We start from the raw sequence: 56,708 nt of genomic DNA, 5'->3' as shown, positions 1-56,708 counted from the left end.
AAGACGACCTTAATGGCGGCGAGCTAACGCTGACACAGGGCGGCGAGTCCTTCACCGTCGATCTCGATGGTGGGCTTACCCTCCAACAGCTGGCCGCCGCCATTAATAACCACGACGGCAATCCGGGCGTAAAAGCGTCTCTGGTACGCAATAATGGCGAAAACATTCTGATGCTCACCAGCGAAGAAACGGGTGAGGAGAATGAAATCTCGCTCAGCACCACGGGAGCCAGCGCGAATCTCGCCGCGGCCGCTAACGACCCGCGGCAGCTTGCCCAAGCTCGGGACGCGCACGTTTACCTCGGCGGCGAGGGCGGCATTCTGCTCACCAGTGCCACCAACACGTTCGATAACGTCATCGAGGACGTCAGCCTCACCTTTACTCGCACCCACGCCCCCGGCGAACAACCGCTGACGGTGGATATCGCGCGCGACCAAGAGGCAACGACCGAACAAGCGCAGAGCTTTGTTTCCGCATTTAACAAATTGATGGATGAATTCGACGGCAAGTTGGCCAGCGGCGGCGAGGACAGCCCAGCCGGCGCCCTCGCCAGCGACGCCGGCGTGCGCGCCATCCAGAGCCAACTCAACCGGATCATCCGCAGCCAGTTCAACGGTCAGGATTTAATGTCTTACGGCATCATGGCCGACCGCAACGGTCGCCTACAGATCGATGCCGACCGTTTTGAAGCCGCCATCGCCGAAGACCCGGACGGTTTCGATGCCTTGTTCATGGGTAGCGATGGGATGTTGAACACGATCAACGACACGTTGCGCGTCTACACCAACAATACCAACGGCATTCTCAAAGGCCGCATTGACCGGGTGAACTCAAGTCTGACGCGTCTTGACCGACAGTTAGAAGACATCCAGCGGCAATACGACACCTACTACGACCGCTACCTGCGCCAGTTCACGCAAATGATGCAGACGATGCAGGCGATGCAGCAAACACAAGGGATGTTCCTATGAACGATTACTTCCCTGATGACGGTTACGGCCACTACCGACAGGTAGATCTCGAAGCGCGAGCCGCCACCGGCTCGCCTTACGAGCTGGTTCTGATCCTGTTCGACGGTTTATTCGACGAACTGGCACGCGCACGCGGCCATATCGAAAACAAGCGTTTCCAGGAAAAAGGCATCTCGCTCGAGAAGTGCATGAACATATTGAACAGCTTGAGCAGCGCCTTGGATTTCGACGAGGGCGGCCAGCTCGTACAAGACCTAGCACGGCTCTACGACTACTGCATCTATCGCCTAGCCGATGTCAGCGTCACCTTATCGCTAGAAGGCCTCGACGAAGTAGAAAGCCTGCTCAGCACTATTCGCGAAGGCTGGGAGGGCGTTTATGCCGCCCGGCGTTGATGCGCAGCGCTTGCAGGCCCTGCACCGCCTGCTTGAACAAGCACTGGCGACAGGGGACTGGACTCAGATCGGCAAGATCGATACGGCGATTCGCCGGCAACTGCAAAAGCCGGCGATTCGCACCCCGCACGACGCCGATGTCGTAGCGGCCAAACAACAACTGAAAGAAATGCACGCCAAAGCCTTACAAGCGTGTATGGACGAATGCGACAACCTACGCCAACGCTTAGCCGACCACGTGGAGTACGGCGAAGCACGGGCCGAATACCAACAGGTAGAGCTGTTCCAGGGGAGCTAGCGCGTGATTCTACTAACATCCGCTCCAATGCCCGAACCGGCCGCACACAAGGGCCAGGAGGCCATGTCTATACGACAAGGCGCCATTCTAAAACAAGGCGACACGGCCGAAACCGGGCAATCGGTACCGATGTTCGAGCTCCCGCTCGAATTATGGGCCGAAGCGGAGCAGGCATTGCTCGCCGAGCAAGCGGCGGATCCATCGACCGCGCTCGACGAGGCTGCCTTACGGGAAAAAGCCCAGGAACTGCTCGCCGAAAAAAGCTTACAAGAGCAGCAATTGGCGGAGAAGTGGTTGCAAGGGGCGCTGCACCAGCGCGATGCCGTTATCGAAGCCCGCGGACAAAGCCAGCCGGCGCCCCCACTGTTCGAGCGCGCCTTAGCCGGTAGCGAGGCCCGGCCGGCCCACCATGCCGTCAGTGCGATGCTCAATAGCTTTAGCGCAATCGCCCCCATGACGCCGGCGGTTACCGCCGCCCAGATAGAGGCGGCACTGTCCGCCCAGGGCGAGCGGGTTGTTCCGACCACTATGCTGCAAGCCGGTACCGGCGAAACCCAGCTGCTGGGTGCGACCGGACAGCAGCAAGGCCAAACGGCCGCCATCGAACAGACGCTGAAATTGCAGGCGCCCGAAGCGAAATGGGGCGAACAAATGCTTCATGCGCTCCGTAAAACGGTCGATATGCAACTACAGAACCGAGTGCAAAACGCCACCATCCGGCTCGATCCGCCGGAGCTTGGGCGCTTGGATATCTCGCTAAGTCACGACGCGGGGCGTTTGAGCATTCAGATCAATGCCGCTCACGCCGACGTCGCCCGTTTGTTGCACCAAACCAGCGAGCGCCTCCGCAACGAGCTGATGGGCGAGAACTTCGTGCACGTCGACGTGAATGTCTTCTCCGACAACCAGCAAGGACGCCAAGAACAAGCACAGGCCGGGCAACGGATGGCGCTCGACGAGGCCATAACCGTTAACGGCACCGCCGATAGCGACGAAACGACGACACAGGCGAGAACGCAAAACCGCCAGGACGTTCTGGTCACCGTATAGCGAAACCGGGGGCGTGCCGGCAACGGCAATCCCCCTCCGTATAACCGACAAAAAAGCGGAAACGATAATAATGGCTCGATTCTTCCTACTCTCCGTCGTGTCCCAAGCCATAATCGTAGCCATCGGCGTAGGTGCACTGTATGTCCTGCTCAAACCCGAGCCGACGTCGGCGTATCACGAGGCGACGCTGGGCCAAGTCGAATACGACTATTTTCCGGTAGAGCGAATCATCGTCAGCCTGCCCAGTAACGGCCGCGAGCGTTATTTCGTACTCGACCTGATGTTGGTCAGCGAACAAGCGGACAACGAGGCCGAGCAGAACCGCGTTGCCCGCGTCGAGCCGCTGGTTCGCAACTCCGTGATCTCTTACCTCTCCGATTTTCAGTTCGAAGAGCTGCGCGCCATTCCCGTCGCCGAACTACAACAGCGCCTTGAACAGGCCCTGCTGCGCGACTTCCGGGAGAAACGCGTCGCGACGCCTTTCGATCATGTACTGATTAGCAAAATACTCGTTCAGTAAGAGAATCGCGATGAACGGCAACGCTTCCGTACACGAAGGTACCCCCCGCTGGAACACGCTGGGTTTCTGCCCAACGACGAGCAGCGCTGGGTAATGCAGTACCTTCCCTTGGTCAAACGGATAGTCAGCCAACTCTCGCTGCAAGCGAACCAGGTGCTCGACCAAGAGGACATGGAACAGATCGGTTTAATGGGTTTGCTCGAAGGGCTGCGCCGTTACGGCGAACCCGACGAGCAGTTCGGCGCGTTCGCAGCGCGCCGCATCCGGGGCGCGATACTGGATGAGTTACGGCGGCAGGACTGGCGCCCGCGACAAGTGCGTCAACTCGCGCACCGCGTCCGCGACACCATCCGCGCACTAAGCCTGGAGCTCGGCCGTCCGCCCTTAGATAAGGAGGTTTTGCAGGCCACGGGGCTTAGCGAGGCAGAGTACCAGGAATATCTGCACGCGGAATCGTCCGAGGCGCTGGAGAGCCTCGACAAGCTCCTGCAGAACGGTCAGGAAGCTTTCCCCGAACCGGGAGAAGGGCTGGAAGAACGGGTCGTCAAAGAGCACCTGCTAGCGCAAGCGCTCGGCGAACTGAGCGAGCGCGAACGCATCGTACTGACCCTGTACTACCAGTATGAATTAAGCCTGAAAGAAATCGCCTTAGTGCTAGAAGTTAGCGATGCCAGAGTCTGCCAACTCAGCAAGCAGGCACTCACCAAGGCAAGCCGTTTTTTAAGCGAGAGGTCCTAGTCGACGTTATGCAAAAGGTACTCGGGGCATTAATCATCCTGATGGCCGTGTTGGGTGGTTACGCCATGGCCGGCGGCGACATGCGGGTGCTATGGCAACCGGCGGAGGTTGTTATTGTGGTCGGGGCCGCCTTGGGGGCATTGGTCATCGCTAACCCGAAAGAAGTGCTTTCGGAGATGTGGTATCAGGTCAAAGCCGTCGTCATCTACAAACGGCACAGCCGCGAATTCCAACGCCAACTTTTGATGCTGCTCTACGAATTGCTGGAAATGGTCGAAGTCGGCGGCTTGAAAGCGCTCGATGCCCATATCGAAGAACCGGAACAAAGCGAGTTGTTCGCTCGTTACCCGCTGATTCTCGAAGAGCCGAACCTGATGGCCTTTATCGCGGACAACTTCCGCCTCATGGCGATGGGCAAGATCAACGCCCACGAGCTGGAGGGCTTTCTCGAACAAGAACTGACGGCGATGGAACATACCATGATGACGCCGGCCCGCTCGCTGCACAAAATTGGCGAAGCCATGCCCGGCTTCGGTATTCTCGCGGCGATCATGGGCATTATTATCGTCATGGGCCGGATCGACGGCTCGATGTCGGAGATCGGCTCCGGCGTCGCCGCCGCGCTGGTCGGCACCTTCCTCGGTATTTTCCTCTGCTACTGCGCGTTCGAGCCGCTCAGCAACGCAATGTCGCAACGGGTAAAAACCGAAATGTCGGCCCTGGAATGCGTCCGCACCACGCTGGTCGCGCATCTGGCCGGCAAACCGACCCTGCTTGCCGTCGATGCCGGAAGAAAACTGATCGAGCAGGATGTTAAGCCTGCCTTCCGCCAGCTGGAAACCTGGGTCGAGCAGTACGAGCAGGAACGGGAGGCGGCATGAGGCAGCGGTCCCGTGGCGGCGAGGTCGAAGTCACCGTTATCAAGCGCCCCAGCAAGAAGCGGGGCCACGAGGAAGAACACAGCGGTGCCTGGAAAGTCGCTTTCGCCGACTTCACTTTGGCGATGATGGCGCTGTTCATGGTACTGTGGATCGTGCAACCGCTAGGCTCCAGCAGCGACGAAGCGAGCGAGCCGGAAGACGGCGCACAACGAGCCACCACCCCCATCGAAGGCGGCACCGGCATCTTCGACGGCATTAGCCGAGTCCCCGTCGAGTTGGAAGACCTTCGCGTCGTGCTACCGCCTATCGAGCCGGAGGATGTCTACGGCCACTACAATTCGCCGGAAGAGCTGCTGCAACTGGCCGAATTGCTCGACCGCGTAGCCGCCGAACTCGATGCGGTCGCCAACCTGGAAGTCGAGGTCGTCCCGCAGGGCTTACGGATTCTGATTAAGGACGACGAAGAACGCTATATGTTCGAACGCGGCAGTGCCGTACTGGATCCGCACTTCGGCAGCTTACTGCGTCGGCTTGGAGAAGTGCTACGCAACATCGACAACAAGATCATCATCAGCGGCCACACCGACGCCACGCCGTATCCGGCCAACGCGCTATACAATAACTGGAACCTCTCCGGCGACCGCGCTCTGCGCGCCCGCCACGAGTTAGTGCGCGCAGGCTTGCCGGAAACATCGATCCTGCAAGTAACCGCACAGGCCGACGTTATGCCGATACGGCCGGAGGAACCTGAACATGGCGCTAACCGCCGTGTTGAGATGGTCTTGCTCACCCGCGCCGCGGAAGCCTTGTACCGAGAAATTTTCGGCGATAGCTACACTCGCGCTCAGTATTCCTCGTCCGGTGCGAAGCTGATCGAAGCGTCGGAAGAGATCTAACAACGTGCCGAAATAACGCCTTATCCTGCCGCAACCGCGCAACGGATTGCGGCAGGATAGGGGTACCAATCCCCCCAAACGGCCCCCTGACAGCTACCCCGACACCCCGAACAAATTCGGGCCAATTAAAGAAACGGGGGGTCTGGAATGGCGCAATCCGGAGCTGAACGGGCCACCACGGCAGTGGCAGCACCGTAGGTTGTGGTTGAGCCAACGGCGAAACCCAACATCCCCCCAGCCCCTTCCCACCCAGCAAGCGTTTGAAGATGTTGGGTTCCGGCTACGCCTCAACCGCAACCTACGGCTGCCGTAGCACTCCCACGTCTCCGGTAGGATGGGTTGGCCCATGCGGGGCAGGCACGCGGCCAGAACCGCCTTTCGACGGTCACTCTAGCGGGCCGCCTCAACCGGGTCCGTTTGATTCGCCCCGCCGCACTTTCTGTGCCCCCTCGTCCGGCCCAACGGGATTATGCTTCGGCTCCTCCGTATAAGGTCCGTAACAATCCAGTACCCACGCCGGCAAATTTCCTGGCATATTGCCAAAACCGACCGGCGTGCTATAAGTATCACGGAAAAGGGATTAGCGAATAAGGACTTCGCCGCATGGAAACTCGGCCGCCGGCCCCAAAAGGATTCAGTTGGAAAGATTTTCACACTAGCGCTTTCGTGAAACCCGACAGTTGGCACGAAAGAACGGCGTCGCAAAAGCAGCCGCAAGCCGCACACGACATTTGTGCAGTGAGCCCGGAGCGCTTCTCCGCAAGCCGCTGGTTCGAAACCGGTTTCACCGTCCAGATTGCTCGCCTGACCAGCGCCTGGCAGCGCAGCGCCCAAGAGTATGCCGCCGGCTACTTGGCGCCTTTTGTTATGGGCCTACCGGATAAAGATATGCTGCGCTTCACGACCGGCTCGTCGGAAGCAGGCATCGAGACTATAATTTGCCGCTTTCGCGATGCCCCCAAAGGCATGAAGCCGGTCATCGTCCATAAATTCATCATGACTCATGAGTCCAGCCGCAGCATGTGGGCCTTCACCTTCGAGGCACCGGCCAAGCGCTGGGAACGAGAGTGGGAGCGCTTCGGCACGCCGATACTGCAACAAGTCTGCGTATTCCCGACGCTGGAGCCCAGCCTCAGGCCACAACACTAAGCAACTTCCTCGCCTCTTGCCCCGGTTAACTACTCCACCGGGGGCAAGTGCCGGCTTTGCTCGGACCCCAGCTCGACATCATGCACCGCTAGCACCGGCGGTTTGGCATGCCGCACCAGCCACTCGGTCGCACTGCCATGAAGGAAGTGCGACAAACCGCTACGACTACGGGTACCCATCGCGATCATATCCGCCCCCAACGCTCGGCATGCTCGCTGATTTTCTCCGCCGCGCTGCCAAACTCCAACGCCTGCTCCTCGCCCTCGCGCATCCATTTTTGCAGCTTCTCCAAGGCCCGTTGCTCGGCGTCGCTGCGAATGTCCGCCGCATGCATCGGGTTAATGGTCGGATTCGCTGTCTGAGCGGCCAATTGGCTTGGGTTTAACACGTGTAGGATGCGAATCGTCGCATCCTCGGGGCAGTAATCGCGCGCAACCGCCAAGGCGCGTGCCGAGGCAGGAGAGAAATCCACAGGGACAAGGATACGACGCAGCATAGCGACTCCAAGATAATGATCGTTGAACTAGTGCCCAATCGGCGTCCGGCCATGAACACGCACAAGCCCGCTAAACCGGCAAACCAAAAAGCGATCAGCCACCAGTAAGAGTAACGTAAGATCGACAGGCTGTCCTAGCCTGATCTTGACGCTCATCAAGCTTGTATCGCCGTAACAAATCGCATAGACTCGCGCGCTCTCTTATTTATTAAGGAGCTGATCGGGAGCCTCGTGCCGAAGACTTGCTCGCGACACACGCCGTACGACCTTGGCCCGATACGAACGCGGCTCACCACAACCTTCAACGGTTACGTCTTGCGCCGAATGGCCCGTTGGCCCCCCGCCTCCTAACGATCCCAATTGGCTCCCAAACATATTAGCGAGTCGATAGCCCCTCTTTAAGGTAAGGATTCATAAATGCTGCCTGACGCGCTCAAGCGCCGCACGGATACGCTGCGCCATGAATGGTTTTGCAATGTTCGCGGCGATCTCATCGCCGGTATCGTCGTCGCCCTGGCATTGATTCCGGAGGCCATCGCCTTTTCTCTGATCGCCGGCGTTGACCCCAAAGTGGGCCTTTACGCTTCCGTTTGCATCGCTATCGTTATTTCCTTTGCCGGCGGCCGACCGGCAATGATCTCCGCCGCGACGGGCGCGATGGCGTTGTTGATGATCACGCTAGTCGACGAGTACGGCGTCGAATATCTGTTTGCGGCTACAGTGCTTACCGGCATTTTGCAGATTATCGCGGGCCAGCTGAAACTTGCTCGCTACATGATGTTTATTCCGCGTACCGTGATGCTCGGATTCGTGAACGCCCTGGCCATTTTGATTTTCATGGCCCAGTTGGATTACTTCGTCGGCCACGGGTGGATAACGTACGCGATGATCGCAGCGGGCTTAGCGATCCTTTACGGCCTACCGTACATTTTCCGAGCAATACCGCCGGCACTCATCGTTATCATCGGCTTATCGGCCATCGCAATATACTGGGAACTTCCGGTCGGTACTGTCGGCGACGAAGGCGAACTGCCGGCCGGCCCGCCGATATTCGGCATACCCATGGTGCCGTTCAACCTCGAGACCTTAGGCATCATTCTTCCCGTGGCGCTGACGCTAACCGTAGTCGGATTGCTGGAGTCGCTGCTCACGGCATCCATCGTCGACGACTTAACCGATACAACAAGCGATAAAAACCGGGAATCGAGCGGCCAAGGCTTCGCCAACATCGTTTCCGGGTTCTTCGGCGGCATGGCCGGTTGCGCCATGATCGGACAGTCGATCATCAATGTGAAATCCGGTGCATTGGGCCGTCTATCCTGCCTTGCCGCCGGCGTATACCTGCTGTTGCTTATTCTCTTCCTTAGCGACTGGGTTGCCTTAATTCCCATGCCGGCGTTGGTCGCGGTGATGATCATGGTTTCCATCAGCACCTTCGACTGGACCTCGATCCCAATGATGGCAAAGATGCCTCGTACGGACGCCGTGGTTCTCATCGTCACCATGGGCACCGTAGTGCTCACCCACGATTTGGCTATCGGCGTGTTTGCCGGTGTCTTATTAAGCGCGGTTTTCTTTGCACGCAAAATGGCCCACCGCATTCAGGTCACGGCGGAGGACAGCGCCGATGGCCAACATCGGACTTACCGCGCCTCCGGCTTCTTATTCTTCGTTGCCGTGGATAATTTCCTCGATAAGATCGACTACGAGACCAAGCACCGGGAAGTTACCTTGGACTTGAGCAAGGTCTCCCTATCCGACAGCTCCGCCGTCGGCGCTATCGATAAGATCGTGCTCAAACTCCGTCGTAACGGAGCCAAAGTCGACGTCGTCCTGCCCGAGGAACCGCAGGCACGCGAGCTTATGGATAAACTCGCCGCTTACGACAAAGCCGGGGCAGATGCGATAGCACATTGAGAAAGCAACGCTAGCTGTAAAAACCGCTGCTTTCGCAGCGGTTTTTTTATGCCTCATTACCCTTGAGCCGGAACAGATACGGTTTGGCTACCGTAATGGACGTTTCACAGCTTGACCTGTACTACCCGACACCATTAACCTTCTTCTCGGAGCTTGACAACTCCAACAGGCGGGCCAAACCGCACCCCGGAAGATTGCGGTTTTTTGTGCCCGAAATCCGGGGCTCGATGGCCGGGAGGCCCAGGGAATAAAATACCTGCGCGCAGGGAATACCTGGGGCAGTACCTGTTGCTGTTGTCAACCTCCCGGCCGCCCAATTGGGGGCGGCTCTTCATGCAACTTGACAATTGCAACAGGAGAAATACATGCAAGAACGCAATCTTAAGGTGCGCAAAGGCTATCGGGATTATTCTCTCAAGCCTCGTCCGCACTCTAGAAACACAATCATTCCTTTCGTTTTACTCAAAGGCGCTTGGCTTGAAAAAGCCGGCTTCGTCATTGACCTTCCGATCCGTGTGCAAGTGAGCGACCAGCGATTGGTCATCACACCGCGCGCTTAGGTTGCTATCGTTCAGCATGAAGCCGACACGGCTGTAGCCGCGTCGGCTTCATGCTTTTATTTGCACCACCTCCCCCATACCCGAAAAAGCGCGAGCTTTTCGAGATTGTCCGAGTTGCCGGTATCAATAAAACGCCCCCCCTGACAGCTACCCCGACACCCCGAACAAATTCGGGCCAATTAAAGGAACGGGGGGCTGGAATGGCGCAGCCCGGAGCTGAACGGGCCACCACGGCAGTGGCAGCACCGTAGGTTGCGGTTGAGGCGTAGCCGAAACCCAACATCTTAAAACGCTTGCTGGGTGGGAAGGGGCTGGGGGGATGCTGGGTTTCGCCGTTGGCTCAACCACAACCTACGGCTACCGTAGCGCTCTCACGTCTCCGCTAGGATGGTTTGGCCCATGCGGGGCAGGCACGCGGCCAGAACCGCGAGTTCGTTGTGGAAACTCGGCCACCAGCCTCAAAAGGATTCAGTTGGAAAGATTTTCACACTAGCGCTTTCGTGAAACCTGACGGTTGGCACGAAAGAACGGCCTCGCAAAAGCGGCCGCAAGCCGCACACGATATTTGTGCAGTGAGCTCGGGGCGCTTCGACACACCGATACTGCAACAAGTCTGTGTATTCCCGGGGCAGATGCCGGCTTTGCTCGAACCCCAGGCCGACATCATGCACCGCTAGCACCAGCGAGTTGGCATGGCACATCAGCCGCTCCCATGAAGAAATGACGACAAACCGCTACGACGACGGGTACCTGTTACTCCCCTCCCACGAGCAGCCCTTGGCCAAAACACGCAACAACAGGGTAAAAATAAACACAATCGACAAATGTATCACATTAAGCAATAATCTCATTTGCATCAATAAGCAATTCGGATCATTGCCTGACTAGAAGTTTTCGGCGTATGATGCAATGCAACAGGGTGTTGCGCCGCAACACAAGAGTAAAGTAAAGAAATTATTAGCAGGTTCGATCGACAGCCGAACGCTGCAGTAATATCGTCGCACCACCACGCGACAGCAGACACAGGCTGCGGAGGGGCATGCAGCGACGGATGGCGATAAGGCACAGGGAGTAAGTGCAGCGATCACAGCACAGCTGCCTTCCATGCGCACTCCCATCGCCTTACCTATCTGCCCGCCGCCGTTCCTCCACAGGCTGGTAGGAGAGCCCGAAACTCGGAGGGCACACCGCCCCTGAGTTGATACTAACCGTCGAAACCGCGCCCATAGCGCGGCTAAGTATCTGCTTTCGGCGCGTTCGTCGGGCTCTTTCATTGGCGGAGCGATCAGGAGGTATTGATGATGTCCGCTTTTGCTGAAACGCCCGTAGTAGAGTCCGGCCTGGACTATGTAAGAACTATTCCCCGCAACCTTGTCCACAAACGTCGCATCGATAACGTTTTCGTTACCTCCATGCAACGCCTATCGGCCCTGGAGTTCGCCTGCGGCGCCTACGTACCGCAAGCGAATCTCTACCTGAACGAGCTACGCTTTCACCCCAACGACGTCCTGCTTCCCTTGATAGAAATCGGCCGCCAAGCCGGAATCGCCTGTTGCCATAGTTACCTTAACGTCGCTCAAGGACAGCATTTCGTGCTCGGCACCATGGGCGTCGACACCGAGCCTTCGCTGTACGAACTGGATTGGAGCGAATGCGATTATGTCGATGTCCACATCTGCGTCTCCGACGTTCGCTACAATCCGGATGGCAGCTTTAAGTCGGGCACGGCGGAAAGCACCTTCTACGTTGACGGTCGCCAGATCTACCGACAGTTCTCACACTCTGCGGTGCTGACCAAAAAGCGTTACCGCGCGCTCCGCCGCGGCGCCCGGCAACACACATCGAACGTCGCCGCAATAGGTGCCGTTCCGTTAGCCAATGCGCTGGAAATTAGTACGCGCCCACGCCTTGCTCGCTCCGTTCTCGGCGAGCGTCGCTGGCTGGGAATCGATGGCCGCATCGCCGCGAACTTGGCTATCGATCTGAACAATCTGTTTTTCTTCGATCATCCGAACGATCACGCTCCCGGCATGCTGCTGCTTGAGGGAATGCGTCAACTGGCGATGGAGGTTGCCGGCGGCTTGCCGGGAGTTACCGCACCGTACCCGAAAATTCAGCACCTGGATCTGAGCTTTACGCATTTGCCGAGCTGGACCGGCCTGTCGGCATTGTGGCCGAAACGGTTGTCGCCGACGACCAAGCGGCTGTCGGTACGCAACGACTCCAACTGAAAGCGACTCAAGGCGACCGCACCTGTGCGGAAGCCAGTTTCGTGGTCGCCTAAAGGAGGAGGGTGAATCATGAAGAAATTACGCGCGCTGTTCCCATTACTCATCGCCCTCGCCGGCTTAATCGCCTTGTTGGCTGTGGGCGTCTACAGTGCCGCCCGCGCCGACGGTGCTCATAGCTGGGGTATTTTGGCGGTGGTACTGCTTTATGCGGTTTGGATTCTGTCCGAGTTTCGTATTACCCGGGGCGAGGCGAAACGCGATATCGCCGACGATAACGGCACCTGCGAGCTGTATGCCGTCGCGCGCTTCCTGACGATGTTGACAGCATTGGCAGCAACGCCACTCTGGCAGGGGTTCGGGCTTTGGTATGCGGTGGGCTTGTCGTTGTTCCTTTGCGGAGCGCTGTTTCGTAGCTACGCCATTCGTAGCTTGGGCCGCTGCTATTCGCATCGGGTGCGGACACCGGAGCAAGAAGCCATTATCAGTAACGGCCCTTATCGCTATATGCGACACCCGGCATACTCGGGGATGTTGCTGGCTCATATCGGTATCCTCGTGCTGTTTTTCAGCTGGCCCTTATTGGCCGTTTTCGGCCTGGTCTTTCTGCCGGCGCTGGTTTATCGCATCCGCGTTGAGGAAGGGCATTTGTTACAGATCCCCGATTACGCCGCGTACGCAAAAGGCCGTAAGCGCTTAGCGCCCGGCCTTTGGTAATGGGGGAGGGCAAGCATGAATATCGTATTGCTTGGCGCTACCGGCTTTGTCGGTAGCGCGCTTATCAGACGGTTGCGGACGCAAACGGAGCATTCGGTTACCGCCTTCGTGCACCGAAAACCGCTGACGGCCGCAGCGCCTCATATCCGTTGTGTGGCGGGTTCGTTGACCTCGCCTCCCACCGATTTATTACCCGAGCAACCGCACGTCATCGTGCACTGTGCGAGTAAGCAAATCGACCACGACGGCAGTGGGTTCGCCTGCAATCCGCTCGGCGTCGAGGCACTGACCCGCCAGTGCAACGCATACACTCGCGGCATTCTCTTCGCCAGCTCGTTTTCGGTTTACGGCGAAGGGGAACAAGCCGACATCGACGAACAGGCCCCACGCCGACCGGAAACCGAACTCGCCCGCTCGCGGGCGGCCTGCGAGGATGTGCTGGCTGCGTACGCAGCGCATTGCTCGATACCGGTGCTGGCCCTGCGCACTCGCTATGTCTTCGGCACGGGGGATCGCTATTTTCTACCCGGACTGTTGCGTCTTCTGCAGGCACGGCTGGGCGTTGGCAATGGTAGTCAGAGGTTTACGGTCATCGACGTTGACGACTATGCCAAGGTTCTCCTCGGTCTCGTCGACGCCATCGGGCAAGGGCGCATTGCAGGAGGGTTTACGCCGCTGAATGTGGGTTACGCCGAGCCGCTATCCTTTGCAAGGCTCGCCGATACCCTACGTGGTGCACTGGCATTACCGCCGCCTCGGCTCAGCTTACCCGCACAACCCGCGTTGTTGGGTCTTTTGGACCGCTTACCGGCAGCACGCATAAGGCAATTTAGCCATCGCCTACGCCTGATCGGACTGAATCACTACGGTAGCATCAAACGATTAAACGCTCTCCTCGACACGTCCGTGCTCGGTCACGACCCCGCCGCCCGGCTTCACACCGCGGCTCAACGATTGGCCCTCTAAGAGGAGCGACACGGATATGGAAATCATAGACCGTTATCAGACGATGACGCCGGACAACGTCGGCGGCAAATTCTACTCCCAAGCACGCCTCAAGGCCGAAGGCTTGCCGGTACCGGGATTTTTCTGTCTCTCGGCAAGTTTGTTCGACCGGCTGGTGCAACCGCTACGGCACCGGATCGAAATCCATCTTGCCGGCGTCGATCTCAACGATCGTAATCACCTACAAAAGGCGGCACGGCATATTGCTGCGCTCATTAGCGAGATCCGCTTCGACCCGGCGACGGAAGCGGCCATTCTGGCTCGATTCGACGAGCGCTTCGGACCGAACCCGACGGTTTCGGTACGGGCTAGCATGGTCGCCAAGCGGCGCGAGTTCAGCGAAGATTCCGCCGATAATCCGTTTGCCGGTATCAGCGACAGTTATCTCTATGTATCCCGCTCGCAGTTACTAACCCGCATCCGCGATTGCTGGGCATCGGCTTTTGGCGAGAAGGCCTTGGTTTATCGCCTATCCCAAGGCATCGACTTACTGGATGTCAGCGTCGCCGTAGGCATTCAGCGGATGGTGGATGGCGAGCGATCTTTCGTGATGTTCACCTGCGACCCGACCTCGCTGGCTCGCGATACCGTGATCGTGGCCGGCTACGGTATCGGCGAGGGAGTCGTGCAGGAGACCGTTCCGGTCGATCATTACTTTATCGGTTGCAAAACCGCACAGGTACGCCAGGTGCTGGCGGATAAACATAGCCAATTGGTACGCGATCAAACGCCCGGCGAACTGACAAAACGGCGGTCGCCGCGGAACTGCGCGAAACGGCCTGTCTGCCGGAGCCGACGCTACACAAGCTCGCCGACTACGGCCGCCGAATCGAGGCGCTGTTCGGGCTGCCGCAAGATATAGAAGGTACCCTCGATGCCGAGGGCACGATTCATTTCCTTCAGGCGCGCCCTATTGCTATCGATCAAAACAGCACGCGGGTCTGGACCGGCCTGAACGTCACCGAGAGTTACCCGGGCGTATCCAGCCCCCTGACCTACAGCCTGGCGAAACTGTTCTATCGGGTCATCTTTCGCGATGCGTACCGTCGCATCGGTGTCCCAGACCACGAATTGGAGCGCAATTTCTTTTTGCTCGACCGCATGATCGGTTATGTCGGCGGCCGGGTGTATTACTCGCTAAGTACATTTTATCGGCTCCACCAGCAAAGCCCGCTTTACCCGAAGCTTTACCCCTTCTGGGAAGCCATGATCGGGTTGCCGACATCGTACGCTGTCGGGCCGATGGAAGCGGCCCCGGAGCGCTCGCAATGGCGGAAGAAGCTGGATGTCGCAACCGCCGGTGTCCGCTTTTTCCGCAGTTTCATCGGCCACCCTCGACGCATGCATCAGTTTAAAGCATGGTGGCAGGGGCGCGCCGGCCAAACGCGAGAGGTGTTAAAACGCACCGACGACCCGCTGGTGCTAACCGAGGAATTCTACCGCCTGTGGCGCGATGCCGGCGCGCGCTGGGGAATCACGCTCGTTAACGACGCGTACATCTTTACGCTCTACGGGACGGCCTTAAAGCTATTTACGCGCTGGGGCTTGGACGACAATCAGGCTTTGCTGAGCAACTTACTGTGCGGCGGCGAAGCCATCGAAAGCGTGGAAATCTTCCGCTCGGTGTTACGTATTGCCGAACATGTCGGCGCCGACACGGCATCCTCGGATTTATTCCAGCGCCTGGGGGATGCGCAACTGGTCGATCTCTACCGGAAACGCCTACTCGAAGGGCCGCTGCTCGAACTGCTCGATACGCATATCGGCCGCTACGGCGACCGCAGCATGGAAGAGCTGAAAATGGAGACGCCGAGCCTGCGGGAAGACCCGGCAATCCTTTTCCAAGGTATCCGCCGCCTGCTCGGTACGACGCATGCGAGCGTGACATCCGATGCTAACGAACAAGCCTTACGCGCGGCCGCCGAGGCGGAATTGGACCGTCACTTCGGACGTTTTTCCGTTCGCAAGCGTATCCTGCGCCGGGTCGTGGACGAGCTGCGCCGGGTGGTCGCGCACCGGGAGAACTCCCGCTATTGCCGCAGCGAGCTGTTCGGTCTGTGTAAAGATATCTTCGCACGCTTAGGCCAGTATTTGGCCGATAAAGGCGCTATCGACGACGCTCGCGATGTCTTTTATCTCGGCATTGAGGAAATCATGGGTTACGTCGACGGCACGGGCCTTGACGAGCGCTTGCAGGAGACGGTGCAACGGCGGCGCGAACAAGTAACGGAGTACAACCGCCAGAACGTCGCGGAAAGTTTCACCACGCGCGGCGGCTTACGCGACAATTCGTTGTTTGCCGAAGCCGAGGAAGAAACCGGCGAGTTACGGGGCTTGGGTTCGAGTATGGGGGTAGCGCGGGGTAGGGCCTGCGTGGTGCATGACCCCGGCAGCATCGACCGCTTGCCGGAAAACACCATACTGGTTGCGAAAGAAACCGACCCCGGCTGGCTATTCCTAATGCTTGCCGCGCGCGGTATTGTCGTCGAGCGGGGCAGTATGCTTTCGCACACGGCCATCACCGGGCGTAAGTTCGGTATCCCCACCGTTGTCGGCGTTCCTCATGCCACCAGCCGCATTCCCGATGGCGCCGAGCTGGAAATCGACGGCGGCAACGGTTTCGTGCGCTTACTAGAGAAAGAGGACGAGTGATGGAAGCAACGTTACAAGCGTCTCGGCTCGAACGATTTACGGCGTTTATCGCTGCGGTCCATCCGCCCAAGGTTTATGCGCTGTTTGCCGGTTTGTGGGCTATGTCGTTATTCGCCGTATTCAGCGGCTTCGACGGCGCCTGGCGCTTGACCTTCGGTCAAGCGGCGGTTGCGGTAAGCTTTTTTCTCATCCTGCTGTTCTTACGGGCGGTGGACGAGATGAAGGACTTCGATTACGACCGCCGCCACAACCCGGACCGCCCATTGGTAAGCGGCACGATCAGCCATCTGGAGGTCATTGGCGTCGCATTGGCCGCTGCCGGCTTAACCGTGTTAATCAACCTTACGCTCTCGCCGTGGCTGGCGCTGTTTACGGCCGCTAACATGGCCTATGGCGTTCTATTATGGGCTTTGGAGCGTTACTGGCGGAGGATGCGCGTGTCGGTTTTGCTGAATCTCGCCATTACGTTTCCCGTCAGCGCCGCACTTAACGTCTATGCATGGAGCTATCTCTCGCTAGCCAACACCGCCGCACCCTCGCTAGGGTTGGCACTGCCGGTTATCCTCGCTTATCTATGCGCGGCGCTGCACTTCGAGTTTGGGCGCAAACTCAAATGGCCGCAGCACGCGCAAGCGGGAGAGAACGGTTATGCACTGGCGCTCGGAACTCGGCGTGCGGTGCTTGTCTGCATCGGCTTGGGCATGTTCTCGGTAGGCTTCATGAGCCTAAGTTTTTGGCTAATGGGTATAGGCGGCGTTACTTTAGCCGCTCCCACCTTGGCTTGGCTCGGCTCCGCCGCGGGTTTGTTGATATTTGCCGGCAGCCGTCGGCGGCATAGGGATTTAAAACCTTATTTCGGCTTATTCCTGCTGGGCTTTTTCCTGGTCAACATCATCGTAATCGTCACCCAGCGGGGTGTGACGATTTAGCATCCCACCTGCACCGAGCAAGGGGGCGCTCGGCCAAGAGCGCCCCCTACCGCTTGGTTAAGCCACGCTCGGCGATATCTTTTCGTAGTCGAGAATGGCTTGGCGTAACGATGCCGGCATCGGGACACTTTGCCGCTGTTCGGGGTTGGCGGTCACATACACCAGCTGGCCGCTGATCAAATGCGCGTCGCCACGATGGATTTCCAACAGCAATTGGATACTCGACCGACCTAGTCTTGCCGCCCGACAACCAATGCTTAACTCGTCGTCGAAACCGGCCGGGCATGGTAGTCGATAGCGGAGTGGACGACGAACAAATCGGCCCCGATTTCTTCCAGGCGCGACGGATACGGAATGCCGATCTCCCGGAAATACTCGGTGGCAGCGATGTCGAAGTAGGTTAGGTAATGACCGTTGAAGACAATACCTTGCGCATCGACTTCAACCCAACGCACCCGCAAGGGGTGTAGAAAACGAAAATCTTCTCGTGCCATGTCTCCCCCGTCGATATTTTATTAGTCCGCCATGATATATCAGCCTACGCTACAAGTGTGATTGCCGCCTTGTTATCGCCTCTATCCTGCCTCCGCAAGGCGAGAGATAATGTATGTTTCCTTAGCGGACGCCGCTCGTTACCATAACCGCCTTGTTTCTTGAGGATACCTAGGATGAGCCGTTACTGGAGCCCGTTCGTTCACAGCTTAAGCCCCTATGTCCCCGGCGAGCAGCCGAAGACGGACAATCTGGTCAAGCTGAATACCAACGAAAACCCCTTCGGACCTTCGCCTAAGGCGCTCGAAGCGATCCGAGCGGCGGCCGACGATAAACTGCGCCTGTATCCGGAGCCGAGCTCCGAGCAGCTGCGGGAGACGATCGCGCGCTATTACGGGCTAACTACCGAGCAGGTTTTCATCGGCAACGGCTCCGATGAAGTATTAGCCCACATTTTCCTTGGGTTACTCAAACACGACCGGCCGCTGTTATTCCCCGATATTAGCTACAGCTTCTATCCCGTGTACTGCAATCTGTACGGAATCGACTTCCAACGCGTTCCGCTGGACAACCAGTTTGCGATCCGGGTGGACGACTATCTTCAGCCCAGTAGCGGGATTATCTTCCCCAACCCGAATGCGCCGACCGGCCGCCTACTGCCGCTCGACGATATCGAGCGCCTACTGCGCATGAACGATGGCGTGGTTATTGTCGTCGACGAGGCCTACATCGACTTCGGCGGCGAATCCGCTGCGCGCTTGATACCGAAGTACCCCAACCTATTGGTCACCCAAACCTTGTCGAAGTCACGATCCCTCGCCGGGCTAAGAGTGGGGTTTGCCCTGGGACAACCCGCCTTGATCGAAGCCTTGGATCGGGTAAAGAACAGTTTCAACTCCTATCCGGTCGATCGCCTGGCGCAGGTCGGCGCCATTGCCGCTATCGAGGACGAGGCGTATTTCGAGCAGACCCGTCAAGCCGTCATCGCTAACCGCGATTGGCTAACCGGGGCCTTGAAAAAGTTGAGTTTCGAAGTGCTACCTTCGCAGGCCAACTTTGTATTCTGCCGCCATCCGGCGCACGAAGGTCGTGTGCTCGCCGAAGCCTTACGCGCGCGAGGCGTCATCGTGCGCCATTTCGATAAGCCGCGGATCGAACAGTTTCTACGGATCAGCATCGGTACCGAAGCGGAGTGTCGGCAGTTAATCGACGCGCTAACGGAGATACTTGGCTGACCTGAGCGCGGGAGCTGGAGTAGGTAGCAAACCAGCGGCGGCGACCTTAACCGGCGCCGTCTCCCCGTAGCATACCGGCAAGTTGCTCGCCGGTGACCGGCTTGCTGAGAAAATTGCCCTGTACATCGTCGCAGTGCTGTTCGGCTAAGAAACGGAGGGCGTCTTGGTCCTCCACACCTTCGGCAATAATACCTAGGCGCAAGCTATGCCCCATGCTGATTATCGCGCTGGCAATCGCGGCATCGTTCGGGTCAGTGCGAATATCGCGCACGAAATGCTGGTCGATCTTAAGATTATCCACCGGAAACTGCTTTAAGTAACTCAAGGATGAGTAACCGGTGCCGAAGTCGTCGATGGCCAAACGAACTCCGAGATCCTTTAACTTACGCAGACGCCCGGCTGCACTCTCGGCATTGCGCATAACCACCCGCTCGGTAAGCTCTAGTTCGAGCAACTCGGGCGCCAGGCCGGTGGCATCGAGCGCGTGGCGAATGCTGCCGACAACCCGTTGCTGGCGGAACTGGATCGGCGAAAAATTCACGGCCATTCGAATCGCCGGTAGGCCGGCCTCGCGCCATGCTTGCGCCTGCCGGCAGGCTTCCATTAGCACCCACTCCCCAATCGCCATGATCAAGCCGCAGTCCTCGGCCACCGGAATAAAGCGCCCAGGCGGAATGAAGCCTTGCCGAGGATGATACCAACGCAGTAAGGCCTCGGCGCCGACAATGGTCCTCGTCCGTAAGTTGATCTGCGGCTGATACAATAAGCTCAACTCGCCCGCATCTAAGGCTCGGCGCAGGCTATCTTCCAGAAATAAGCGCTCCTGCGCCTTGCGATTCATATCGGCGGTAAAAAAGCGGAAATTATTCCGGCCGCTTTCCTTGGCATGGTACATCGCAATGTCGGCATCCTTGATCAGGTTTTCCGGGTCGTCCGCATCCTCCGGATAAACGCTGATGCCAATGCTGACGGTCAGGTGCAGTTCGTGTTGATCGATTCGGTACGGCGCGGCGAGAATGGTAATCAGGCTCTCCGCCAGCTCGGTGACCACCTCCAAACGCTCAACTTCCGACAACAACACGACGAATTCGTCGCCGCCGCGTCGGCTCACCGTATCGGTGCGGCGAACGTTAGCGAGCAAACGCTGGGAAACCTGCTTTAGGAGCTTATCGCCAATCGGATGGCCTAAGGTGTCGTTGATATGCTTGAAACGATCGAGATCTAAAAATAGGACCGCAACATGCTGCCTGTGCCGTGCCGCGTGGTCGATGGCTACTTGCATCCGATCGAGCAACAAGCTGCGGTTGGCAGATCGGTTAAGGCATCGTGGGTCGCCCGATAACTTAACTCCGCCGCCAAGGCCCGGCTGCGACTAACATCGTGGAAGACTAAAACGGCACCCAGCCGCCGCCCTTGACGATCGCGAATCGGACCGATGCTATCCTCAATCGCCACATAATCGCCCTGACCGCGATCCAGCGAGCAGCCGTGCAAACCACTGAGATTTCCCGTCCTCAACCCATCATAGATTTCTTGACCAAGCGGCTGCCGGTTAGTGTCGTCAACCAGTCTCAACACCGTTTCTACCGGCTTACCGAGCGCCTCGGCATTGGACCAGCCGGTAGCGGCTTCCGCCGCCGGATTAAGATAGGTCACGCAGCCGTCGTTGCCGAGCGTAACAACACTATCGGCAATCGACGCCAAGGTAATGCGAGCCCGCTCGCGCTCTTCGAACAGTGCTTCCTGAGAGCGGCGCAACTCGGTGATATCCAAGCTCACGCCTAGCGACCCGATAATGACGCCTTGCGCGTCCTTTAGCGGTTCGACATGGGCCTGCGAAACCCGCCCGAACCACCTGCCCTCAATCGACCCGGATTCGCCCTTAAGCGCTCGTTTGATCAAGTTCAGTAGCGGATCGTCCTCGTTGCCTAGTATTTCCGCACCCGTTTGACCCACCGCCTGGGTGAGGTCCGTATCGATATAGTGGAGCTGAGAACCTTGAACCGATACCAGGCGCGTATCCATATCGGTCGTCCAGACAATTGCGGGCAGCTGCTCCAGCAAACTTCGTAAGCGCGATTCGCGATCGCGAATCGCCTCGTCGGCCTCTTCTAACGGTGTCAGATCCACCGCCGTACCTGCCGCGGCAATAGGGTGCCCCTGCTCATCCGATAGCATGGAGGTCGAAAAGCTCAAGCTAACGCGACTGTTATCCTTGCGACGGTATACCGTGTTATAGCGAGTGAACGACCGACCCTGTTTCAGGTATTCCCACACCTCCGCGTCCTTGGCAACATGATCCGGGTCGACAAATTTCGCGTAGTGCCGGCCGATCATTTCCTCAGGCTTATAGCCGAGGATTCGGTGGGAGGCGTTATTGACGAAGGTGAAACGCCCCTCGATATCCACCGACCAAATCAAATCCCGAGAGGTTTCCACTAAGTTCCGGTATTTAGCCTCGCTCGCCCGCAGGGCAGCCTCCGCACGTTTACGTTCGGAGATATCGGTAACCATCGCTAGGCTACCCTGGTACGTTCCATCGTTGGTCAGCAGTGCCACGCTGGTAAACATGGCCCACACTGGGTATTGCCGCTTATGCCAGAGGCGGAAGTCGTGCCGTTCTACCGTGCCGGAGCGCTCGCGTTGCAAGGCATCCGCGGCATGCTGTCGCAAATCCGGCGCGACGAAATCCAGCACCGAGCGTCCGACCATCTCCTCGATTCGGTAGCCCAACATCGAGGCCATTCGCCGATTAACAAACGTGGTTATATCCTGCTCATTCGAAAGCCAAACGCCTTCCTGTGCGGTCGCCAGCATACGCCCGTAGAGATCGGACACACAGTGCATCCGCTCCGTCCAACGCGCATTATCAAGCGCAACGGCAGCAACGTAACTAAGCTGCCTTAAGGACAGTACCTCCAAAAGCCGAGCGCCTGCACCCGGCACCTCGAACAAGAAAAGCCCCAGTAACTCTCCCCGCTTCCACAACGGCAAACACACTTGCCCGTGTCCGGAAAGCCACGGTTGCCAACGCTGCTTGGCTTTTCGGAACTGCGCTTCCTGCCAGTCGGTACAAGGTCGATTATCAAGCATGGCCCATGCGTCTCGACCATAACGCTCACCGCGACTCATCACCTGCGGGCCGCTTGTCGTCCCCATTAGCAAACAGGCGCTCTTGGCACCGATCAGTAGCAAAACCGCCTCCACCAGCAAGGCACGAACCCGATTTGGACTACGCTCAGCCAATAGACGAACGCTAAAAAGGCGCAGAGCTTGGTCGGATAACGGCGAGGCGAACAAACTGCGAAAGTGGCGTAACCATCTCGACGGTGGCCGAAGAAACGACAGCAAAGGCATCAGGCGCTACCTCCGCCCCCTCTTGGCGCGGTGGTTCGCAACCAGATTGCGAAAACCCGATCACCCTGGGTTGGCTCCACTGTTGTCTCTCCGCCGTATACCGCCAACCGTCGCCTGGTTCCAAGCAAGAAGCGGTATCAAAATGATATAAAGCAGGCTTATCAAGCCTGGGCAGGGTACGGCAACCCTGCTTTACGTGGGTAATCAGGTGCGGGCAGGATATGGCTAATTAAACGGTCCGAACGGCATGACTCGGAAGATCATCCACATTGATATGGATGCCTTTTACGCTGCGGTAGAGCAACGGGACGATCCGCGTCTGCGGGGCCGTCCCGTTGTCGTGGGCGGCTCTCCCGACAGTCGCGGCGTCGTCGCCACGGCCAGCTACGAGGCCCGCCGTTACGGCATTCGCTCGGCAATGCCGGCAGCCCGCGCCCGCCTACTATGTCCGGAAGCCGTTTTCCTGCGGCCGCGTTTCGAAACCTACCGAAAAGTATCGCGGCAGATCCAAACCATCTTTCGCCGTTACACAGCGCTAGTAGAGCCTTTATCGCTCGACGAGGCCTACCTCGATGTCAGCGAGTGTAGAACCTGTCGCGGCTCGGCCACGCTTATCGCCCGCCGCATCAAAGAAGAGATATATGCAAACACCGAACTGCGAGCCTCTGCCGGGGTGTCCTATAACAAATTCCTCGCTAAACTCGCTTCCGATATCGATAAACCCGACGGGCTTTACCTCATCGCACCCGATGCGGGAGCCAAGTTCGTAGCAGAGCTCGAAATCGGCCGTTTTCACGGCGTCGGACGGGCAACCGAGGCGCGCATGCACGCGCTGGGTATCTACACCGGAGCCGATCTACGCCAATGGAGCCTGGAAGAGCTCGAAGCGGCCTTCGGCAAACGCGGCCCTTTCTACTACTACATTGCCCGCGGCATCGACGAGCGCCCCGTACGGCCGGTGCGCGAGCGTAAATCCTTAGGCAGCGAAACCACCTTTAGCCGCGATCTAAGCGACATCTCGGCGATGCTGGCCGCCCTGCGCCCCTTAGCCGCAGAAGTCCTGGCCAATCTCCAGAAAAAGCAGTTGCTTGCCTATACTTTCACGTTGAAAGTGAAATTCCACGATTTCCAATTGATAACCCGCGCGCACTCCGCGCGCGCGCCGGTAACCGACATCGAAGCACTGATGGCGTTGCTAGGCGCACTACTGGAGCGCACGGAGGCCGTCAGCAAGCCCGTACGCCTCCTAGGCGTCACGGCCTCCGGCTTACGCACGGCAAGCGAGACGGAGCAACAGCTCGGCTTGTTCTAGCGCTACTGCGGTCATTTGCGCGACCCGGCGCAGCCCGCAAAAGGGTAAGGGAATTGTGCTGTCTTGCCCCAAGCGTAAAATGGCGTAAACAGGCAAACCGAGGGGAGCCTACCGATGCAGCAAAATCAAGCTATAGCGACCTTAGGCGGAGGCTGCTTCTGGTGCTTGGAAGCCGCCTATCTGGAAGTCGACGGTGTGGAAAAGGTGACCTCCGGCTATGCCGGGGGCGAGGTGGATAATCCAACCTACAGCCAAGTCTGCAGCGGCCGTAGCGGGCATGCGGAAGTCGTCGAAATTACCTATGATCCGCAGCGGATCGGTTATCGCGAATTACTGGAAATCTTCTTCGCGATTCATGACCCGACCACCCTTAATCGGCAAGGCGCGGATGTCGGCACGCAATACCGTTCGGTAATTTTTTCCACAACGAGCAACAGCGCGAGACGGCAGCCGCACTGATACAAGAGCTGGAACAACAGAATGCGTTCGCTCGCCCGATCGTCACCCAGCTAGAAGCAGCACCGACCTTTTATCCTGCCGAAGAGGAACATCAAAATTATTACCGGCGCCATCCCGAGCAAGGTTACTGCCAAGTTGTCATCGCTCCCAAGATGACTAAACTTCGGCAAACGTTCGCTAGTAAGTTACGATCCCACTGATGCGCTACTGTCCCTATTGCCAAACCGAGCTGATTGCCCTCTCTCTAGGCGGCGCCGAGCGCCAAGCATGCCCCGACCAAACGTGCGGCTTCGTTTACTGGAACAACCCCGTTCCGGTGCTGGCGGCCGTTGTCGAACATGAAGGGGAGGTTATTCTTGCTCGCAATGTGGGCTGGCCGGAAAAGGTGTTCGGGCTCATTACCGGCTTCATGGAACAGAACGAATCGCCGGAAGTCGGCATTCTACGGGAGGTTGAAGAGGAACTCGGCCTCCAGGGCAGGGTAGCGAGCTTTATCGGCAACTACGCCTTTAGCCAAAAAATCAGGTTATTCTGGCATACCACATAGAAGCCAGCGGACCGATTCGGCTCGGCGAAGAGCTTTTGGAATATCGGCGCATTGCACCCGAACGACTCAAGCCTTGGGATTTCGGCACCGGCTTAGCGGTAAAAGACTGGCTGAAAAGTCGCAACATCGACCCCTAGCAGGCTGCTAGATCAGTTTTCCCTTTGCGGATGTAGTAGGCTCGGCCCGCTACGACTTCTGCGCATACACCACCAGCCGCAGGTGGCGTTCGGCATCGATGGTCAACGACACATGTTCGAAAGCGACCACGTTATCGTCCACCCGCAGGTCGCGTATGCCCTTGCATGGCGCATGCACGTCATGTCGGCTCCACCAATACTTAAAGTCGGGGGATACCTTCTGCAATTCGTCCACCATTGCCTGGATATCGGCTTCCTGAGTCGCCCGCGCATAGTCGCGTCGAAAACTGGATAGTATCTGCGGCGCCTGTTCCTTCCAGCCATCGAAGCGCTCTCGTAGCAGCGGGTCGGTGAACAGCATCCAGAGCATGTTGCGCTGCTCGGGCGCATGGCGCTCGAAGCCGAAGAGCCGATCAGCCGCTTCATTAAAGGCTAATACATCCCAACGCAGGTTTAGTACGTAGGCGGCATGCGGCGCCAGATCGTGCATCAGCCTCAACACCAAAGGCGGAACCACGCAGAAGGTCTTACCCGGCTCGGCGGGGGGACGTTCGTGGGCCAACAGAAACAGATGCCGGCGCTCGGCGGCATCGAGCTTGAACACCCGCGCCAGGTTGTCGAGAAAGGTAGCCGACACGCCGATATCGCGGCCTTGTTCCAACCAGGTATACCACGTCAGACCCACCCCCGCGAGAGCGGCCACTTCCTCGCGACGTAGCCCCGGAGTACGCCTGCGGCCACCGCTGGGCAGGCCTACATCGGCAGGCGACAGGCGCTCGCGCCTCGCCCGTAGGAAGGCGGCCAGTTCGTTTCGAGTGCGCTGTAAGTTACGCATAGCTTCCTATTGCTTTAAGTAACAGCATAAACAGTTAAATTGTAACAGCCTAAAGGAGCTTACAGAATGCTCGTTTTCGTTATCGAGAGAAACAAAAATGAGCCTTCATTCCGAATCCGGCGAGCTATCGACCCTGTCCGAAACAGCCGCTCCCTCAGCCACATCGACGGTCTATCTGATCGCCTTGGGAGCATTCGCACTAGGCATGGCCTCCTATGTCACAGCGGGGCTGATTCCCATGATCGAGACGGCGTTCGCCGTACCCGTGGCGGTCGCCGCGCAGCTCGTGACAGCCTTTACGCTGGCCTATGGCCTGGGCTCGCCGGTGTGCGTGGCATTACTGCCAGGCCACCTCCAACGGGCCGGACTGCTGGCAGCGCTAGCCGTTTTCGTGCTCGCCAACGCAGCCAGTGCGCTAGCGACCAGTTTCTCCTGGCTATTGCTATTCCGTGTCTTGGCGGGCATCGGTTCGGGGGTTTATTTAGCCATGGGAATTGCAGCCGCGGCCACGTTATCGGTGTCGGGGCGTGGTAAGGCCATTGCGGTCATCATGGGCGGCATGGCCAGCGGAACCGTGCTGGGCGTGCCGCTCGGGCTGTTAGTGGCCGAGCGGCTCGGCTGGGCATCGGCCTTGTGGCTGGTGGCGCTACTGGGACTGATCGCGCTGCTGGGGTTGGCATGGCGCTTACCGGAACTACCAGCCACAGCAGCTATTCCGCTGCGTCGAAAGTTACTGTTACTAGCCGACGGGCACGTGATTCTGATTCTGCTGGTGTCGCTGTTAGCGGCCATCGCTAGCCTAGGTATGTACACCTTTCTCGCTCCGTTGCTGACAGCCCCCGAGTACGGCGGTATTGGCTCGATTACGCCTTATTTATGGGTCTGGGGCATCGGGGGTGTCGCGGGTAGTTTCCTGATCGGCTCGCTGGCCGACCGTATCCGGGGGCCTGTCCTGACCTTCGCCATTATGCTGACCCTCACACTGGCCCTACTGGCACTTCCGCTGACGGCCGGCTGGCATGTCTGGCTGACGATGGTACCGATTGCCCTTTGGGGCGCAGTTGGCTGGGCCTTGCAGGTACCGCAGAACAATGAACTGATTCGCGCCCGCGAAAAGCAGGGGGATGGTAACCTTGCCGTTGCCCTGAACGAGTCCGCTTTGTATTTGGGAAGCGCCATTGGTGCAGCAGGCGGTGGCTTGCTATTGGTGCTGAACTTGCCGATGTGGACATTGGCAATAGCCGCCGCAGCCGTTGGTGCAATCGGCGCCTTGCTGCAAATCCTCAACCTGCGCAGGCGAGCTTTGTGAAGCTCGCCTGGAAATAGCGGGGCGAATATGCTGCAATGCGAAACCTTTTTATCGGTATCTTCTTTATCGAAGCGATATAGCATGAACCCACCGTCGCTAAAACGTGCTTTGGCCTGCGGCCTTCTAATGCTGATGGGTAGCAGTCCCGTCGTGGCAGGGGTGCATCTGGGCGTTGGTGTCGCACCTAATGCCAAGGGGCGCGAAATGGACGGCATGCATTTTGAAGATACCACCTATCTCACGGTATGGATGGGGCGGCTGCGTCCGCACGCCTTGGGCTGGTACGTCGGCGGCGGCGTCTCGCCGCAGCTGGTCGATAGCTCCAGTCCGCTCGATCTGCATTACAACTACAATATCGTCAACGGCGGCACAACCTTCGGCTTGAGCAACGCTTTGGCGGCTTATGCAGGGCTTGGGTATTCCGTGGAAAACGGCGAGTTTCGCGTCCACGGCGAACAGCGTCGCACCAACGCGAGCCGAGATGCTATCAATGTGAACGCGGGTATCGTTTACCGCGTTACCCCATCCTGGGGCGGCAAAATCGGGTTCGACTCAGCTGCCGACGCCATCAGCATCGGCATTATGCGCCGGATGTAACGCAGTACCTTACTGCCTTAGCGCCACCAGTTAGTGTAAACCTTCCCGCCTGAACCACGCCCGGGTGCCGTTAAAGTCGAGCTCCAGGCTACCGTCCTCGGCCAGGCAAAACCGCACCGCTTGCGCATGGTCGGCCGGATCGTGCTGAGTACGCAGCCAATCGCCTTCAATCTCATACTCCAGCTCAAAGATGTGCACCTCTTCTTCCATCGGAATCCGGTAACACAACTTACCGTCGCGGCGGAACTCCATACCGGTACCGGGTAAAATTTGCACGCCAGGCTCAGCCCGTTGCAGGCGCCAGGCACCCAACAACCACTCCGGCATATCGCCCGGCTTATTTGACTTTTCAGTCATCCAATACTCCAAGGAGAGCTGAACAATTGATTTCGGCGAAGAAACGACACGGTTAAACGCGCTAGGATACACAATCGACTCGGCCCCGGAGAAGGAGTATAGCCATGAGCGAATGCGGTCAGGACCCTGGAATGCTGTCCATAAGGGACGCTATCGCCGCCCTACTCGCGGCTAGTTCGCCCGCACCGCGGCGGCAAACGCTGCCGATCGGCAAAGCCCTAGGCCGCACGCTGCTGCAATCGGTCACGGCACAGGCCGATGTGCCGGGCCATGATAATAGCGCTATGGACGGCTATGCGGTAAGTCTTGCCGACCTGGCCGAAACCCGCCGGCTACCGGTTGGCTCCACCATACAAGCCGGCGCAAGGCCAAGCGAACTGCTTGCTGGGAATGCCGCTCGTATTTATACCGGCGCCCCGATTCCTACCGGCGCCGATGCGGTGGTCATGCAAGAGCAATGCGACGCCGCCGACGGCTATGTGCAGCTCCCAAGCGATATCAAACCGGGGCAGAATATTCGCCGCGCCGGGGAAGACGTTGCGCGCGGAAGCACTGTTCTGCAACCGGGTCGCCGCTTACGCGCTCAGGAGCTAGGGCTGATCGCTTCGGTAGGCGTCGCCGAGGTCGAGGTGGCCGCGCCGCTTAAAATCGCTTTGCTGACCACTGGCGACGAACTGGTTCCGGCCGGTCGGCCATTGGCCCCCGGCCAGATTCATGACTCCAACGGCCCGATGTTGGCAGCCTTAGTCGAAAGCCTCGGTTTTACCGCTCTCACCCCGCGCCATTTACCGGACGACCCGGCGCTTACCCGGCAATACCTCGCCGAGGCGGCGGTGGGAGCCGATGTCATCATCACCACGGGCGGGGTATCGGTAGGGGATGCCGACTACGTCAAACCGGCCGTAGAAGCCTTAGGCGAGTTGGGTTTATGGAAAGTCGCGATTAAACCCGGTAAACCCTTTGCCTTCGGCCGGGTAGGCGATACGCCGTTCATCGGCCTGCCGGGTAATCCGGTATCGGTTTTCGTAACCTTCTTAATCCTTGCCCGTCCGTTACTCATGAAACTGCAAGGCATCGAATCGGTCGATGCACCACCGGAGTTTCCCCTGCCGGCAGGGTTTACCGTCGAGCGGGCCGACCGGCGCCGGGAGACCTTCCTCCGCACGCGGCTCTGCGAGCGCAACGGCACACTATGGGTGGAAGCCTATCCCCATCAAGGCTCCGGTGTCCTTAGTTCGACCTGTTGGGCGGACGGGCTGGTTCGTTTGAAGCCGGGCCAAACCGTAGCCGAGGGCGATATCCTGCCCTACACCCCGATGAGCAGCTTACTTTGTAGTCACTAAAGTACGAACGGTCGATAGTAAAGCATGTGCTATCGACCGTCGCCACGATAGCTCCGCTAGGCTTACAGCGCTAGTACGCGCTTTAACCACGCACCGATATCCTGGATCTGCTCCAGGCAAACCTGGTGTTCCATGGGGTATTCATGCCATTCCACCGGATGATCCTGCCCGTTCAGCAAATCCCGCGAACGAGCTCCGTTTTGGTAGGGTACGACGGGATCTAGCGTCCCATGCGCCATAAATATCGGGGTTTGATGGTTTCCGGCGTGGCGCTCGGCTTCCAGGCTTCCGTTCAAGGGCAGATAGGTGGATAAGGCCATAATCCCCGCCAAGCGTTCGGGATAGCGTAAGCCTGTATGCAGAACAATCGCGCCCCCCTGGGAAAAGCCGGCTAGCACGATGCGCTCGGTCGGTACACCGCGCTCGTTCTCCCGCCGAATCAAGCGCTGGACCTCGCGCTCGCTGGCACGAATACCGACTTCGTCCTCATTGCCGCCGCCGAGCTGCTTTATGTCGTACCAAGCCGGCATGGGCATTCCGCCATTGATCGTCACCGGTTGCACCGGCGCATGCGGAAACACGAAACGTACCGCCGCGTCCGCCGGCAGCCCCAGCTCCGGTACGATAGGCTCGAAATCGTGGCCGCTCGCGCCTAAGCCATGCAACCAAATCACACTGCGATCGGCCGTTCGAGCGCTCGGCTCGATTTCGACAGCCGGCAACACGTCACTCATAAGTTGCTCCCATTGTTTAACCGCTCCCGTAGATGATAAAACTTACCGGCAGGATAATGTATGGAAGGCGGCTAAAGATACGCCTTGAACTTTTTCCGTTCCGTCGTATGTCTTAGGGAGCAAATCGTCCTGTTCCGCCCGGCCCTCCGAGCGAAGGGCGTTCGCCGTTTCCTTAACGTTTGACCGAAGAGAGAGAGTTCGACAACGCGCCGTGGACAACTTAAACCTGGGAATCATCGGTAATTGTAGTTTCGCCGCCTTGGTTAATAACCGAGCGGAAGTCGTTTGGGCCTGTATGCCGCGTTTCGACAGCGATCCGGTGTTTTGCGCGCTACTGCAAAACGGCCAAACGCCGGACCGCGGCCACTACGCGATCGAGCTACAGGATTTCACCCATTCGGAACAACGTTACCTGCCGAATACGGCTATCCTAGCGACCACCTTATACGACGAGCACGGCGGCATGGTCGAGGTGCAAGACTTCGCTCCTCGCTTCGAACGCTTCGGACGTAAATTCCGCCCAGTGATGCTGGTACGGCGGATTCGGCTTATCGCCGGCAGCCCCCGCATATGCATTCGGCTCCGCCCCGCCTACGGTTACGGCGCCGGCAAACCGGGGCTGACTTACGGCAGCAACCATATCCGGTATGTTTGCCCCGATCAGGTACTGCGGCTAACCACCAACGCTTCGGTAACCGCCATCGTCGACGAAGTCCCGTTCGTGCTGGAGGACGATATCACCTTACTGCTCGGGCCCGACGAGAGTATCCACCAGCCGATTCCCGACGTCGGCCGGGAGTATTTCGAGCGCACCCATGATTACTGGCGTAACTGGGTTCGTTACCTTGGTATTCCCTTCGAATGGCAGGATGAGGTGATTCGTTCGGCCATCACCTTAAAGCTCAGCAGCTACGAAGATACCGGCGCGATCATCGCCGCGTTAACGACCTCGATTCCCGAGGCGCCCGGCAGTCAACGCAATTGGGACTATCGCTACTGCTGGTTACGCGACAGCTATTTCGTCGTCAACGCCCTCAACCGCTTAGGGGCGACCAAAACCATGGAGGATTACCTCCAATATATTATCAACACTACAGCCAATGCCCGCGGTGGGCGGCTTCTGCCGGTTTATCGCATTAACGGCAAAGCGGATCTGGAAGAACGCGAGATACCGCAGCTGCCTGGGTTTCGCGGCATGGGGCCGGTTCGGGTCGGCAACCAAGCCTATACTCAAATCCAAAACGACGTCTACGGCGCCTCGGTACTGGCCGCGGCACATGTTTTCTTCGACCGCCGTATCGCCAACCCCGGCAACGAGGCCTTATTCACCCGTTTGGAAGGACTCGGCGAACTGGCTTATCAACATTATCAAGAGCCGGATGCAGGCTTGTGGGAATTTCGCGGCATTGCCGGCGTGCATACCTTTACGGCGGTCATGTCCTGGTCCGGCTGCCAAACGCTGGCCCATATTGCCGAACACCTAGGCCTACAGGAACGTGCTCAACACTGGTATCGGCGGGCAGCGGAAATGCGTCAGGTCATCGACGCCAACGCCTGGGACGAACAGCGGCAAACCTATGTCGCTACTTTTGGCGGCAAGCATCTGGACGCGAGCCTGTTGCTACTACGCGAACTCGGTTACCTGAAAGCGGACGACCCACGCTTTGCCAACACCGTAACTGCCATCGAGAAAGAGCTGCGCCACGGCGATTTTCTGTATCGCTACATCCGAGAAGACGACTTCGGCAAACCGACCAATGCCTTCACAATCTGCACATTCTGGTATATCGATGCGCTCACCGCCTTAGGACGGCGCGAAGAAGCCCGCGCGTTGTTCGAAAACGTACTCCGATGCCGCAACCCCTTGGGTTTATTGTCGGAAGACGTGGAGACCGACACGCGCGAGCTGTGGGGCAACTTTCCGCAAACCTATAGCATGGTCGGGCTGATCAACTCGGCAATGCGCCTGAGTAAACCTTGGGAAGGCGCCTACTAAGCAGCCGAATCATGGCCGCTCCCCCAGATGATCCGCTTTCTGCGCATCCCGCTTCCCCATCGGGCGATCGGGGCCGACCGTGGTGTCCTTCCGCGTCTGATGCTCCATTTCCGCGTTCAATGCCCCGCCAAGTACCACCACAAAAGCGGTAATCCAGAACCAGAGCATCAAAATGACGATGGCTCCCATCGAGCCGTAAGTTTCGTTGTAGTCGGCAAAATTCGACACGTAGATGGAAAACAACAGAGACCCCAACAGCCAAGCTAGCGTAGCCGCCACCGCACCCCAGCTGACCCACGACCATTGCGGCTGACTACGGCTCGGCGCATAGCGATATAGAATCGCTAAAGCCAGGATCATCATGACGGCAAGAACCGGCCACCGCACAAAAGACACCACCCCCTCCAGCAGCGCCGGTACCGGCAATAAGGCCAACAACGCGGGGACGACGGCAAGTATTGCCAAGGTAAGCAAAGCGAACAACACCGCACCCAAGGTAAAGGCAAAGGAAACGGCGGTAAACTTAATGAAACCGCGTTTTTCCTCCTCGTCGTAGGCGATGTTCATTCCCTTGATAAGCGCACGGATGCCGGTGTTGGTGCTCCATAACGCGAAGGCGATACTCAACGCAGCACCGAGACCAAGACCCGCAGCCGAGGCGGCCGTTATATCCGCCATTTGGCTCTCGATAATACTCATCGCTTCCGGGGGAACCATACCTTCCAAGGCAGCGATCTGTTCGGCGACATCCTGCGGATCGGCGACCAAACCGTACAGCGAAACCATGGCGGTCAGCGCCGGCACGATCGACAGTAAGAAATAAAACGCCACACCTGCAGCGACCAGGCTTAGATAGTCGCGGGTTATCTCAGCATTAAGACGCAGCAGAATATCCCGCCAACCGGCCTTCGGTAGGTGCCGCGGTTTATCCGCTTCGCGCCCACGGTCAGAATGACCGGCCGTCGTGCTCACCATGGACTTTCCCTCATTAAACGCGAAGAGCCCTAAGATCGCCGACGGTAGCCTTCGAGTTCCACGCAACGGCTTAATAACTCGCCGTAGCCGGACCAGGACAAACCGCCAGCGTTACCACAGGCAGCAGAGCGGTAATACCGCCTAACGGTCGATAGGCCGTTTATTCTCCTCTAACCCAGGGCTGGGCGGTGCCTCCGTAGGGGCGCCTACCGAAAACCCGGTTTCGTCGACGGCAATACTCTCGGCCACGCTTTCCTCGGCGCGATCGCGGTACGATTCGCGTGCCGATGGCGACCCCGCCCGAGCCTCCGGCTCGCGGATCATCATCGACTGCGTCATAGCACCCAGTACTACGCCCAATAGACCCGACAAACCGCTCATCCGGGTCTGCGGCGCCTGCTCCTGCCAGCGGTGGCGCAGCTGCTGCGCGCGCCCCTGCAAGTCGCCTCTAAGGCGCGCGGCACCGTGGTGCATCCGCTGCATCTGCCGCCCCGTCATCGTTGGCTCGCCTTCACCGTGCCAACGCTCGGAGGCGTAAGCCGCTGCCAGCTCGTCCCGCAACCGGCTCATGTCTCGGCTCGACAACCGGGCCTCGCGCCGCCCAGCGAACAAGCGCCAAGCAACGGCGCTGGCCAGCAACCCGTACATCAGCGGGTTCTGCCGAACGCTACGAGCAACACGGTCGTACATGCCGCCACGACGTTGGAGCCGCCCAAGCGTGCGAGCACGAATGTGGCGAGGCGAGACCTTATGCTGCAACACGTCAACCGTATGACCTAGCTGCGCACGAGTTTCCGCAATCTCGTGCTCGATCTCCTCAACCTGTTGGCGATTATCTCTGTCGGCCATTAGCTTTCTCCTTCGCAAGTTCCGCATCCTCCCGTAAGGATTCGGCGCTATGCGCGGGTTTGAGATTTTCGGGCTTCAAGCGACTCATGCCGATCATGGCGACGGCACCGCCAATAATCAGTGCCGCACCGCCGACAATCAGCGCCGCCCACCCCAGATGCATTACCTCCGCCAAGCCGAAAGCCGCCGCTTGCAGTAAAACCAACAAGCCGGCGAACGCCACCAAGGCGCCGATACCGGTTGCCATCGCGCCGTTACGCGCCTGCGATAACTTCTGCGAGCCTTCCGCTTTAACTAGCTCAACCTCTTTACGGACTAAGGTCGACAGTTCCGAACCAAGTTCCGATACCAGCGAACCCACCGAACGTTGCTCGGCCTCGCGGCGAGTCCTCTCTTCATCGTGAATCTGTCTAACGGCCATCCGTTGCTCCTCCTCTATCAGGCGGTTAACCCCGCAGCGTTATCGCGGATTGCGACGCATAAAAGCCATTAGGAAACCGGACAGTAGAGCACCTCCCACGACCGCCTTCGGATTGCGCCGCGTATAGGCACGGGCAGACTCAAGCAAACTGTCTACATCGTGCGCACGCATCTCCACCGACAAACGCTCCAAAGCGTGAGCCGCGTTAAAAAGAACTTGTGCCGCAGCCGCCTGCTCCTGTTGGTCGAGTTCACGGCCCGCGGTGTGCAACGAGGAAGCCACGCTGTGTAAGCTCTCCGAAACATAGGCAGGCGCCGGCCTCGACGAACGCTTTACCGCATCGGCCTCTGCCACCACTTCCACGCCGGTATCGGGAGCCGAGTCAGGGTGTTCGCGCCTAGCCATGGCAGCACTCGCTCGATCTAGCGGTGCTTTTGCCGGCGTATCGCGTAAGGGAGCTCTCGGGCCTCTATCTTCCGCCATAACGTTCTCCCTCCATCAAGCGTGGCAGCAGCTCGAGCCGACAGCGCGGTCGACAAGTCCTCGACAAGGCTGGGGCCACGGGCATAAGGTCTCAAGCGAAGATAAGGCAGCTGCCGTGACGACAGGAGCTAGGGGCAGCCGTTATAATGCGACGCCACGACGAGGAGGAAGAGGCGTATGCGAGGCTTGTACACATCTCTAGCCGTTGCGCTAGTGTTACTAACGGTTGTGCTCGCCGGCTGCGGCCAACGCGGACCGCTCTATCTGCCTGAGGACGCACCTGCCGACACCCAATTGCCCATGACGGACCCGCACTATGGATACGTTTAACCGCCGCGACGGCCGGCTTTTTATCGAAAACTGCGACCTCTCGCACGTTGCCGAAGCCTACGCGACACCTTGCTATGTATACTCGCGCGCTGCTATCGAGCAACAATGGCAAGCGCTGGACCGGGCTTTCGCCAGCCACGATCACCTGGTTTGCTATGCCGTTAAAGCCAACTCCAACCTGGCGGTACTGAATCTGCTGGCACGGCTAGGGTCCGGATTCGACATCGTCTCCGGCGGCGAATTGGAACGCGTACTGCGGGCCGGCGGCGACCCGGCGAAAATCGTCTTCTCCGGCGTCGGTAAGACAGCCGCGGAAATGGCGCGCGCGCTGGAAGTCGGCATCCTATGCTTCAATGTCGAGTCGGAAGCCGAGCTGGAGCGACTGAACGAAGTCGCCGGGCAAATGGGCAAACGCGCACCCGTATCGCTGCGGGTAAATCCAGACGTCGACGCCCAAACCCACCCCTATATTTCCACCGGGCTGAAGGACAACAAGTTCGGCATCGAAGTCGAACATGCCGAGAGCGTCTATCGACGGGCTGCGGCCATGGACCACATAGCGCTCGTCGGTATCGACTGCCATATCGGTTCGCAGCTTACCAGCATCAGCCCCTTCGTCGATGCGCTGGAGCGGGTGCTCAAACTTGTCGACCGCTTAGCGGACGCCGGCATCGAACTGCGTCATCTGGATATCGGCGGCGGCATCGGCATTCAGTATCGGGACGAAATCCCGCCGGAACCGGACGACTACGCACAGGCGCTGTTAGCTAAACTGGGCGACCGACCGCTTACGCTGCTCATGGAGCCGGGGCGGACGATCGTCGGCAACGCCGGCGTGCTACTCACCAAAGTCGAGTATCTGAAACATACCCCGTACAAGAACTTCGCCATTGTCGATGCGGCAATGAACGACTTACTCCGCCCCTCGCTCTACAGCGCCTGGCAGGCCATAGAGCCGGTGATAGAGCGTGCGGGCGAGCAGCGTTGTTACGATATCGTGGGCCCGGTCTGCGAAACCGGGGATTTTCTTGGCCAGGAGCGAGAATTGGCTTTGGCGGCCGGCGATTTGCTGGCCGTGCGCTCCGCCGGCGCCTATGGTTTCGTGATGAGTTCGAACTACAACAGCCGCCCGCGTGCGGTTGAGATTCTCGTCGACGGCGACCAAGCCCACGTAATACGCCAGCGCGAATCCTTCGAACAGCTGGTGGCAGGCGAAACCCTGCTGCCGGAGTAAACGCTCAGGAGGCCGACGATGGAACAAGGCGATTTCGAGAACCCCAGTTTGAGCGAGATCGACGCGTTTTTCCGGGGTGTTGAACGTATCGCTGTCGTCGGCTTGTCGCCGAAAGCAAAACGACCCAGCCACGGCGTAGCCCGCGTTCTGCTGAGCTTTGGCTTCGAGATCGTACCGGTACGGCCGGCGGTGGATCGCGTTTTAGACCGCCAAGCCTATCCCTCGCTGCTTGACGTGCCGGATCGGATCGATGTTGTGGATGTGTTTCGGGCAGCCGAGTTCGTGCCGGAAATCGTCGATCACAGCCTAGCCGTCGGCGCCCGCGGCCTCTGGCTGCAAGACGGCATCGTCGATCGCCGTTCCGCCGAGCGGGCACGCGACGCCGGCTTGTTTGTGGTGATGGACGATTGCCTGGCCCGGGTCGGACACCGCTTAGGCTGGGGCAAGCGCGCTGATTAACCAAAGAGGCATATAACGCAGTGCGATTATCCTTTACGAAAATGCACGGCTTGGGTAACGACTTCGTTGTGATCGACGCCGTTAACCAGCGAGTCGAACTCAACCCGGCGCAACTACGCCTGCTCGGCGACCGACGTTTCGGCGTCGGCTGCGATCAGATTCTGTTCGCGGAAAAAGCGACCCGAGCCGACGCCGACTTCCGCTATCGTATCTTCAACGCCGATGGCAGCGAAGTCGAGCACTGCGGTAACGGCGTCCGCTGCCTGGCCCGTTTTCTTCACGAGCGCGGGCTTACCGACCGGCGCGAACTGCGAATCGAAACGCAAGGTAACGACGCCTACGTATGCCTGACCGATGCGGGGTTAGTGCGGGTCGACATGGGCGCGCCCATTCTCGCCCCCAGCGATATTCCCTTTACCGCGCAACAACAGGCGGTAAGTTACGCTTTAGAAGTCGGCAGCGAAGAACTTCTGATCGGCGCGGTATCGATGGGTAACCCCCACGCCGTGATCACGGTGGCGAATGTAGAAATGCGCCGGTGGCGCGTCTGGGCCCGGAAATCGAGCACCACCCCCGGTTTCCCCGGCGGGTCAATGTCGGTTTTATGCAGATTGTCGATCCGGGACATATTCGATTACGGGTGTTCGAACGCGGCGTGGGGGAAACGCTCGCCTGCGGCACAGGAGCCTGTGCGGCCGTGGTAGCAGGGCGTTTGCAAGGCCTGCTCGATCCGCAAGTAGCGGTCGACTTACCCGGCGGACGCTTAGACATAGAATGGCAAGGGGCAGGGCAACCGGTCTTGATGACAGGCCCCGCCGTTACCGTATTTCAAGGCGAAATCGAAATCTGAGACTTACAAACAAGAGTTTCCGAGAAGGAGAGCTTACCTTACACTGTTCCATCCGAGGGGGGCGGATTAACACATCATGACGACGCAGCAGCAAAGACAGATTCAAGCCGAACTGGACGACGAAAGCGTAGCCCGCTACCTCAGCGAACGCCCTGAGTTCTTCCTGCATCACCGGGATGTACTGGAAGCGTTACAGATCCCGCACGACTGCGGCAATGCCATTTCTTTGCTGGAATATCAGGCCCGCAGTTTGCGCGAGACGAACCGGACGCTAAAGACCCGCCTGGAAGAACTACTTGCCGTCGCACGCGACAACGACCGACTCGCCGAACGCATGCACCGGCTCACGTTAGAGCTAATGCGCGCCGACAGCCTCGACAGTCTATTGTATAACCTCAAGGATTGTCTGCGTTCGGATTTCAACGCCGACGTCGTTCGCATCCTAGTTCTGGTGGAGCCGGACCTGGCGCAAGCACCGGAGCTGATACGGGCCGATGCCGACGAACTCGCTCTATTCGCCAGCTGTCTCAAAGAACAAAGGCCGCTCTGCGGCGACCTCGAAGCCGACCAGAAGACCTTCTTATTCGGCGACAGCGCCGAGCAAGTCGCCTCCACGGCGCTCGTACCCATCGTCGATGGCGACACACTCGGCTTGCTGGCCATCGGCAGTCGCGACCCGGAGCGCTTCCACCCGGGCATGGGAACGGTATTCCTGCGCCAGCTCAGCGTCTTACTCGGCTGCGCGGTCAAGGGTCGCCTGCCGGACTAACCGCCATGAGCGCGACAGGCTGGCTTCAGCGCTTCGACGATTATCTGCACTACGAGCGGCGCGTTTCGCCGCTGACGCGCAAGCACTATGCTCGCGACCTGGCGCAGTTCGATACCTACCGCGAACGGCTGGGACTGCGCGATTGGTCGGAGTTCGACAGCCAACACATCCGCCGCTTCATCGCCGAGCGCCATCGCGGCGGACTGAGCGGCCGCTCCATTCAGCGCCTGCTGGCCGCCATTCGTAGCTTTTATCGTTATTTACTGCGCGAAGGGCAAGCGACATTCGACCCGGCAGCCGACATCCGACCGCCGAAAAGCCCCCGTCGCCTGCCCAAAGCGCTGGATGTCGACGAAACCGGCGGTCTGCTGCAAGCGGCCGACGACGACCCGCTGACCGTGCGCGACCGCGCCATCGCCGAGCTGATCTATTCGTCCGGGCTACGCCTGGCCGAACTTGTCGCCATCAACGTCAACGACGTCGCAGCGGGCACGCAAGAGCTTACGGTGACCGGCAAGGGCCAGAAGATGCGCACCGTCCCCGTCGGGCGACTAGCACTGGAGGCCATCGCCGCTTGGCTGCCGCTGCGTGCCGGCCTTGCCGCTAGCGGCGAACAGGCCCTGTTCGTCAGCCAGCAAGGCCGCCGCCTGTCGCCGCGCTCCGTACAAGCCCGCCTACAACGACTCGCACAAGTGCAAGGCCTGGGGCGGCCGGTAAACCCGCACATGCTGCGCCACTCCTTCGCCAGCCACCTGCTGCAATCCAGCGGCGATTTACGCGCCGTGCAAGAATTGCTCGGCCACGCCGATATCAGCACCACCCAGATCTACACTCACCTGGACTTTCAACACCTCTCCCAAGTGTACGACAAAGCCCACCCGCGAGCGAAAAATCAAAACGTAACAAATAGTTCCGTTTTACCCAGCAAGCCGCACACCACTTGATAAACTTCTTCAACGCCGAGTTACGCTTGTTAGGGACCGCGCCTGAAGCGAGCCGGGGCACGTGATATGCATCACATCTTTTACATCCGGCTTGTTCTGCACAATGAAATTACGTTCCGCTGCATTGACGCCTACAGCCGTGTATGTAAAAGTACCGCCGCTAGCCGTGCTGCACTGCGATATCAGGCTTTATCGCGGGCGGACGGCAATCTCGGGGCCAGGAGTATCGTCCCAGGGATTCATCGACATTCCCTAACTCCGGCAGGATGCTGAGACACGCAGTCCGGTCGGGTTTCTTAAGCAATTATCGCGTAAACCCATTCGTCGCCGGACAACGAATTTTCGCCGCTTGTAGGCCGAGTAAGGCCGGGCGCGAATAGGAGACACGCATCATGAAAACGTATATGAAAAAACTTGGGCTTGGTTTAAGCGCCGCGGCCGCTATGGGCCTCGCCGGCCAAGCCGCCGCCTCGGACATTGAGTTACCGGGAACCATCATCTGGGCCGCTTACCCCACCGGCACCACCGGCTACAGCCAAGCCGTAGGCATCGGTAATGTGCTGCAGAACCAATACCAAAGCAACTTGCGTGTTGTCCCCGGCCGCAACGACGTCTCTCGTTTAGAACCGCTGCGTCGCGGTCGAGTACATTTTTCCGCCGGCGGCACCGAGTCGATCAGTGCGCAGGAAGGCCTGTACGATTTCGGCGTTCGCAGCTGGGGGCCAACGCCGCTACGCCTGACGATGTGGAATATCTCCGACAGCTGCACCTTTACCCTGGTAACGACCGCCGACTCCGGTATCGAAACCGCCGACGACATTAAGGGTAAACGTATTATCCGTATCCACGGCGCAGCCGCTTACAACAACGGCACCAACATCCTGCTCAACTATGCCGGACTGACCTGGGACGATATGGATGTTGTTAACGTTGGCGGTTACATGGGCGGTATCGAAGCGCTCGTCGACGGCCGTACGGACCTCATGGGTGCACCCTGTAATTCGGCACCGCTGATGCGGCTGGAAGGCTCGCCACGCGGCCTGCGCTTTATCCAATTCTCGCATGACGATCAGGAAGGGTTGGCGCGCGTATCGGAAGTCGCACCGTGGTTCGTACCCCACGTGGCCACGTCCGGTCCGACCATCGACCCCGAAGAAGGCATTCAAGTGTTCACCGCGCCGTATCCGATGCTGGTGACCGCAGAGGACCAAGACGAAAGCCTGGTGTATAACATGACCAAGGCTATCCACGTCCATTACAACGACTATCAGGGTAGCGCCCCGGACCAAGAAGGCTGGCACCTGGACCGCCAGGGCATTGAAGATGCGTTCATGCCATTCCACGAAGGCACGATTCGCTACTTTAAGGAAATCGGCGTGTGGACCGAAGCGGCACAGCGTAACCACGAACATAACCTGAAGCGCCAGGAAGTTCTAATCAACGCGTGGAACGCGTACATCGCAAACGCACCGCGCAACGATGACGAGTTCGCACAAGGCTGGATGAAAGCCCGGGCCGAAGCGCTGAAAGAAAACGGGATGATCGTCCTGCGCGAAACCTGGTAAGAAATTGACCGGATAGCGATTTTAAACTATCCATTTACAGAAGCGGGCGAAAGCCCGCTTCTGTCTTTATACCCGCCAAAATCTCTAAGTCATTATCCTGTCTCTAATTTGAGACAGTAGATAAATCCGTAAAAGCTTGCTTTAATTTTTCTATACCCGCCGATTGGGCACCCTTTAGCCCTGCTTAACGACAAAACTAAATCGGCCAATAACGCAATAAAGTTGCATTAATTACGCACTCAGCGATAACGAAGGAAAGCGCATTTTCATTCGTGCGGTGCCGCTTTTGAATGCGCGTCAAAGGAGTAAGCAAAACCATGAAGCCCCTGCCTATCATTATGGCCGGTACGGCGCTGGCAGCCGTGTTGGTCATCACCAGTATGACGCTACGCGGGAACGATGAACCGGATGTGCCGGCCATCGCCGAGACAAACGCTGTCGAGCCGACACAAAGCGCCGCTGTGCCCGAGCAGAGCAGCATGAGCGCCGAAGACGAACCGCCGCCACCGCCACCGAGCGACGACAACATAGAGTTCTTCGAAGACGCAGCCGAGCTGGATTCGGAAACCGTCTCGCGTCTATTCAACATTGAGGACCGCCGCGGTCAGACTATCTCCCCACAGGCCTGGGAAGCGGCACGGGCGGCACCGAGCTGGGAAGCGCGAGACGAACCCGCCCCGCATTTGCCGTTAGAAGCAGGCGAACGCGACGACGGTCGAGCTTTTATCGATTTCAACCGGCTTAAGTTGGACGGCCTGCAAGCCGGGGAGCGCATGGAGCTTAATATTCCGCAGCAGGCTCGTAACTACACGTTCGTTGTGCAAGACGTCGAAGAACACGGTGGCGGCATCGCGTCCTGGAACGGGCATCTGGATGGGTTACCGACGACTTACTCGACGACCATAACCCAAGGCCCGGAACATACCTACGGCGGTATTTCGACTCCGGACGGACATTACACCATAGAAATTCATGGCGATTCCGGCTGGATCGTCTCCACCGACACAATTTCGGTGTACGACCCGAACGAACCGCATGCCCCGATACCGCCGGAACTCGGGGGCGAGGAAGAGGGCGCTCATCGCCATCATCATCGCCATTGATCCTTCGCAGCCGGTTTGGGGGGAAACAGGCAACAAGGAACTGTACTGTCACTCAAGCAAAGAACGGAAAGGACTATGTTCACTAAAAAAGAATACGTAATTATCTGCTGGGCTTAATGGCGTTTTGCCTTGGTTCGCCGGTATTGGCAGACACCACCTTAGATATTTTGGTGCTGTACGACGATACCACCGCCCAACGTTTCAATAATCAGCCGGAAACCCTGATCCATAACTGGATCAATCAAGTAAATCAGATGTATAGCAATAGCGGGGTTCAGGCCCAGTTAAGGCTGGTTCATGTCGCCCATCACAATGCCGCGGGGCAAACGATGACGACGGTGCTACAGAATATTACCCGCGATTCGCAAATTCGAGCGCTACGCGATCAATATGGCGCCGACTTCGTGGCACAGCTCCACGGCACGGGTAATTGCGGCGTTGCTTGGCTGACCACCGGCCGTAATGGCAATGTGTCCGCACAAGCTTCCGAGTGGGCTTATAGCGTTACCGGCCCTCGCTGCGGCGCTATCGTCCTGGCTCACGAGATAGGCCACAACATGGGCCTGAATCACTCTCGCGCCCAAGGAGATACTAGCGGCGGCGTTTTCCACCACGGCCTCGGCCACGGTGTTAGGAATAACTTCGCGACGATCATGGCTTATCCTCAAGCCTATAACGGCCGCCATCTGCCGCTGTTCTCCAACCCGGATTTATCGTGCCAGGGAATGCCCTGCGGCGTTGCCATCGGCCATGCGGACGCTGCCCATTCGGTCGCCGCTATTAACGATATCCGCAATCAGCTAGCGGACTTCCGCCCGACTCGGGTTCCACACGATGACGACGACGGCGATAACGGCACGGCGCCTTCCTGCCCCTCGGGTATGGCAACCTATACCGGCACCGTACATGGCAACGGCGACATGCGGTATCACCCCGACGAGGCTTTCCGCGCCGGATTCCGCCAGGGCCAGGAGTTGAGCATCCAATCGGCGGACGGCGCTAATATCGATGCCTTGCTCCTACGCTGGAACGGTCGCGCTTGGAGTACGGTCGCCCGTACTAATAGCCGTACCGACGAAACCGTAAACTATGCGGGCTTTCTCTCCGGCCACTTCACCATTGCCGTACGCGGCAACAATGGCGGCGGCGATTACACGCTTTGTCACCGCCTGCAATGATAGGGGCTTGACGCCCTCCGGATAACTGGCGGGCGTAGATTCTGGTTGCCCCTCGCCCTCCGCAGCCCGTGGAGGGCGGAAGGGGCAACCGTATTCCCTCCGGCCGCGCACCCCTACCCATAGCGGCCGGCCAAACGAACAAGGATAAGCGCTTACCGGTAGACGACAAGCCGCAGAGGCTACCCGTCCACAGCCGAACGGCGACCTGGATCGACAATCCGATGTCGACTGCATCACGCCTAACGAACCTATGTAGTACAATGCCGGGGCAAAGAATGTCCGTGCGGCAACAAAGCTGTCGTATGCCCTGGTAAGACTAGAGGGAAAACCGCACCTAGCGGATACGGCTAATGGACGTTCAAGCGTGGCGTATGCTGGCCTCGCACGGCTAGATACACCGACTCATTCACTTCTTCTCCGGCCGTTTTTACTCCGGCCGGAAAGCAAACGGAGTTGTAGCGTGGAACAGTTCAGAGGCACCACTATTCTCGCCGTCCGCCGTAACGGTAGCGTAGCCGTAGGCGGCGACGGACAAGTCACGCTCGGCAATACCGTCATGAAAGGCAATGCCCGCAAAGTCCGGCGGCTTTTCCGCGATCAGGTACTGGCCGGATTCGCCGGCGGTACGGCGGATGCATTTACGCTTTTCGAGCGTTTTGAAGGGCAGCTAGAGAAACATCGCGGCAACTTAACGCGAGCAGCGGTGGAAATGGCAAAAGACTGGCGCTCCGATCGCGTCTTGCGGCGCTTAGAAGCGCTTCTGGTCGTCGCCGACAAAGACGCCTTGCTGATGATTTCCGGTAACGGCGACGTGGTGGAACCCGAGCACGATTTAATCGCTATCGGCTCCGGCGGCGCTTTCGCGCAGGCGGCAGCCACAGCGTTAATGGAGAGCACCGAGCTATCGGCGCGCGAAGTTGTCGAAAAAGCGATGAAAATCGCCGGCGACATCTGCATCTATACCAATCACAGCCTGACCGTCGAGGAACTGACTAGCTGAGTGCGCGCGGCGTTACAGCGAAAGGAGAAAGCAGTCGATGTCTTACATGACCCCACGCGAAATCGTCCAAGAATTGGACAAACACATTATCGGTCAGGCCGAAGCCAAACGGGCAGTGGCTATTGCGCTGCGTAACCGTTGGCGGCGTATGCAGGTCGACGAAACGCTGCGTAACGAGATTACGCCGAAGAATATTCTCATGATCGGCCCCACCGGTGTCGGTAAAACCGAAATTGCCCGCCGCCTGGCTAAACTGGCGCGCGCGCCGTTCATGAAGGTGGAGGCCACCAAATTCACCGAAGTAGGCTATGTCGGCCGCGACGTCGAGTCGATCGTCCGCGACCTGGTGGATATCGCGATCAAAATGACGCGCGAAGAGGAAATGCAAAAGGTTTCCTTGCGTGCCGAGGATGCCGCCGAGGATCGCTTGCTCGACGTGCTCCTGCCGCGCCCGCGAACGGCCGATGTGTGGGGAGAAAAAATGCCGGAGGAGGAGCACAACTCCGCAACCCGGCAGAAATTGCGCAAGAAACTGCGCGAAGGCGATCTCGACGACCGCGAAGTACAGATCGAGGTGCGCGCCACACCGGTAGGCGTGGAAATCATGGCGCCGCCCGGCATGGAAGAGATGACCAGCCAGCTGCAGAACATGTTCCAGAACTTCGGCGGCGAGCGCACCAAAACGCGCAAGATGAAGGTTCAAGAAGCGCTGAAGGTGCTGAAAGAAGAAGAAGCGGCGAAAATGGTCAACGAGGAAGAGCTGAAAGCCACGGCGCTTGAACGCGTCGAGCAGCACGGCATTGTCTTTCTCGACGAAATCGACAAAGTCGCTAAACGCTCCGATCACGGCGGCGCCGATGTCTCCCGCGAAGGCGTGCAGCGCGACCTGTTGCCATTGGTGGAAGGCTCCACCGTATCCACTAAATACGGCATGGTGCGCACCGATCACATTCTATTTATTGCCTCCGGCGCCTTTCATTTATCCAAACCCTCGGACCTCATTCCGGAGCTGCAAGGCCGGTTACCGATCCGGGTCGAACTTGATCCGCTGTCGGTGGAAGACTTCGTACGGATTCTTACCGAGCCGGACGCTTCGCTGGTTCATCAATACAAAGCCTTGATGAATACCGAAGGCTGCCAGCTAGCGTTTACCGAAGATGGCGTCGCGCGCATCGCGGAAGTAGCCTGGGAAGTCAACGAGCGCACCGAGAACATCGGCGCACGCCGCCTGCACACGGTGATGGAGCGGTTGCTTGAAGCGATCTCCTTCGAGGCACCCGACCGCAGCGGCGAAACCATCGCCATCGATGCCGCATACGTCGAAGAGCATTTGGCCGACCTCGCCCGCAACGAGGACCTCACCCGCTACATCCTGTAGCGGGTCGGCCAACGAAACAGGGTATAGCGTATGCAGCGGCTGGAGCGCATCAGTCACGGCAGAGTACCGACCGAGATCAAACTGCACCGGCAGTCGCGGCGACTGGAGGTAGCCTTCGACGATGGGCAACGGTTTGAGTTAAGCGCCGAATACCTGCGCGTGTTCTCGCCGTCAGCCGAAGTACGCGGCCACGGGCCGGGGCAAGAGGTTCTTCAGACCGGCAAGGAAAAGGTCGGGATCGATCGCGTCGAGCCGGTCGGCCAATACGCCGTGCGCCTTTGCTTCGACGATGGCCATCAAACCGGCCTTTATTCCTGGGATTTGCTCTACGAACTCGGCATCAACCAGAACCGGCATTGGCAAGACTACCTCGCTGCGCTACGCCAAGCCGGCATAGAGCGCAACGAGAATAACCACTGAGGCGGCCATGGCTAGCAACGACAAACAGTCCGACACCACACACTTCGGCTTTCAGCAGGTGCCGGCCGCGGAAAAGGCGGCCAGGGTAGGGCAAGTATTCCGCTCGGTAGCGGGCAAGTACGATCTCATGAACGATCTGATGTCCATGGGGCTGCACCGACTATGGAAACGGCAAGCGATTAACATCGCCAATATCCGCCGCGGTCAGCGTATTCTCGACCTTGCCAGCGGCACAGGGGATTTGGCTCGCCTCATGGCCCGCAAGGTTGGCCCGCAAGGTAAAGTCATACTGTCCGACATCAACGAGGCCATGCTCAACCGCGGGCGTGCCAGGCTAGTTGACGACGGGGTGGTCGGTAACGTCGATTTTGTTATCGCCAACGCGGAGTATCTGCCGTTTCCGGACAACTACTTCGACCGCGTCACAATTGCATTCGGCCTCCGTAACGTCACTCGCAAGGAAGTCGCGCTGGCGGAAATGCGCCGCGTGATCAAGCCCGGCGGCTGTGTCATCGTCCTGGAGTTTTCCCAGCTCTACCTAAAACCGCTGCAACCCTTGTACGACTTATATTCCTTCCAGGTCTTGCCGCGGATGGGGCAACTGGTCGCCGACGATGCCGATAGCTATCGCTACCTGGCCGAATCGATCCGAATGCACCCAGACCAAGAAGGCCTAAAAGGCTTGATGGAAGAGGCCGGACTGGAGGATTGCGAGTATTTCAATCTTAGCGGCGGCGTGGTAGCCGTACACCGCGGTTATAAGTATTGAGATGACTATGGACCCCCTGAACACGGCATTTCAGCAACTGGTTACCCTGGCCAACAAGTTGCTGCTGCTCGATCCGGAAGCAAAACAACGGCTGCGCCCGCTGGCCGGCCGCGTGTTGGCCGTAGAGTTGGAAGGCGTCGAGTTACCGCTGCACGTCTTATTTACGGAAGAGGCGATTACCATCGCCGATCCCGAGATGCCGGTCGACGCTACCGTACGCGCCGAACTGGCCGCCTTGTTGTCTTTGGCGGCTAGAAGAGGGCGGGGCAATACCGGTGCCGTCGAGTTTCGCGGCGACGTGGCCGTGGTTCACGGCGTCCGCAGCCTGCTCAGCGAGCTGGAGATCGACTGGGAAGAGCAATTATCGCGTTTTACCGGCGATATAGTCGCCCATCAGGTTGGCAACTTCTTTCGCGGGTTCCAAGGCTGGCTAAGCCGGGGGCGCACGACCTTTGAGCAGAATCTTTCCGAGTACCTAACGGAAGAGATAGGCCAAGTCCCGCCGGAAGCCGAGTTAAGCGGCTTTCTTGACGATGTAGATCAGCTGCGCCAAGACACGGACCGACTTGCCGCACGCATTGCGCTGTTAGAGAAACGGCGCAAGGGCAGAGGTACATGAAACGCCTTCGACAGCTTCACCGCATTATCTTTATCAACATCGTGCTGTTGCGCCACGGTCTGGACGAAATCATATTGGCGACGCCGCCGTTTCGCCCGCTGCGATTCCTGAAGATTTTCATGTTCTGGCGCTGGTTCAGCAAAGACGGCTCCAGCCGCGGCGAGCGAATCAGGATGACCCTAGAGGATCTAGGGCCCATTTACGTTAAGTTCGGACAAATTCTCTCGACGCGACGCGATCTACTACCGCAGGATATCGCCAGCGAGCTGGCCCACCTACAAGACCGCGTACCGCCTTTCCCCGGCGCCGAGGCCCGCCGCATTATCGAGCGAGCCTATCGACGGCCTTTAAATGAAGTGTTCGCCGAATTCGACGAACAACCGCTAGCCTCGGCCTCCATTGCCCAAGTACATACCGCCCGCCTGTTAGACGGCACGGACGTTGTGGTCAAGGTAATCCGCCCAGGCATCGATAGGGCCATCCAAAGCGACCTCGGCCTTATGTACGCGGTTGCCGACTTAGCCGAGCGCTATTGGACGGAAGGACGCCGGCTGCGGCCGCGCGAAGTGGTTGCCGAGTTCGACAAGAACCTCAACGACGAGCTGGACTTAATGCGGGAGGCGGCCAACGCCTCGCAGTTAAAACGCAATTTCCTCGATTCGCCGCTGCTGCACATCCCCGAAGTCTACTGGGATTACACGCGACGCGATGTCATGGTCATGGAGCGGGTGAACGGAATCCCCGTGAACCACCTCGACAAGCTCTATAAGCTCGGGATCGACATGCGGGTGCTGGCCGAACGCGGGGTCGAGATTTTCTTCACCCAGGTCTTTCGGGACAGCTTTTTCCACGCCGACATGCACCCTGGGAATATTTTCGTTAATCCGGAAAACCCCGGCAGCCCGCAATACATCGCGGTCGACTTCGGCATTATCGGTACCCTCAGCCCCACCGATCAACGCTACTTGGCAGAAAATTTTCTGGCCTTTTTCAATCGGGATTATCGGCGTGTCGCGGAGCTGCATGTAGAATCGGGCTGGGTTCCGCCCCATACCCGCATCGACGAGTTCGAATCGGCTATTCGCACCGTTTGCGAACCTATTTTCGAACGCCCCTTACGAGATATTTCCTTCGGCGGTCTGCTGTTGCGACTGTTTCAAACGGGCCGTCGCTTCGAAATGGAAGTGCAGCCGCAGTTGGTATTGCTACAGAAGACATTGCTCAATATCGAAGGTTTAGGGCGCGAACTCTATCCGGAGCTGGATTTGTGGAAAACCGCCAAACCTCATATGGAGCGCTGGATGAGCGAGCAATTGGGTGCTCGCGCCTTGCTACGGCAAATCAAAAAAGAGCTGCCCCGATGGGGCGAGGAGCTTCCGGCCATCCCGCGCCGGCTTTACGAAACCTTCGACGAACTCGGTGCCGCTCGACGAGAGCTGGCCCAACAATCGGAGGAATTGGAACGGCTGCGAGCCGATTTACGAGCCATGAGCACCCGCTTCGTGATCGGTACGGCGGGTGCGGCACTCTTGATCTGCGCCTTTATTCTATTAGGAATGGACGGTTTCTCGCCGGCGATGTTTGCCGGCGCGCCGATCGCCACGTGGGCCACAGGCGCCGTTGGCGCCATACTGCTGTTATTCGCCTGGTTAAAGCGAATTAGGTAAACGTCTTATCTCTACGCCGGTCGCTGTAAGCCCGTTTCGACCTTAACGCGGCTTGCTTGACCGGCTAACAGTTCTATCAAGGTCAACGCGAAATCCATCGCCGTGCCGGGACCTCGCGACGTCACAACCCGACCATCGACAACGACCGGCTGCTCTTGATACTCGATTCCCTCCGCACCGTCCAAAAACCGGGATAGCTGGTAACGCGACGCCCCCTTAACAACCCCGCCTTCGCTAACACGGCCGGCGCAGCACAAATCGCCGCGATATAACAACCGTCCGCTGCCGCTTGCTGCAATAGAGCGATAATCCGCGCGTCGTCTCCGAGCCGCTCGGCACCCTTTGCGCCACCCGGCAAGACGATCATATCGAAGTTTTCGCCGGCCACTGCATCTAAGGTGGTATCGGGCACCAGAACGACTCCGCGACTGGCCTTTACCGGCCCGGGCGTTAAACCGGCAGTCGTAACCGCAACACCGGCACGGCGCAGCAAATCGATGACCGTCACCGACTCTAACTCTTCGCAGCCTTCGGCTAATGGGACGAGGACGTTTGCCATGATTTATCCCTTTCCGTTTCCAGCTCGATCATCTCGGATACCGATACAAGGCGCACACCGTCTTCCTGCAACTGCGGTAAACGGCGTTCCAGCACCTCTAACGTGGAACGGTACGGATGCCCGATGGCTAGTGCAACCCCGCGACTTCGGGCAATGCGCAACAAGCGCTCGAACTCTGCCTCCACCGCCCGCGGGCTAGGGTTGTGATCTAGAAAGACATGCCTGCTCGCCGTCGGCAACCGCGCTTCTCGCGCCATTTGTTCGGCGACGCTGTGGCGCGAGGTCCGGCTATCGATAAAGAAAAGCTCCGCCTCTTGCGCCCGTAATACTTCCATCAGCCATGTCATATGGCCGGGATGGCGCGTCAGTAAGCTGCCCATATGGTTATTTACGCCGGAAACATGGGGAACGGCAGCAAGGCTCGCCTGCACACTCGCCACAAAGGCTTCTTGGTCCATATCCAGCGTCAGTCCACCCGGCCCAAGGTCATTCCCCGCCTTTGCTTGCAGCGGCAAATGCAACATAACCTCTTTACCAGTGGCGTGAGCCGCCTCGGCTAACCGTTGGACGTGAGGCGTATGGGGGAGGAAAGCACAGGCAACCGGCCCCGGAAGGTCCACGACTCGGCGTCCTTCCGCTAAACGATCGCCTAAATCGTCAATAATAATGGCAATGGCAGGCTCGGGAGAGACCGATTCGGCCTGAGCGGCAGAACAAACAAACACAGCCGACACCAAGACACCGAACCACCACCGCATTTATTTTCCTTAGTACAAAACGCGAACGTCCGAGGCCTTGCCCCGGACGTTCGGCTAATCGCAACGTATTAAATACTATTACCGTCTCGGGCGCCGAAAGTCTGCATTCCCCGGAGGAAGTTCAACGCTTCGTACAGCACGTAGTCGGAGCCGATCCAATCGTCCCTGTCCGCAGACTTTTTCTCGTTTGCCTGTGCATCCCGAGTACTGCGTAGCTCGGCTTCCTGCAACCGGGCCTGATCGCCGTCGGAGTCCGCCTGAACCACCTGCAGATCCTTGTTTACCGGCATGTCGGGCATAATACCCTTCGAGTGAATAGAACGTCCGCTCGGCGTGTAGTAACGCGCTGTGGTCAACTTCAATGCCGTACCGTCGTTCAACGGTAGAATCGACTGAACCGAACCCTTACCGAAAGTTGTCGACCCCATAACAACGGCGCGCTTGTGGTCTTGCAAAGCACCCGCGACGATCTCCGAAGCCGATGCTGAGCCCTCATTGACCAGCACCACGATGGGCGCCCCGTCGATCATATCCTTACCGCTAGCATCGAAAACGACTTCGTTATTCATGCGACCTTGCGTGTAGACAATCCGTCCTTCGGTAATGAAGGCGTCGGAAACCTCCACGGCTGCACGCAATACGCCGCCCGGGTTATTGCGCATATCGAGTACGAGCCCTTCTAAGTTCCCGTTGGCTTCGGCTTTCAGCTTTTCGACCGCCGAACGTACCTGCTCCCCCGTACGCCGTTGGAACTGACTAATCCGGACATAACCGACACCGGGTTCCAGCATACGCGCCCGCACACTTTGTACCTGGATCACGTCGCGCTTGAGGGTTACCGCGATCGGAGCATCGGCACCCTGCCGACGGATCGTCATATCGATGCTGGTGCCCGGCTCGCCCCGCATCAGCTTAATCGCTTCGCTCAACTCCATGCCTTTGATCGATTTACCATCGAGAGTCAAGATCAGATCGCCGGCTTTCAGCCCCGCCCGATAAGCGGGCGTATCGTCAATCGGAGCGATAACCTTGACGTAACCGTCTTCCGTCCCTACTTCGATACCGAGGCCGCCGAATTCGCCTCGGGTACCGGAACGCATGTTCTGATAACCCTGTTCGTCCATGAAAGAGGAGTGCGGGTCCAAACTGGAAAGCATGCCACGAACAGCAGCGTCAAGGAGTTCCTTATCGTCTACTTCGTCGACGTAGTCACGCTTAATACGAGTATAGACTTCCGTAAAGGCGCGTAGCTGCTCAAGCGGAAGCTCGGCTTGGGCTTGACTGCGATCAGCCCAGACTCCTTGGGTCATCGTGCCCGAGACCCCGAGGGCGACACCAAGACAAAGGGCGGTTACGGACTTTCTGAATTGCATTATGGCTGCTCCTAAAATCCTTTACACCCGCGGCCAAATGCCGGCGGGGACAGCTGGTGCCCAGTAAACACCCTCGACAGACGTGTTTCCGTGACAGCAGTCACCGCTAGAGTGCACTTTAGCCCATAGTTAGGAACTGACTCACACTTTCGGAAAAGTCGCCCCAAGGAACAAGAAGATGCTGCCAGTATAATCCCAAACTAAATGGGAAGAACAAGCACCTTTGTTGTTCTTTTAACGTATTCTTATCTAAGCCAGCGCATAGGATCGACCGGAGTCCCGTTTTCGCGAACCTCGAAGTACAATCCCGGAGTCCCGCGGCCGCCGCTAGTTCCTACCGCTGCAATGATTTCGCCCGGCTGCACCCAAGCGCCTGCCTCCCGGTACAATGCCTCGTTATGGCCGTATAAGCTCATAAAACCCTCGCCGTGATCGATAATAACCATCAAGCCAAAGCCCCGCAGCCAATCGGCAAATACCACGCGGCCATGCGAGATTGCGCGCACGTCCGTACCTTCCTCGGCTTCTATCAACAACCCGTTCCAGCGGCTATTGCCACCGGCACCTCGGCTGGAGCCAAAACGGGCCGCCAACTCGCCTTCTACCGGCCAAACCAAAAGCCCCTCGCTCTCGCGAAACGAGTACTGTGCCAAATCGCGGTCCGGAACATCGGCAAGGGCACGCTCCAGGCCCTGAAGCAATTCGACAAGCTGCTCCTCGTCCCGCGCAAGTTGCCGTAGTTGTCGGTCCTTATTGCTTAGCTCACGCTCAATCCGCGCCAAAAGCGCTGCTCGCTCTTGCCGGGCCGTTTGGAGGCGAGTCCGTTCCGCTTCCTGCCCCCGGCGCGCAGTCGCCAGCCGCTCTTCTTGCTCCGCAATCTCCGCTTCAATCCGCCGTAGCTCGGCCAGCTGTGTGTCGACTTCCTGTATCCGCTCGCTGCGCGCCCGGTTCAAATAATCGTAGTAAACCAACATGCGGTCGACACTATTAGGGTCCTCCTGATTCAGCAGCAACCGCAAGTACTCCTGACGGCCGCTAATGTAAACATCCAGAATTTGCCGCGTCAGGTGCTCGCGCTGCGCCGCCAACTCCTCCAACTGTTCGCGACGCTGCCCCTGCAGAACGTTAATTCGCCGGTTCAATACAACCTGTTCGTCGTCTAGACGACGCAACCGGGCGTTAGCGGCATTGACCCGAGTATCCAACTCACGTAACTCGCGTGTGACTCGATCCTGGCGCCGACGCTCTTGCTGTAGACCGCCTTGTACGCGTTCGATTTGCTCGCGCAAACGCTCTAACTCCGCAGCCTTCGTCGCATAGTCCGAATGGACCATACTTGAGAAAAACAGCAAAATTAACAACGTTAACAAGCAGATAGATGATTTAAGAAAATACATGCTCAAAAGTTGTACTTGACCTCGGGATCTATACAAGCTAATACTGAACTACAATTTAATTCGCCAGCATTGGCGGTATCATAGCTTCTTCGTTAACAGCTGTAGCTGTTATTTAGGGGGTTCGATTCCGAACCTACCGACTGTGTCACAGCATTGGACCAAACGGTAGGCCACGGGATCGGCTTGTCAGGGAAGCACTTGTCAAAAGAAGGCAAGAACCAACCAAGAGGGGACTCAAGGAATGGTCTCAACAGTCGAACAAGATATCCAACCGGCAATTCAACCCGCAGCCCGCGCCTTGAAGGCAATGGCTCACCCGCTTCGCCTACACATTCTGTGTGTGCTTGGCAACACAGAAGTTAATGTGCAGGACATCGTGGGCGAGGTAGGCACTTCGCAAAGTAATATCTCGCAACACCTTGCGATCTTGCGAGATAAAGGCATCATAACCTCACGGAAAGACGCCAACCGGGTGTATTACCGCATCCAAGACAGGCGGATTCTCAATCTTATTGGTATGATGCGCGACGTGTTTCCCGCGCCCGGCCTCAGGGAGGGACTGACGGACTCCTAAGGCCGGTGCGCCCCAGCGTAACTAAGGGCGTACTGCTTTTATGGAACAAGTTATTGAGTTTATTGGTAACAACCCGATTCTGACTACGGCGTTCGTCGCCATCTTGACAATCATTGTCATCGTCGAAGTTAGGCGTATGCGTAGCGGCGGCGGCGATGTGGAACCGGGACAAGCCACTGAATTGTTCAACAAGCAGAACGCTCTGTTTCTGGATACGCGGGACGAAAACGCCTTTAGAAAAGCTCACCTGCCGGGGGCAATCAATGTCCCCGGCGGTTCTATCGACGATCGGCTAAACAAGCTCTCGCGCTACAAGAATCGGCCTGTTATTGTCTATTGCGGAACCGGTCTTCAGTCTGGCCGCGCAGTCACCCGTCTACGGCAAGAAGGCTTTGAGCAAGTATATAAGCTCAAAGGCGGCTTCGCGGCGTGGCAAAGTGCCGGCTTTCCTCTCGAAAGTAAGTAAACCTCACACGACGTGGACGATGTAAGTTATGGCGGAGAATAACGGGGCAGGCCAGGCTACTAACCAACAGGGTGCAGCCGGTCAGCAGTTCAACTTGGGTAAAATTTTCCTGAAGGACGTTTCCTTTGAAACGCCGAACTCGCCGGAAGTATTCCAAACCGGCGAATGGAAGCCCGAGGTGAATGTCGATCTCGACAGCAACGCTCGCGGTATTGCGGAGAAGACTTACGAGGTTGTCGTTCGGGTGACCGTCACCACCAAACAAGCCGGTAAAACCGCCTACCTCTGCGAAATACAGCAAGGCGGCATTTTCCAGATCGACGGTTTCGACGAACCGACTTTAAAGGCTCTGCTTGGCGGTTACTGCCCGAACATTCTGTTCCCTTACGCGCGCGAAGCGGTGTCCGACATCATCACCAAAGGCGGCTTCCCGCAGATGCTACTCGGTCCGGTTAACTTCGATGCGTTGTATCAGCAACGGTTAGCGCAAGAGAAACAACAGCAGCAGGCGAATTAACGCGACTGCCGTTTACTCCCTATTCGGGGAGCGAATATCTCAAAAGCCGGCTTCCGCCGGCTTTTTTGGTTCGTTGCGCTTTGGCGGGAATGCGCTTAGAGGTCTACGCTTTGTTGCTATTGCCTGTAGCGATGCACTGTCCTGGTCTTCGGCCTTCGGCTCGCTTAGCGCACCTCATTCGCTTCCGGCGAATGAGTCTTTGCGTCGCCAAAGAAACCGCCTCTTCCTTCTTCAAGCAACCGCACGCCGTTAACCGAGTTGGCGTTTGTGCCTTGGAAAAACGTGGATCGAAGGGTCTTGCTCTTGCCCGTTGGCGCTGCCGAGCATCGCAGGGAACCCCGCCTTCTAAATAAGCCGCGCGAAGCGCCAATAGCCGCCAAACTTCCCCTGTCCCCCCTACTTCGGGAGAATTATCCCTCAAAGCGGTTAGAATGGGCGCTAACCCACCCCCGGGTGGGCAAAGCGAACTTGAAATCTACGGGGTCTGCATTGGAAGAGCAGCGTATCCTGCCCATTCTCTTTGGTAGCAGCCCCAGTGCAATGAGGCGAGTTGATGAGCGGTACGATAGCGGTTCTAGGAGCCGGATCTTGGGGAACAGCGTTGGCCCTGGCCTTGGCACGTAACGGTCGCGATGTGCGCTTATGGGGCCACTCTCCAGAACATACGGCACAACTGGCCGCGGATCGCGAGAACCGGAAGCATTTACCGGGAACCCGTTTTCCAAACACGCTTATCCCCGAAGCGGACCTTCATCAGGCCGTCGCCGCTGCGGCGGACATTCTTATCGTTGTTCCCAGCCATGGCTTCCGCGATTTGCTGGAGCGGCTGGCCCCGATCCTGAAACCCTCGCAACGCCTGGCATGGGCGACAAAAGGCCTTGACGCCCGCTCCGGGCAGCTGTTGCACGAAGTGGCCGATGAGTTGGTAGGGCCTAATCGGCCGTTAGCGGTGTTGTCCGGGCCGAGCTTTGCCAAGGAAGTCGCACAAGGGCTGCCGACTGCCGTTACGATCGCAGCAACCGACGATAGCTTCGGTAAAGATTTTGCCCGCGCTTTTCACAGCGAAAGCTTTCGGGTTTACACCAGCCGCGATATCACCGGTGTGGAGCTAGGCGGCGCGGTGAAAAATGTGCTGGCGGTCGCCGCAGGCGTCAGCGACGGCCTGGGCTTCGGTGCTAATGCCCGTGCCGGCCTCATTACTCGCGGCTTAGCGGAGATGATGCGATTAAGCCAAGCGCTTAAAGCCGACCCTCAAACGATAATGGGCTTATCCGGAGTAGGCGACCTTATTCTGACCTGTACCGACGATCAATCCCGAAACCGCCGTTTCGGCTTAGCACTCGGCCAAGGCAATAGCATCGATGAGGCTGTCGCCAACATCGGCCAAACCGTTGAAGCCGTGCGAACGGCACGGGAAGTCTACAAGCTGGCCCAACGCATAAGCCTGGATATGCCTATTTGCGAGCAAGTATATTACCTAGTGACAGGTGAGGTAGACGCCGAAACCGCTGTTCGTAACTTAATGGCACGAGCACAAAAGGCGGAATTTTAAAGCCTCTTAGCTGCCAAACTAATTGGCCGCAGCTTGAGCATCGACGCTGCCCGCAAAATCATGCTGGCGCCATGCTTCGAACAGAATCACGCTCACGGCGTTGGATAGATTCAAGCTGCGGCTATCGGGCACCATAGGAATACGCACGATCTCCTCGGAGGAAAAGCGCGCCATCATCTCCGGCGAAAGGCCTCGGGTTTCGGCCCCGAACACCAGTGCGTCGTTCTCCCGGTAGTGCACCTGATGGTAAAGGCGTTCGCCCTTCGTCGAACAGGCAAAAAGCCGCGTTGGTTTTACATCGCGTAGAAATCTGTCGAAATCCGTGTGTTCGCGAACGTCAGCCCACTCTCGATAATCGAGCCCCGCCCGCCGCAGTTGCTTATCTTC

General features: G+C 58.3%; 56 protein-coding genes and 5 pseudogenes (2 of these 61 cut by a window edge). 44 read left to right on the top strand and 17 right to left on the bottom strand.

All coding sequences use genetic code 11. The features are described 5' to 3' along the window. The 9 genes from fliD to CAI21_RS04165 all read left to right on the top strand — a co-directional run. Positions 1-971, top strand: partial view of a flagellar filament capping protein FliD gene (fliD, locus tag CAI21_RS04205; RefSeq protein WP_220347752.1) — the 3' portion only. The gene continues 331 nt to the left of window position 1, outside the view; the window shows 971 of its 1,302 coding nt (coding positions 332-1,302); its start codon lies beyond the left edge, outside the window; it ends in the stop codon at positions 969-971. Next, complete coding sequence (gene fliS, locus CAI21_RS04200) at positions 968-1,366, top strand: flagellar export chaperone FliS (RefSeq protein WP_116301149.1); 399 nt, start codon at positions 968-970, stop codon at positions 1,364-1,366. Before fliD ends, fliS begins: the two co-directional genes overlap by 4 nt. After that, entirely contained in the window at positions 1,350-1,664 is a 315-nt protein-coding gene (locus CAI21_RS04195) for a hypothetical protein (protein ID WP_116301148.1), read from the top strand. The genes fliS and CAI21_RS04195 overlap by 17 nt, the downstream gene beginning before the upstream one ends. 63 nt (positions 1,665-1,727) lie before the next feature. Further along, complete coding sequence (locus CAI21_RS04190; protein ID WP_181919259.1) at positions 1,728-2,714, top strand: flagellar hook-length control protein FliK; 987 nt, start codon at positions 1,728-1,730, stop codon at positions 2,712-2,714. Between the two features lie 70 nt (positions 2,715-2,784). After that, a complete protein-coding gene (locus CAI21_RS04185; RefSeq protein ID WP_116301146.1) occupies positions 2,785-3,234 on the top strand; it encodes a flagellar basal body-associated FliL family protein in 450 nt (149 codons plus the stop codon). A gap of 48 nt (positions 3,235-3,282) precedes the next feature. Next, on the top strand, positions 3,283-3,972 hold the full coding sequence (locus tag CAI21_RS04180) for a FliA/WhiG family RNA polymerase sigma factor (RefSeq protein ID WP_309544652.1): 690 nt from the start codon (positions 3,283-3,285) through the stop codon (positions 3,970-3,972). A gap of 8 nt (positions 3,973-3,980) precedes the next feature. Beyond that, positions 3,981-4,853, top strand: a complete 873-nt coding sequence (gene motA / locus CAI21_RS04175; RefSeq protein ID WP_116301145.1) for a flagellar motor stator protein MotA — start codon at positions 3,981-3,983, stop codon at positions 4,851-4,853. Beyond that, on the top strand, positions 4,850-5,749 hold the full coding sequence (locus CAI21_RS04170; RefSeq protein WP_116301144.1) for an OmpA family protein: 900 nt from the start codon (positions 4,850-4,852) through the stop codon (positions 5,747-5,749). The genes motA and CAI21_RS04170 overlap by 4 nt, the downstream gene beginning before the upstream one ends. A gap of 666 nt (positions 5,750-6,415) precedes the next feature. Then, complete coding sequence (locus CAI21_RS04165) at positions 6,416-6,898, top strand: hypothetical protein (RefSeq protein ID WP_220347751.1); 483 nt, start codon at positions 6,416-6,418, stop codon at positions 6,896-6,898. Between the two features lie 29 nt (positions 6,899-6,927). On the opposite strand, the pseudogene CAI21_RS04160 reads toward CAI21_RS04165, so the two are convergent. Continuing rightward, positions 6,928-7,394: pseudogene (locus tag CAI21_RS04160) on the bottom strand (universal stress protein). Between the two features lie 417 nt (positions 7,395-7,811). On the opposite strand from CAI21_RS04160, the gene CAI21_RS04155 reads away from it, so the two are divergent. From CAI21_RS04155 to CAI21_RS04115, 8 genes and pseudogenes are all read left to right on the top strand, one after another. Continuing rightward, on the top strand, positions 7,812-9,311 hold the full coding sequence (locus CAI21_RS04155) for a SulP family inorganic anion transporter (RefSeq protein WP_116301142.1): 1,500 nt from the start codon (positions 7,812-7,814) through the stop codon (positions 9,309-9,311). A gap of 365 nt (positions 9,312-9,676) precedes the next feature. Continuing rightward, positions 9,677-9,871: a SymE family type I addiction module toxin gene (locus CAI21_RS04150; protein WP_116301141.1), complete on the top strand. Its 195-nt coding sequence runs from the start codon at positions 9,677-9,679 to the stop codon at positions 9,869-9,871. Positions 9,872-11,169: 1,298 nt separating this feature from the next. Next, a complete protein-coding gene (locus tag CAI21_RS04145) occupies positions 11,170-12,102 on the top strand; it encodes an AfsA-related hotdog domain-containing protein (RefSeq protein ID WP_116301140.1) in 933 nt (310 codons plus the stop codon). Between the two features lie 69 nt (positions 12,103-12,171). Next, a complete protein-coding gene (locus tag CAI21_RS04140) occupies positions 12,172-12,816 on the top strand; it encodes a methyltransferase family protein (protein ID WP_116301139.1) in 645 nt (214 codons plus the stop codon). 15 nt (positions 12,817-12,831) lie between these two features. Beyond that, entirely contained in the window at positions 12,832-13,782 is a 951-nt protein-coding gene (locus CAI21_RS04135) for an NAD-dependent epimerase/dehydratase family protein (protein WP_116301138.1), read from the top strand. 16 nt (positions 13,783-13,798) lie between these two features. Further along, a pseudogene (locus CAI21_RS04130) lies at positions 13,799-14,691 on the top strand (PEP/pyruvate-binding domain-containing protein); the annotation flags it as partial. Between the two features lie 219 nt (positions 14,692-14,910). Continuing rightward, the gene (locus CAI21_RS04120) at positions 14,911-16,473 is read left to right on the top strand and encodes a PEP-utilizing enzyme (RefSeq protein WP_147305029.1); all 1,563 of its coding nucleotides are present in this window, start codon (positions 14,911-14,913) and stop codon (positions 16,471-16,473) included. After that, complete coding sequence (locus CAI21_RS04115; RefSeq protein ID WP_116301135.1) at positions 16,473-17,402, top strand: UbiA prenyltransferase family protein; 930 nt, start codon at positions 16,473-16,475, stop codon at positions 17,400-17,402. Before CAI21_RS04120 ends, CAI21_RS04115 begins: the two co-directional genes overlap by 1 nt. 57 nt (positions 17,403-17,459) lie before the next feature. Here CAI21_RS04115 and CAI21_RS24615 read toward each other — a convergent pair whose 3' ends face one another. Next, entirely contained in the window at positions 17,460-17,615 is a 156-nt protein-coding gene (locus CAI21_RS24615) for a hypothetical protein (protein WP_258867995.1), read from the bottom strand. A 44-nt stretch (positions 17,616-17,659) separates the two neighbouring features. Further along, positions 17,660-17,896 carry an acyl-CoA thioesterase gene (locus CAI21_RS24610; RefSeq protein WP_258867994.1) on the bottom strand — a complete coding sequence of 79 codons (237 nt, stop codon included), beginning with the start codon at positions 17,894-17,896 and terminating at the stop codon, positions 17,660-17,662. A gap of 174 nt (positions 17,897-18,070) precedes the next feature. Here CAI21_RS24610 and hisC point away from each other — a divergent pair, with 174 nt between their 5' ends. Continuing rightward, a complete protein-coding gene (gene hisC / locus CAI21_RS04105) occupies positions 18,071-19,129 on the top strand; it encodes a histidinol-phosphate transaminase (RefSeq protein WP_116301134.1) in 1,059 nt (352 codons plus the stop codon). A 46-nt stretch (positions 19,130-19,175) separates the two neighbouring features. Here hisC and CAI21_RS04100 read toward each other — a convergent pair whose 3' ends face one another. Both CAI21_RS04100 and CAI21_RS04095 read right to left on the bottom strand, forming a co-directional pair. Beyond that, positions 19,176-20,411, bottom strand: a complete 1,236-nt coding sequence (locus CAI21_RS04100; protein ID WP_116301133.1) for a putative bifunctional diguanylate cyclase/phosphodiesterase — start codon at positions 20,409-20,411, stop codon at positions 19,176-19,178. Beyond that, the gene (locus tag CAI21_RS04095; protein ID WP_116301132.1) at positions 20,402-22,486 is read right to left on the bottom strand and encodes a PAS domain S-box protein; all 2,085 of its coding nucleotides are present in this window, start codon (positions 22,484-22,486) and stop codon (positions 20,402-20,404) included. The genes CAI21_RS04100 and CAI21_RS04095 overlap by 10 nt, the downstream gene beginning before the upstream one ends. Positions 22,487-22,733: 247 nt before the next feature. Between CAI21_RS04095 and dinB the strand changes: the two genes are divergently transcribed. The 3 genes and pseudogenes from dinB (at position 22,734) to CAI21_RS04080 (ending at position 24,804) form a co-directional block, all read left to right on the top strand. Further along, a complete protein-coding gene (dinB, locus tag CAI21_RS04090; RefSeq protein WP_116301131.1) occupies positions 22,734-23,798 on the top strand; it encodes a DNA polymerase IV in 1,065 nt (354 codons plus the stop codon). A gap of 114 nt (positions 23,799-23,912) precedes the next feature. Then, a pseudogene (msrA, locus tag CAI21_RS04085) lies at positions 23,913-24,457 on the top strand (peptide-methionine (S)-S-oxide reductase MsrA). After that, positions 24,457-24,804 (top strand): NUDIX domain-containing protein, encoded by a 348-nt coding sequence (locus CAI21_RS04080; protein ID WP_220347750.1) that lies wholly within the window; start codon positions 24,457-24,459, stop codon positions 24,802-24,804. Before msrA ends, CAI21_RS04080 begins: the two are co-directional and overlap by 1 nt. A gap of 186 nt (positions 24,805-24,990) precedes the next feature. Here CAI21_RS04080 and CAI21_RS04075 read toward each other — a convergent pair whose 3' ends face one another. Further along, a complete protein-coding gene (locus tag CAI21_RS04075) occupies positions 24,991-25,776 on the bottom strand; it encodes a helix-turn-helix transcriptional regulator (protein WP_116301130.1) in 786 nt (261 codons plus the stop codon). Between the two features lie 97 nt (positions 25,777-25,873). Here CAI21_RS04075 and CAI21_RS04070 point away from each other — a divergent pair, with 97 nt between their 5' ends. Then, positions 25,874-27,085: an MFS transporter gene (locus CAI21_RS04070; protein ID WP_116301129.1), complete on the top strand. Its 1,212-nt coding sequence runs from the start codon at positions 25,874-25,876 to the stop codon at positions 27,083-27,085. Positions 27,086-27,166: 81 nt separating this feature from the next. Beyond that, positions 27,167-27,682, top strand: a complete 516-nt coding sequence (locus tag CAI21_RS04065) for a porin family protein (RefSeq protein WP_147305028.1) — start codon at positions 27,167-27,169, stop codon at positions 27,680-27,682. A gap of 30 nt (positions 27,683-27,712) precedes the next feature. On the opposite strand, the gene CAI21_RS04060 is transcribed toward CAI21_RS04065, so the two are convergent. Further along, positions 27,713-28,039 (bottom strand): hypothetical protein, encoded by a 327-nt coding sequence (locus tag CAI21_RS04060; RefSeq protein ID WP_116301127.1) that lies wholly within the window; start codon positions 28,037-28,039, stop codon positions 27,713-27,715. A gap of 104 nt (positions 28,040-28,143) precedes the next feature. Here CAI21_RS04060 and CAI21_RS04055 point away from each other — a divergent pair, with 104 nt between their 5' ends. Then, positions 28,144-29,382: a molybdopterin molybdotransferase MoeA gene (locus tag CAI21_RS04055; RefSeq protein WP_116301126.1), complete on the top strand. Its 1,239-nt coding sequence runs from the start codon at positions 28,144-28,146 to the stop codon at positions 29,380-29,382. Positions 29,383-29,444: 62 nt separating this feature from the next. Here the strand turns inward: CAI21_RS04055 and CAI21_RS04050 are convergent, their stop codons facing one another. Next, positions 29,445-30,116, bottom strand: coding sequence for an alpha/beta hydrolase (locus CAI21_RS04050; protein WP_116301125.1), 672 nt, complete (start codon positions 30,114-30,116; stop codon positions 29,445-29,447). 211 nt (positions 30,117-30,327) lie between these two features. Between CAI21_RS04050 and CAI21_RS04045 the strand changes: the two genes are divergently transcribed. Beyond that, positions 30,328-32,112: a glycoside hydrolase family 15 protein gene (locus tag CAI21_RS04045; protein WP_116301124.1), complete on the top strand. Its 1,785-nt coding sequence runs from the start codon at positions 30,328-30,330 to the stop codon at positions 32,110-32,112. 9 nt (positions 32,113-32,121) lie between these two features. On the opposite strand, the gene CAI21_RS04040 is transcribed toward CAI21_RS04045, so the two are convergent. From CAI21_RS04040 to CAI21_RS04025, 4 genes are all read right to left on the bottom strand, one after another. Further along, positions 32,122-33,087: a YihY/virulence factor BrkB family protein gene (locus CAI21_RS04040; protein ID WP_116301123.1), complete on the bottom strand. Its 966-nt coding sequence runs from the start codon at positions 33,085-33,087 to the stop codon at positions 32,122-32,124. A 141-nt stretch (positions 33,088-33,228) separates the two neighbouring features. After that, the gene (locus CAI21_RS04035; protein ID WP_181919257.1) at positions 33,229-33,936 is read right to left on the bottom strand and encodes a DUF3618 domain-containing protein; all 708 of its coding nucleotides are present in this window, start codon (positions 33,934-33,936) and stop codon (positions 33,229-33,231) included. Further along, on the bottom strand, positions 33,920-34,357 hold the full coding sequence (locus CAI21_RS04030) for a phage holin family protein (protein ID WP_116301121.1): 438 nt from the start codon (positions 34,355-34,357) through the stop codon (positions 33,920-33,922). The genes CAI21_RS04035 and CAI21_RS04030 overlap by 17 nt, the downstream gene beginning before the upstream one ends. 39 nt (positions 34,358-34,396) lie before the next feature. Continuing rightward, positions 34,397-34,840, bottom strand: coding sequence for a hypothetical protein (locus CAI21_RS04025; protein ID WP_116301120.1), 444 nt, complete (start codon positions 34,838-34,840; stop codon positions 34,397-34,399). 177 nt (positions 34,841-35,017) lie between these two features. Here CAI21_RS04025 and lptM point away from each other — a divergent pair, with 177 nt between their 5' ends. The 15 genes and pseudogenes from lptM (at position 35,018) to ubiB (ending at position 49,125) form a co-directional block, all read left to right on the top strand. Continuing rightward, complete coding sequence (gene lptM, locus CAI21_RS04020) at positions 35,018-35,170, top strand: LPS translocon maturation chaperone LptM (RefSeq protein ID WP_116301119.1); 153 nt, start codon at positions 35,018-35,020, stop codon at positions 35,168-35,170. Continuing rightward, a complete protein-coding gene (gene lysA, locus CAI21_RS04015) occupies positions 35,157-36,404 on the top strand; it encodes a diaminopimelate decarboxylase (RefSeq protein WP_116301118.1) in 1,248 nt (415 codons plus the stop codon). The genes lptM and lysA overlap by 14 nt, the downstream gene beginning before the upstream one ends. 18 nt (positions 36,405-36,422) lie before the next feature. Then, positions 36,423-36,863 carry a CoA-binding protein gene (locus CAI21_RS04010; RefSeq protein WP_116301117.1) on the top strand — a complete coding sequence of 147 codons (441 nt, stop codon included), beginning with the start codon at positions 36,423-36,425 and terminating at the stop codon, positions 36,861-36,863. 41 nt (positions 36,864-36,904) lie between these two features. Further along, positions 36,905-37,713: pseudogene (gene dapF / locus CAI21_RS04005) on the top strand (diaminopimelate epimerase). A 76-nt stretch (positions 37,714-37,789) separates the two neighbouring features. Next, complete coding sequence (locus tag CAI21_RS04000) at positions 37,790-38,482, top strand: DUF484 family protein (protein WP_116301116.1); 693 nt, start codon at positions 37,790-37,792, stop codon at positions 38,480-38,482. A gap of 5 nt (positions 38,483-38,487) precedes the next feature. Further along, on the top strand, positions 38,488-39,426 hold the full coding sequence (gene xerC / locus CAI21_RS03995) for a tyrosine recombinase XerC (RefSeq protein ID WP_116301115.1): 939 nt from the start codon (positions 38,488-38,490) through the stop codon (positions 39,424-39,426). 392 nt (positions 39,427-39,818) lie between these two features. Then, complete coding sequence (locus tag CAI21_RS03990; RefSeq protein ID WP_116301114.1) at positions 39,819-40,991, top strand: TAXI family TRAP transporter solute-binding subunit; 1,173 nt, start codon at positions 39,819-39,821, stop codon at positions 40,989-40,991. Positions 40,992-41,308: 317 nt separating this feature from the next. Continuing rightward, positions 41,309-42,094 (top strand): hypothetical protein, encoded by a 786-nt coding sequence (locus tag CAI21_RS03985; protein ID WP_116301113.1) that lies wholly within the window; start codon positions 41,309-41,311, stop codon positions 42,092-42,094. A 143-nt stretch (positions 42,095-42,237) separates the two neighbouring features. Beyond that, the gene (locus CAI21_RS03980) at positions 42,238-43,272 is read left to right on the top strand and encodes a M12 family metallo-peptidase (protein WP_181919256.1); all 1,035 of its coding nucleotides are present in this window, start codon (positions 42,238-42,240) and stop codon (positions 43,270-43,272) included. Between the two features lie 460 nt (positions 43,273-43,732). After that, the gene (hslV, locus tag CAI21_RS03975; RefSeq protein WP_116301111.1) at positions 43,733-44,272 is read left to right on the top strand and encodes an ATP-dependent protease subunit HslV; all 540 of its coding nucleotides are present in this window, start codon (positions 43,733-43,735) and stop codon (positions 44,270-44,272) included. Between the two features lie 37 nt (positions 44,273-44,309). Beyond that, positions 44,310-45,650, top strand: coding sequence for an ATP-dependent protease ATPase subunit HslU (gene hslU, locus CAI21_RS03970; RefSeq protein WP_116301110.1), 1,341 nt, complete (start codon positions 44,310-44,312; stop codon positions 45,648-45,650). A 30-nt stretch (positions 45,651-45,680) separates the two neighbouring features. Then, a complete protein-coding gene (locus CAI21_RS03965; protein ID WP_116301109.1) occupies positions 45,681-46,070 on the top strand; it encodes a gamma-butyrobetaine hydroxylase family protein in 390 nt (129 codons plus the stop codon). Positions 46,071-46,077: 7 nt separating this feature from the next. After that, positions 46,078-46,839 carry a bifunctional demethylmenaquinone methyltransferase/2-methoxy-6-polyprenyl-1,4-benzoquinol methylase UbiE gene (gene ubiE / locus CAI21_RS03960; protein WP_116301108.1) on the top strand — a complete coding sequence of 254 codons (762 nt, stop codon included), beginning with the start codon at positions 46,078-46,080 and terminating at the stop codon, positions 46,837-46,839. 7 nt (positions 46,840-46,846) lie between these two features. Then, on the top strand, positions 46,847-47,458 hold the full coding sequence (locus CAI21_RS03955) for a ubiquinone biosynthesis accessory factor UbiJ (RefSeq protein ID WP_181919255.1): 612 nt from the start codon (positions 46,847-46,849) through the stop codon (positions 47,456-47,458). Next, positions 47,455-49,125 carry a ubiquinone biosynthesis regulatory protein kinase UbiB gene (ubiB, locus tag CAI21_RS03950; RefSeq protein ID WP_116301106.1) on the top strand — a complete coding sequence of 557 codons (1,671 nt, stop codon included), beginning with the start codon at positions 47,455-47,457 and terminating at the stop codon, positions 49,123-49,125. The genes CAI21_RS03955 and ubiB overlap by 4 nt, the downstream gene beginning before the upstream one ends. 11 nt (positions 49,126-49,136) lie before the next feature. On the opposite strand, the pseudogene CAI21_RS03945 reads toward ubiB, so the two are convergent. The 4 genes and pseudogenes from CAI21_RS03945 to CAI21_RS03930 all read right to left on the bottom strand — a co-directional run bounded on the left by CAI21_RS03945 (position 49,137) and on the right by CAI21_RS03930 (position 53,104). After that, positions 49,137-49,684: pseudogene (locus CAI21_RS03945) on the bottom strand (DJ-1 family glyoxalase III). After that, positions 49,660-50,442, bottom strand: a complete 783-nt coding sequence (locus CAI21_RS03940) for a divergent polysaccharide deacetylase family protein (RefSeq protein WP_116301105.1) — start codon at positions 50,440-50,442, stop codon at positions 49,660-49,662. The pseudogene CAI21_RS03945 and the gene CAI21_RS03940 overlap by 25 nt, the downstream one beginning before the upstream one ends. Before the next feature lie 68 nt (positions 50,443-50,510). Then, complete coding sequence (locus CAI21_RS03935; RefSeq protein ID WP_116301104.1) at positions 50,511-51,815, bottom strand: S41 family peptidase; 1,305 nt, start codon at positions 51,813-51,815, stop codon at positions 50,511-50,513. Between the two features lie 245 nt (positions 51,816-52,060). Continuing rightward, positions 52,061-53,104, bottom strand: coding sequence for a murein hydrolase activator EnvC family protein (locus CAI21_RS03930; protein ID WP_181919254.1), 1,044 nt, complete (start codon positions 53,102-53,104; stop codon positions 52,061-52,063). Positions 53,105-53,453: 349 nt separating this feature from the next. Between CAI21_RS03930 and CAI21_RS03925 the strand changes: the two genes are divergently transcribed. The 4 genes from CAI21_RS03925 to gpsA all read left to right on the top strand — a co-directional run bounded on the left by CAI21_RS03925 (position 53,454) and on the right by gpsA (position 56,321). After that, complete coding sequence (locus CAI21_RS03925; protein ID WP_116301102.1) at positions 53,454-53,786, top strand: ArsR/SmtB family transcription factor; 333 nt, start codon at positions 53,454-53,456, stop codon at positions 53,784-53,786. 40 nt (positions 53,787-53,826) lie between these two features. Continuing rightward, positions 53,827-54,252, top strand: coding sequence for a rhodanese-like domain-containing protein (locus CAI21_RS03920; RefSeq protein WP_116301101.1), 426 nt, complete (start codon positions 53,827-53,829; stop codon positions 54,250-54,252). Between the two features lie 28 nt (positions 54,253-54,280). After that, a complete protein-coding gene (secB, locus tag CAI21_RS03915) occupies positions 54,281-54,769 on the top strand; it encodes a protein-export chaperone SecB (RefSeq protein WP_116301100.1) in 489 nt (162 codons plus the stop codon). Positions 54,770-55,322: 553 nt separating this feature from the next. Further along, the gene (gene gpsA / locus CAI21_RS03910; protein WP_116301099.1) at positions 55,323-56,321 is read left to right on the top strand and encodes an NAD(P)H-dependent glycerol-3-phosphate dehydrogenase; all 999 of its coding nucleotides are present in this window, start codon (positions 55,323-55,325) and stop codon (positions 56,319-56,321) included. An 18-nt stretch (positions 56,322-56,339) separates the two neighbouring features. Here gpsA and trmL read toward each other — a convergent pair whose 3' ends face one another. Beyond that, on the bottom strand, positions 56,340-56,708 hold the 3' portion of the coding sequence (trmL, locus tag CAI21_RS03905) for a tRNA (uridine(34)/cytosine(34)/5-carboxymethylaminomethyluridine(34)-2'-O)-methyltransferase TrmL (protein WP_116301098.1). The gene runs 117 nt beyond the window's last position; 369 of the gene's 486 nt are visible here — the last part of the coding sequence; its start codon lies off the right edge, out of view — the gene reads right to left on this strand; the stop codon is at positions 56,340-56,342.

Source organism: Alkalilimnicola ehrlichii (assembly GCF_003399765.1).
Taxonomy (GTDB): Bacteria; Pseudomonadota; Gammaproteobacteria; order Nitrococcales; family AK92; genus AK92.
This window is presented reverse-complemented; position numbering and strand designations above follow the sequence as displayed.

Coding starts and splice junctions, on each gene's coding strand:
- CAI21_RS04145 (WP_116301140.1), top strand. CDS start 11,170: ATGATGTCCGCTTTTGCTGAAACGCCCGTAGTAGAGTCCGGCCTGGAC.
- hisC (WP_116301134.1), top strand. CDS start 18,071: ATGAGCCGTTACTGGAGCCCGTTCGTTCACAGCTTAAGCCCCTATGTC.
- CAI21_RS03935 (WP_116301104.1), bottom strand. CDS start 51,815: ATGCAATTCAGAAAGTCCGTAACCGCCCTTTGTCTTGGTGTCGCCCTC.
- CAI21_RS04035 (WP_181919257.1), bottom strand. CDS start 33,936: ATGGCCGACAGAGATAATCGCCAACAGGTTGAGGAGATCGAGCACGAG.
- CAI21_RS04025 (WP_116301120.1), bottom strand. CDS start 34,840: ATGGCGGAAGATAGAGGCCCGAGAGCTCCCTTACGCGATACGCCGGCA.
- CAI21_RS03925 (WP_116301102.1), top strand. CDS start 53,454: ATGGTCTCAACAGTCGAACAAGATATCCAACCGGCAATTCAACCCGCA.
- CAI21_RS04050 (WP_116301125.1), bottom strand. CDS start 30,116: ATGAGTGACGTGTTGCCGGCTGTCGAAATCGAGCCGAGCGCTCGAACG.
- CAI21_RS04115 (WP_116301135.1), top strand. CDS start 16,473: ATGGAAGCAACGTTACAAGCGTCTCGGCTCGAACGATTTACGGCGTTT.
- CAI21_RS03965 (WP_116301109.1), top strand. CDS start 45,681: ATGCAGCGGCTGGAGCGCATCAGTCACGGCAGAGTACCGACCGAGATC.
- CAI21_RS04055 (WP_116301126.1), top strand. CDS start 28,144: ATGAGCGAATGCGGTCAGGACCCTGGAATGCTGTCCATAAGGGACGCT.
- CAI21_RS04095 (WP_116301132.1), bottom strand. CDS start 22,486: ATGCCTTTGCTGTCGTTTCTTCGGCCACCGTCGAGATGGTTACGCCAC.
- CAI21_RS04195 (WP_116301148.1), top strand. CDS start 1,350: ATGCCGCCCGGCGTTGATGCGCAGCGCTTGCAGGCCCTGCACCGCCTG.
- CAI21_RS24610 (WP_258867994.1), bottom strand. CDS start 17,896: ATGGCACGAGAAGATTTTCGTTTTCTACACCCCTTGCGGGTGCGTTGG.
- CAI21_RS04060 (WP_116301127.1), bottom strand. CDS start 28,039: ATGACTGAAAAGTCAAATAAGCCGGGCGATATGCCGGAGTGGTTGTTG.
- ubiB (WP_116301106.1), top strand. CDS start 47,455: ATGAAACGCCTTCGACAGCTTCACCGCATTATCTTTATCAACATCGTG.
- CAI21_RS04190 (WP_181919259.1), top strand. CDS start 1,728: ATGTCTATACGACAAGGCGCCATTCTAAAACAAGGCGACACGGCCGAA.
- CAI21_RS04065 (WP_147305028.1), top strand. CDS start 27,167: ATGAACCCACCGTCGCTAAAACGTGCTTTGGCCTGCGGCCTTCTAATG.
- CAI21_RS04000 (WP_116301116.1), top strand. CDS start 37,790: ATGACGACGCAGCAGCAAAGACAGATTCAAGCCGAACTGGACGACGAA.
- lptM (WP_116301119.1), top strand. CDS start 35,018: ATGCGAGGCTTGTACACATCTCTAGCCGTTGCGCTAGTGTTACTAACG.
- motA (WP_116301145.1), top strand. CDS start 3,981: ATGCAAAAGGTACTCGGGGCATTAATCATCCTGATGGCCGTGTTGGGT.
- CAI21_RS04070 (WP_116301129.1), top strand. CDS start 25,874: ATGAGCCTTCATTCCGAATCCGGCGAGCTATCGACCCTGTCCGAAACA.
- lysA (WP_116301118.1), top strand. CDS start 35,157: ATGGATACGTTTAACCGCCGCGACGGCCGGCTTTTTATCGAAAACTGC.
- CAI21_RS04100 (WP_116301133.1), bottom strand. CDS start 20,411: ATGCAAGTAGCCATCGACCACGCGGCACGGCACAGGCAGCATGTTGCG.
- hslU (WP_116301110.1), top strand. CDS start 44,310: ATGTCTTACATGACCCCACGCGAAATCGTCCAAGAATTGGACAAACAC.
- CAI21_RS03920 (WP_116301101.1), top strand. CDS start 53,827: ATGGAACAAGTTATTGAGTTTATTGGTAACAACCCGATTCTGACTACG.
- CAI21_RS04010 (WP_116301117.1), top strand. CDS start 36,423: ATGGAACAAGGCGATTTCGAGAACCCCAGTTTGAGCGAGATCGACGCG.
- gpsA (WP_116301099.1), top strand. CDS start 55,323: ATGAGCGGTACGATAGCGGTTCTAGGAGCCGGATCTTGGGGAACAGCG.
- CAI21_RS03985 (WP_116301113.1), top strand. CDS start 41,309: ATGAAGCCCCTGCCTATCATTATGGCCGGTACGGCGCTGGCAGCCGTG.
- CAI21_RS04170 (WP_116301144.1), top strand. CDS start 4,850: ATGAGGCAGCGGTCCCGTGGCGGCGAGGTCGAAGTCACCGTTATCAAG.
- CAI21_RS04075 (WP_116301130.1), bottom strand. CDS start 25,776: ATGCGTAACTTACAGCGCACTCGAAACGAACTGGCCGCCTTCCTACGG.
- CAI21_RS04030 (WP_116301121.1), bottom strand. CDS start 34,357: ATGGCCGTTAGACAGATTCACGATGAAGAGAGGACTCGCCGCGAGGCC.
- CAI21_RS04155 (WP_116301142.1), top strand. CDS start 7,812: ATGCTGCCTGACGCGCTCAAGCGCCGCACGGATACGCTGCGCCATGAA.
- secB (WP_116301100.1), top strand. CDS start 54,281: ATGGCGGAGAATAACGGGGCAGGCCAGGCTACTAACCAACAGGGTGCA.
- CAI21_RS03990 (WP_116301114.1), top strand. CDS start 39,819: ATGAAAACGTATATGAAAAAACTTGGGCTTGGTTTAAGCGCCGCGGCC.
- CAI21_RS04080 (WP_220347750.1), top strand. CDS start 24,457: ATGCGCTACTGTCCCTATTGCCAAACCGAGCTGATTGCCCTCTCTCTA.
- xerC (WP_116301115.1), top strand. CDS start 38,488: ATGAGCGCGACAGGCTGGCTTCAGCGCTTCGACGATTATCTGCACTAC.
- dinB (WP_116301131.1), top strand. CDS start 22,734: ATGACTCGGAAGATCATCCACATTGATATGGATGCCTTTTACGCTGCG.
- CAI21_RS03955 (WP_181919255.1), top strand. CDS start 46,847: ATGGACCCCCTGAACACGGCATTTCAGCAACTGGTTACCCTGGCCAAC.
- CAI21_RS04135 (WP_116301138.1), top strand. CDS start 12,832: ATGAATATCGTATTGCTTGGCGCTACCGGCTTTGTCGGTAGCGCGCTT.
- CAI21_RS04185 (WP_116301146.1), top strand. CDS start 2,785: ATGGCTCGATTCTTCCTACTCTCCGTCGTGTCCCAAGCCATAATCGTA.
- fliS (WP_116301149.1), top strand. CDS start 968: ATGAACGATTACTTCCCTGATGACGGTTACGGCCACTACCGACAGGTA.
- ubiE (WP_116301108.1), top strand. CDS start 46,078: ATGGCTAGCAACGACAAACAGTCCGACACCACACACTTCGGCTTTCAG.
- CAI21_RS04040 (WP_116301123.1), bottom strand. CDS start 33,087: ATGGTGAGCACGACGGCCGGTCATTCTGACCGTGGGCGCGAAGCGGAT.
- CAI21_RS04140 (WP_116301139.1), top strand. CDS start 12,172: ATGAAGAAATTACGCGCGCTGTTCCCATTACTCATCGCCCTCGCCGGC.
- CAI21_RS04150 (WP_116301141.1), top strand. CDS start 9,677: ATGCAAGAACGCAATCTTAAGGTGCGCAAAGGCTATCGGGATTATTCT.
- CAI21_RS03940 (WP_116301105.1), bottom strand. CDS start 50,442: ATGCGGTGGTGGTTCGGTGTCTTGGTGTCGGCTGTGTTTGTTTGTTCT.